The following is a 57,671-nucleotide window of genomic DNA, read 5'->3' on the forward strand; positions in this document are numbered from 1 at the left end:
AAAAGTTTATAGCTCCAGCTTGTCCATAATTGTCACAGATGATGACTGTATATTCATTCTTAGGGGCTTTGGAATAGGCGAGATCAACTTTTTCTGCCAATTCTTTCCATCCCAACATATCGGCAAAATCTTGAGGTAGATCATAGGTTTCTCCATCCTCCCAGCGTGTCAGTCCCAAATCCGGGTGCTTCTCATATACAGATTTGAGGTTTTTGGGGTACTAATTGGAAAGATCAAGGGGGCTATTGCTATAAAGACTCCAATGGGTAGGATTAAGGCAACAGGCTTGAGGTAGCGTTTCTTCCCATCTTTTAGAAGTTGGGATAAATAGATTGCTCCAAAGGAGAAATAAATAGGATAGAGGCCTATGGCATAATATGCCTTTGCGCGGAAATAGATAAATATCGAAAGTGTAGCAATGAGCGTAAAAAAGAGAAATCTATATTTTTTGAAATGCGGTTGCGTGAAAAATGAAATCAATCCCGCAATGATGATAAATAGAGATCCGATAAAGAAGGTGGGTTGATCAGTTAAAAAATCCAATCGGTTTATATTCACCAATTGATACCTGCTGAGCATACGCATATGCCAGATTACTGGAAAATCATTGGTCCATTGCCACCAAATGTTAGGTAATGCAATCAGGGTCGCTACTCCTAGACCACCATAGAGATGGTGGTTTTTGAAGATCTTTCTTTCGGGCGTAACCAGTAAACCAATGAATAACCCGATGGCGAGAAAAGCAACATTGTATTTGTTTAGAAACCCGAACCCAAAACCGACTCCCATCCAATATAACCAAGTCGTTTTTTCTGTTTTGAAAAAGTTGACCAAGGAATATAGAATGAAAGTCCATGCAAGAATATCGAAGGAATTGGGTTGAAAAAGCATGTTTAGCCTTACTAATGCAGAGAAAATCAAGCCGATGGCAGCTAATGACAATGCAAAGAGATTACCTCCAAATCCTTCAATGGTTTTCCAAACAATCACAATGGTCAATGCACCCAAAAAGGCAGGAATAAACTTTACCCAAAATTCTGTGTAACCAAGCAGGTAAATCAGATAAGAAAACCAAGAAGTGACTGGTGGAACAGAAATATAGCCCCAGTCCAGGTGATGGGCTTGATCCAAATGCAGGAATTCATCGCGGTGTAGTTCATAACCAGAATCGATCACGAGATATTGCAGCAAGATTTTGATCAGTACAAATCCAAATAAGAACCAATTATTGCGACTCATTTAACTATTGGATTACCCGTTAAAGATCAGCTTGAATGTGGTCCCTTCCTCGATCGCAGATCGAACTTGTATATTGCCTTTGTGTCTACGCATGATTTGCTTGGATAAACTCAAGCCAATTCCTGAACCTTTCTTTTTGGTAGTGAAGAATGGAATGAAGATTTTGCTCAACGCCTCTTCTTCTATTCCTTTTCCGGTATCACTTACTTCCAAAATGATTTTACCGGCTTCATCAATAAATGCCCGGAAGGTGATCACTTTGATATCTGCATCCTCCACCGCGTGTATGGCGTTTTGTGCAAGATTGATCAATACCTGCTCGATTTGAGTTTGATCTCCAAAAAGGATTAATTCAGGCGGATTGAGTTCCTTTCGTAAGGTGATGTTTTTGCTCTCTAATTGGTGTGCAAGCAAGACTTCGAGTTGGTCAAATAGTTTTGCAATACCAATACTGCTGAATTTAGGCGTAGGGATATGTGCCAAACTCCTAAAGTCAGAGACAAAATTGATCAACCCCTGGCTTCGTTTTTCAATAGTGCTGATTCCCATCAGGTAATCCTCCATGTCAGAAGGACCAACTTGGCTCACATCATCCATCTTGGACTCGATTTCTTCTTTGATAGTTCCTGCCAAAGAAGAGATCGGAGCTATGGAATTCATGATCTCGTGGGTAAGAATCTTGACAAGATTCTGCCAAGCCTCCATTTCTTTCTCTTCGAGTTCAGACTGAATGTTTTGTAAAGAAACCAATTTGAATTTTTCACCTCTCATCAAGAGTTCTATCACATAGACCGATAACTGCATGATTCCGTCTGGATGGGCAATTTTAATTAATTCGGAACCTCCAGTCCTTAAGTTTTGGATTGCTAAATGAAGCTCCTTATTTATTCCTTCTATTTGAGAGATGTTTTTCAACTCTTCTAGATCCAAAATTCTTTTGGCTGCGGTATTGATGATTTGAATATTTCCATTTTCACCATAAGTGATCAGGCCGATGCTGAGGTGTTTGAACACAGATCTGAAATACTGGTATTGTGCTTCTTTTTCTGCTTGATCCTCTTTTAGTTTTGCCAGTATGGCATTGAATTCAATGTGAAGATCATCGGTTTCAGTCCCATCAAATTTGACGGGGTAGAGTTGTGTATATTTATCCTGTTTGATGTTATCCAGGAATACCCGGACTTTCTTAAACGAGCTTTCAGAGTATTTTAGGAAGAAAATAATCTGTATCACTACCAAAATCAAGAAAAGGGAGATCATAAAGACTCCCCATTCATCGAAAATGGTATATGCCAATAGGAAAAGAGTAGCGGCTAGAAAGGCAATTCTACCCAGTAAGCCAACTTTATAATCCATATTTTTCTAATCTTCTATAAAGAGAAGCTCGGGTTAAGCCCAGTTCTTTTGCTGCTTTGGAGATGTTTCCTCCATTTTTGTCTATTGCTCTCTGAATGGTGCTTCTCTCCATATCATCGAGGTTCAAAGTATTGTTTGCCGGAACCTTATCCGAGGAAGGTTTGGCAGAAAGGAAGAAGAAGTCTCTGGAGTCCAATTCTTCTCCTTCGGCCATGATGATGGCTCTTTCTATGGCATGCTGCAGTTCTCGGATATTACCTGGCCAGTTGTATCGTTGAAGTAAATCCATCGCAGACTCATTGAACCCGGTGAAATTTTTACGGTATTTCTGACTGTAGTTTTTCAGGAAATGATTTGCCAAGACAGGAATATCGTCTTGTCTCTCACGCAAGGGAGGAAGGAAAATTTCCACCGTATTTATTCTATATAATAAATCTTGGCGGAAGGTGTTTTCCATGACCATTTCATGTACATGCATATTGGTAGCGCAAATCAACCGAATATCTACCGGGATGGCTTTGTTGGTTCCTATCCTGGTGACTTCCCTTTTTGTAGTACAGTCAGTAATTTGGATTGTAATGGCATGGATAAGTTCCCGATCTCATCGAGGAACAAGGTGCCTTTGTCCGCCACCTCAAACCTACCGGCTCTATCGTCTTTTGCATCTGTGAATGCACCTCTTTTATGACCAAATAGTTCAGATTCAAAAAGCGTTTCAGTAATGGCACCCATATCCACCCCCACAAAAATTTCATCTTTACGCAGTGAACGGTCGTGAATTGCCCGGGCAATCAATTCCTTACCTGTACCGTTTTCTCCTAAAATCAATATGTTGGCATCTGTTTGGGCCACTTTATCGATAATAGAAAAGATGTTTTTCATGGAAGCACTTTGCCCGATTATGTCGCTATAGGGCTTTTTTAAATCAGACTGAAGTTGCTTCTGCTTCTTATTCAGCTTTTCTACCTCGTTGTAGCTTTCTTTCAGCCTTACCGCAGAGGATAAGGTTGCCAATAGTTTTTCATTTTGCCATGGCTTAAGTATGAAGTCCGTTGCTCCCTCTTTCAAGGCTTGTACCGCCATTTCCACATCTCCAAATGCAGTAATGAGAATTACCACTGCCTTTGGGTCAATTTCCTTGATTTGCTTCAACCAATGAAATCCCTCTTTTCCGGAAGTGGTGTCTTCCCGGAAATTCATGTCCAGCAAAATGACATCATAAGAATTGTTATTGATCAAAAAAGGGATTCTTCGCGGGTCTTTTTCTATGGATACTTCTTTGGCATGCTTCTTTAAGAGCATTTTTGCTGCAAATAGTAAATCTTCGTTATCGTCAATGATGAGTATTCTTCCCAGATCTTGATTTTCCATTGGTGTATTGTTTGGCCTATACTAGGGGAAAATAGTGCCAAGGCTGATTTTGGCCTTTAAACCCTGTTTTTTGATAGAAGTGTCCATAAATGTACGATTTTATACTGTTTTCGGACAATAGTGTCCGGGTTTTTAGGCCCAAAAGATTTATGTAACTTTGTGCTTTAACCAAATGAAATATCATGCAAGCTAAAAAGGCGATGCGGTGCAAGTGCACTACACCGGTAAGTTGAAAGATGGAAGTGTTTTTGATTCTTCAGTAAACAGAGAACCTCTAGGTTTCACTCTTGGTGCAGGTCAAATGATTCAAGGATTTGATGCAGCTGTTGATGGAATGGCTGTTGGCGATAAAAAAACTGTGACTATACCTGCAGCTGAGGCCTATGGTGAAAAAAGAGATGATATGATGATCGATGTTCCTATTGAGCAGGTTCCAGCAGACATCAAACCAGAAGTTGGAATGCAATTGACTCTTCAGGGGCAAAATGGTCAGCCAATGCCTGTTATTGTAACTCATGTAGACGAACAAAAAATCACATTGGATGCAAATCACCAGTTGGCTGGGAAGGATTTGATTTTCGACATTGAATTGATGAAAATCGGTTAATCCAGAGATGAAATCTTGAAAAGGCCCATTATAAAATGGGCCTTTTTTAGTTCACTGTTTGGATGGTTACCGCTTCTCCAGGTGAAAGCTGAGCTACAACGCTTGATTTTACGACTCCCTCTTCTAGGTAGGTTTGGGCTTTCACTTTCTTTCCATTCACCAACAACTCTGGATGAGTTCCTAAGAACTCAGCATTCCATGTTAAAGGGTTGGTGCCTGTTTGATAGTTAAGAGTGCTTTTTGTAATTCCCTCATGGTGGACGGCAAGCTTTGAACTACCCAATGTGATATTTTCTACTCCCAAAAACTCCAATGCGGTAGGTAGGTGAGATAAGGTTCGGACTTCATTTTTAGCTGCATTGGGTTTAACCCCAAGCAGGTCTATAATCACATTTCGTATGAATACATAAGATACTTCTGGATAATCTCCATTTCTTCCCGTAGCTGAGGAATAGGAATGTTCCTGATCTAATTTTTCTAAAATGTAAGTCAGCCATTTCCAGCCCAATTCATTTTGGTGGTGGAGAAAGAACATTTCCGGAATGTAACTGATTGCCTCAATATTATCAGGGATATCAGCTTTGGATTCCAATCGCTCATCAATGAATGTCAAATAGTTTAAGGTTCTATCGGAACCAAACTCAGTGATGCCTTTCATTGGCATAAACCATGAATTTTCTTTTCCCCATCCATCCACAGGAGTTCCATTTGCTAAATAACCTCTATTGTAAAGCGGGGTGTTTTTGATTCCCCAGCTTTCATTAAAAAGGTTTTTAAGTTGTTCAGCTTTGAGAGAAAACTCATGAAAGACCTTTTCATCACCCTTTAGTTGGGCAAATTGTGCGAAAGCTAGGTAGGCCTTGTATTGGCTCGCTAATGCATCCCCTGCTTCGATTAGTGGTTGGTCTTTTTGTTCGTTGTAGGATGCAGCTCCATCAAAAATCCCTTTTCCCGTACCCTCGGCAATACCATTAGGGATTTGTTGATCATGAAGTTCTATAAATTCCGAAACTGATTTTTCATAGAACTCCCATAAGTTTGGATCCTGAATATACCTGTCATCTCCAGTCCAGCAGTATAACTCATGAGCTTTTTCCACCAGTTCAAAGGTAGCAGGAACTTCTCTGACAAAATTTGAATCCGATTTATAATCAATAGTATAGGGAGAACCATCGAAATTAATGGCCCATAAGGGAAACCACTTTTTACTGGAATTGGCTGATGCCGCAAAGGCTTTCATCATGGTGAAGTTTTCAGCCTCTAATCCCAGGAAATGGGCTCCTTCTAATTGATGGCAGAAATCTCTAGAATAAAAAGCGGTGCGTTTGGGATACCCTGCCCAATAGGAGGGAAGATAATTAACAGTATCAGTTCCTGGTCCATTTTCCCAAGCATTGATTGGTCCGGTCTTTCCAGTTTGTACATAGGACAGGGCTTTTTCCTGAGCCCAATTGAATGCTTTATTCAAGTCTTGATCCGATGAATGAATTATTAATGGGAGCCTTATAGTTTCATTCTTGAGAACAGAATTATTTATAGCTGTAAAACTTGCAGTTGCTAGGATTATAAGGAGAAATACTAAAGTTTTAAAAGTGGGCATTGGTCGGGTTCATTGAATTCTTTATGATCTTTTCAACTGACAATGTTACAAAAATTATGAAAGTTGGATTTTTAGGATTCGGTCATTTTCTAAGAAATTCTTGATCAAAAGGAGTGAAGGACGTAATCGATTTCGTAATTACTCCCTGAATTTTTATTTATCTCAAGTATATTAAGTCGTTGGTTTAACCCAATCCAATTAGCATGACCCTAACCATAATTTCCTTTTTGGCCTTCACGGCATTTGTAGCGTTTTTTTCTTGGTATAAACTCCGAAAAGATCATCTGGATACCCAGGATGGATATTTTTTAGGCGGGAAAAGTTTGACCGGAGTGGTGATTGCCGGATCCATGTTATTGACCAATATTTCAACGGAGCATCTCATAGGAATGAATGGATCTGCTTATAAGAACGGATTTATTATCATCGCCTGGGAGGTCACTTCGGCCATTGCGTTGGTGATTGGAGCCCTGTACTTCATCCCAAGTTTTCTCCGAATGGGCTTGACAACCATTCCTCAATATTTGGAATACCGATTTGACAAAATCACAAGGACGCTGGTTGCCTTATTTCTGATCGTCTCTTTTGTAGTGACTCTTCTACCTATTGTGTTGTATACAGGAGCCATCAACCTTGAAAGTATCTTTAATGTATCCGAAACCTTACAAATCAGTCAACAAGAAGGCCTGTGGGTTACCGTCATTGCGATCGGAGTGATTGGTTCTATATATGCGATTTTTGGAGGACTTAAAGCTGTAGCATTTTCGGATTCCATCAATGGGATTGGCTTGTTTGCGGGAGGACTATTGGTATTAGGGTTTGCGCTGTGGGATATAGGAGAGGGGAATATGATAGCTGGCCTGAGTAAGGTGTACCATGCTGCTCCTGAAAAGTTCAATGTAATAGGAGCAAAGGACTCTGTACTTCCTTTTGAAACGATATTTACCGGTTTGATGATCAATCAGCTTTATTTCTGGTGTATGAATCAAACGATCATCCAACGGGCCTTTGGTGCCCAAAATTTGGCAGAGGCTCAAAAAGGGTTGTTGTATACTGGTGTGCTAAAGCTATTTATCCCCTTAATCATCATTTTACCAGGCGTGATTGGGTTTTACTATTTTGGAGATAGCCTTTATGACAATCAGGACATGATCTATCCGGAACTGATCAAAAAGTACTTCCGGTAGGGCTCACAGGCTTTTTGCTGCAGTGGTGATGGGAGCCGTTTTGAGTACCTTCAACAGTGTATTAAATAGTACTGCTACCTTATTCAGTTTGGGCATTTACAAGCGACATATTAAGCTGGAAGCCAATGAAAAAGAATTGGTGTGGGTAGGTAAGTTGACTTCCATTGTGTTGGCGATATGCGCGATCATGGCAGCACCACTGGTTGCTGGAGCTCCCGATGGTCTTTACCAATTGCTACAGCAATTAAATGGGATCTTCTTCATCCCTATTGCCTCGGTCATTATAGCGGGGTTGTTTTTGCCTAGGATTTCGGCCTTAGGAGCAAAAGCGGGATTATTTGTCGGACTTGCTTTTTATATTTTGACAGTATTCATTCTGGAAGTGAATATTCACTTTGTCCATATTTGGGGAATTGAATTTCTGCTGAATATGGCAGTCATGTTTACAGTTTCCTATTTTTCTCCAAATAGCAACACCTTTAAACCTTCTGATATCAGTCCTATAGAATTGAAGCCCTGGAAATATGCAAAGCTGCTTGGACTTATCTTAGTGGTCTTGACAGTCTTGATTTATATTTGGTTAGGTAATTAACATGTTGAATTTCTTTATATTAGATTAAAATTTTAAGAGTATGAAAGATATAACTCCACATCAAATGGAAGAACTCTGGGAAGAGGATCTTTTACAACGTTATCCTGAAAATGGAAAGCCTGAAAAAGCGAAAGAGGAGTTTAGAAATTACGAAGATCCCCAGCGGGAAACAGTGAAGGAATTTTATCGAATCAATCACCTGAACCAGACTTATGATTTTGTTTTGGAGAAGGAACAGGAGTTTTTAAAATTCGATAAAAGGGAGATGACGCTTTGGGAGGCCGTAGAGTTTCTAAATACTTTGGTGGATGATTCGGATCCAGATACGGATTTGGACCAAACACAACATCTATTACAGACCTCGGAGGCTATACGTGCGGATGGGCATCCTGATTGGTTTGTTTTGACAGGGTTTTTACATGATTTGGGTAAAGTACTCTGCTTGTTTGGTGAACCTCAATGGTGTGTGGTAGGCGATACTTTTCCCGTAGGTTGTAAACATTCTGACAAAATCGTTTACCCTGAATTTTTCAAGGAAAATCCAGATTACCACAACCCTAAGTTTAATACCAAGTTTGGAGTATACGAGCCTAATTGTGGTTTAGATAATGTCCATATGTCTTGGGGGCATGATGAATACATTTACCAAATCATGAAAGACTATTTACCTGAGGAGGGCTTGGCTATGTTGAGATATCATAGTTTTTATGCCCAGCACCGGGAAAATGCCTATAGCCATTTAATGAATAAGGACGATCACCGATTGTTTGAATGGGTGAATAAATTCAATCCTTATGATTTGTATTCCAAAGCAGCTGTGCCTCCCAATGTGAAGGAATTGAGACCGTATTATGAGGATTTGGCTTCCAAATATTTGCCGGACACCTTAAAATTCTAATTTTAAAAAACACCGAAGTAAAACTACTTCGGTGTTTTTAATTCAAGTTTTTGATCTTCTCCGGAAAGGGGTAAACGGTAATTTTATCCTTAGAAATTAAGGTAATGATTTCTTGTCCCATTTGGATTTGCAAGCCCCTTGAATTCGGACTTTTGGCCATCTCTCGAACTTCTTGATTTAGAAGAGAAATAGCCTTGATTTTCCCTTCTTCCAGCCAAAATAAGTGTTCTTTATAAAAGCTAAGTCGTTGATCTGTCTTTAGATTTATTTTTTTCAGAAAGTTGCCTTGATTGTCAAATAGGAAGACTCCTTCATTTTTCACATTCATGAAAAGTCTGTTTTTGAACTCCCGGATTTCTACAACATTCAGATTCTCCAGGTTTAGGATCAAGTTCAAGGGTTGGGATTGAGTTATTAAATTTCTCCTATAGTCTAAAATCTTCAGGTTGAGATCAGACTCATCCCAAACCCAAATAATATTGTTATTACCTAAGGTTGCGGCTTTGGCTAGCTGGACTTCTGTTTGAAAAAATCCTTTTTCAGAAAGAAGATTCAGAAATCGATCAAGTATTCGATACGCTTGAAGATCCGCAGAAAAACTAAAAATATTTACGGTCCAAGCAGCTTCCAATTGATGAAGCCTTCCTTGTCTTGTAGGGGAAAATAGATTCAGTCGTTCCCCTTTAGCATTGTATTGAAAAATATCGCCACGACTATTGCTAATAAAGATCTGGTCCTTCGTATCCAAGGAGACCAAGTCTAAATCCCTCATACTAATTTCAGAAAGTGGCTTGCCAAATTCTTCTAATTCCTGCCCCCACGAAAGAAAGGGGGAAAATAGAAATAGAAAGACAAGCCAGTTTTTCATCCTTCAAATGTTTTTAAAGCAGGCTTGGAATTGCCGTCAAATTCAAGAAAAGTATATTGACTTACCCACTCCCCAAGATTGAAATAGGTAGCGTTGGTTCCTACTTTCAGTTCCAGAGGTAAATGTCGGTGGCCGAAGATGTAATAGTCATGGTGAGAATCTGCTTCAACTTCCTTGCAATAAGCCCACAGCCATTCATCATCTCCCAAAAAGCGGTTTTCATCCTTTTCAATATTGCTAATTCGGCTATGTCCTGACCAGGCATGCGCGATCGCAATTCCGATGTCTGGATGGAGCCATCTAAATAGCCATTTGGATAAGGGATGAACAAATACCTTTTTCAGGAATTTATAGGAATTATCTCCTGGTCCCAATCCGTCACCATGGCCAACCATCAGGGTCTTGTAGCCTATCTTGATTTGGATAGGATTATGATAAACAGGGATACCCAATTCTTTTGTAAAATAGTCTTTCATCCATAGATCGTGATTTCCAGTAAAGAAATACACAGGAATATTCATGTCTCGTAATTGGGAAATCTTGGAAATGAATGGAATAAATCCTTTGGGAATCACTTTCCCATATTCAAACCAAAAATCAAAAATATCACCTACCAAAAAAATGGCAGATGCCTGATCCTGTATGCTATCCAGCCATCGGATGATTTTTTGTTCTCGTGTTTTGCTGACCTGTGAATTGGGGGCACCTAAATGAAAATCCGAGGCAAAGAAGATCTTCTTTCCGTTGGGTTCGATGGTTAGGTTGGCTGCTTGCATAAATAAAGATAATCGGGAAGCGGATTAAAAAAAGCCCCTTCAGAAGGGGCTTTTAATTTACTATTTTTCTTCCTTCGGTTCCGTGACTGAAGTAGCCTCATCTGTTGTTTTTTCATCAGGATCAAGGGTAGGTTCCTCTAGTTGATCAATGACAGGCACAGGGGCACTTTCTTTTTTATTGGTATAAGCCTGGTAGGTAGTCTCGGTTTCAAAAGGTCTTTTTCCAATCAAACGCTCCAGATCAGCCTGGAAAAGTATTTCTTTTTCAAGAAGTTCCTTTGCCAAGATTTCCAATTCTTTGATTCTATGCTCCAGTAATTCCTTCGTTCTTGTATAGGCTTTCTGGATCAGTTGTCTTACCTCTTCATCAATCGTTTCTGCGGTAGTTTCAGAATAAGGCTTGGTCATTTTATAGTTATCCCCTTTGGAATCATAGAATGATACATTTCCAATCTTATCATTCATACCATAAACCGATACGATTGAATACGCCATTTTAGTAACTCTTTCCAAGTCACTCAAAGCTCCAGTAGAGATTTTACCAAAGATGATTTCTTCCGCTGCTCTTCCACCCAAAGTCATACACATTTCGTCTATCAATTGGTCAGTTTGATATAAAAACTGCTCTTTCGGTAAATACTGTGCATAACCTAGTGCAGCAATACCTCTTGGTACAATACTTACTTTTACCAATGGGTCAGCATGCTCCAAGAACCAGCCAGCCACAGCATGTCCAGCTTCGTGGTAAGCGACGATTTTTTCTCCTCAGGAGAAATGATCTTATTTCTTTTCTCAAGACCACCAATGGTTCTGTCAATGGCATCTTGGAAATCTTCCATATCCACTGCAGATTTATTTCTTCTTGCTGCGATCAAGGCAGCTTCGTTACAAACATTTGCAATTTCTGCACCGGCAAAGCCTGGAGTTTGTGCTGCCAGTTTTTTAGGATCAATATCCGGACTGGTTTTGATAGGCTTCAAATGCACTTTAAAGATGGCTTCTCTACCTACAATATCTGGTTTGTCAATAGAGATTTGTCTATCGAATCTTCCTGCTCTCAGTAACGCGCTATCCAATACATCAGGTCTGTTGGTAGCTGCCAAAACGATTACACCAGAGTCTGTTCCAAAACCATCCATTTCTACCAAAAGGGAGTTCAGGGTGTTTTCTCTCTCATCATTGGAACCAGGCATTTGGCCTTTTCCTCTAGATCTACCGATGGCATCGATTTCATCAATAAAGATGATACAAGGAGCCTTTTCTTTTGCCTGCTTGAACAAATCTCTTACTCTAGCAGCTCCTACTCCTACGAACATCTCTACGAAATCAGATCCTGATAGGGTAAAGAAAGGTACCGCTGCTTCACCTGCAACTGCTTTGGCCAGTAAGGTTTTACCTGTTCCCGGAGGTCCTACAAGCAATGCTCCTTTAGGTATTTTACCCCCTAGTTTGGTGAATTTCCCTGGGTTTTTAAGGAATTCTACAATTTCCTGAATTTCCTCTTTTGCTTCGTCAAGGCCTGCCACATTGTCAAAAGTGATTTTGACTTTGTTTTCGGCATCAAACAATTGAGCTTTAGATTTTCCTACATTGAAAATCTGTCCTCCAGGTCCGGATGGGCCTGCCATTCTTCTCATCATAAACCAGAAGAACACGAACAACAGGATCAAGAAGCCGAAACTACTGAAGTAACTACTCCAATTCTCCTCTGTGGATACCTCTAGATCAATTCTATTTGCAGGATCTGCTTGCTCTTTTAATGCGTCAAAATCATTTGCAAACTTATCTACTGAAGCTACTTGAAACGAGTAATGTGGCCCAGAAGGATTAAAGAATGTAGAGTTGGACTCCAATTCATTTTTATATTTAGGCTCAGATAAGACAGAAGGCTTAAGGGTGATGTCGACTCTTTCCATGTTTTTGACCATCACGACTTTAGAAACATCTCCGGCCAAGTACATGTCTTCAAATTTCTTCTGCGTAATATCTATCACTGCTGACCTTTGTTGTATCCAAGTAAGGCCTAGTAATACCAAAACTGCCGCAATGATCAACCAAAGTTGAAAATTCGGCTTTTGTTGAGGTGTCTTCGGTAATAATTTTTTGTTTTTATTTTTATCGCTCATCGCATAATGGGTAATTCTGTAAACTTAAGGTAAAACGGAATAGGTTGGGTAAAGTTTGTGGGTTTTTAGCCTATGTGTGTAACTTTTGCATCTCCCCACAAATCTTCGAGGCCGTAAAACTCCCGTTTGTCTTTAAGAAAAATGTGGGCAACTACGTCCACATAATCCATTAAAATCCAATTTCTGCTATTTTTTCCTTCATTTCTCCAAGGTCCTTTATCACCAGCTTTGATGACTTGTTCCTCTATAGAATCAGAAATTGCATCCAATTGTGTGTCTGAATTGCCGGAGCAAATCACAAAAAAATCGGTAACGGAATTCTTTATATGTCTAAGGTCCATCAAGATAATGTCAGAAGCTTTTTTTCTTCCATTCCCTTAATGATTACTTTGCTCAGCTCTTCTGCTGTCATTATTATTGTTTTATTTTTGTGAGCTGGAAAATCCTGCTTTTTCCAGTGAATCTAAAATTTATGTATAAAATTCTTGCCAACACCATTTTTTTAGGGAAAGATGTACATTTCCTGCCAGACTGTCACTCTACCAATGACATTGCATTACAGATGGTCAGGCTTCGTCAGGTTTCTGAAGGCAGTATCATCATCTGTGGTCATCAGACAAAAGGTAAAGGCCAGCGTGGGAATGTTTGGGAATCTGAAGCAGGAAAGAATCTTACGTTCTCTTTAGTTCTGAAACCTGATTTTTGGATATAACAGACCAGTTTTTATTGAACATGAGTATAGCGAATGGAGTTCGTATTTTTTAGAAGATTATTTGCCAGTGGTAAAAGTGAAATGGCCAAATGACGTTTTAATTCCAGGGGAAGGGAAAATAGGAGGGATTTTAATAGAAAACACTTTTTCTGGAAACTCTTGGGAGCATGCCATTGTGGGTGTAGGCTTGAACATCAATCAAAAATCATTCTTAAACATCAAGGCTACTTCTTTAGCTAAAATTACTGAAAACATTTTTGACCTAAATGAGCTTTTCAGAGTATTGATTACTAGAATCGAGCAAAGTTATTTGTCTTTGAAGCGTGGCAAGGAAAAGGAAATTAAAAACGCCTATCTAAATCATTTGTATCTAAGGGAACAACGTGCTCCATTTGAGTCGAAAGGAGAAAAGTTTTGGGGAGAGATTACTGGAATAGATTCATTCGGTAAGCTAATTATAAGGTTGGATTCTGGAGAAATTCAAAACTTCGATTTGAAGGAAGTGATGTTTTTGGAATAGGGTTAGAATTTTAGAATCCGAATTTTAAACGGTACCTTTGCCCGAGTTTTTAAAAGAATTTAATTCGTTAACTATCAATATTATGTCAGAAACTAAATCTGAAAAATACGTAAAGTACAAGGTTAAAGATATTTCTTTAGCTGAGTGGGGAAGAAAAGAAATCAAATTAGCGGAAGCTGAAATGCCAGGATTGATGGCTCTTCGCGAAGAATTTGGAGCATCCAAGCCATTGAAAAATGCGAGAATTGCAGGTTGTCTACACATGACAATTCAAACTGCAGTATTGATAGAGACCTTAGTGGAGTTAGGGGCAGAGGTTACTTGGTCTTCTTGTAATATTTTTCTACACAGGATCATGCAGCTGCTGCTATTGCTGCTGCAGGGATCTCCGTTTATGCTTGGAAAGGCTTAACTGAAGAAGAGTTTGATTGGTGTATCGAGCAAACCTTGTTCTTTGGTGAAGATCGTAAGCCTCTAAATATGATTTTGGATGATGGTGGTGATTTGACCAATATGGTGTTGGATCAGTATCCTGAATTGGTTGCTGGAATCAAAGGTCTTTCTGAGGAGACTACTACTGGTGTTCATAGATTATATGAAAGAATGAAGAATGGTACGCTTCCTATGCCTGCGATCAACGTAAACGATTCTGTTACCAAGTCTAAATTTGATAATAAGTATGGTTGCAAAGAATCTTTAGTTGATGCGATTAGAAGAGCAACTGATGTGATGATGGCAGGAAAAGTTGCTGTTGTGGCTGGATATGGTGATGTAGGTAAAGGTTCTGCTGCTTCTCTAAGAGGTGCTGGTGCAAGGGTGATTGTTACCGAAATTGACCCAATTTGTGCGCTTCAAGCTGCAATGGATGGTTATGCTGTCAAGAAAATGGTGGATGCTGTGAAAGAAGCAGACATCATTGTTACTGCTACTGGTAACAAAGACATTCTTTCTGAAGCGCATTTCAAAGGAATGAAGGACAAGGCAATTGTTTGTAACATCGGCCATTTTGACAATGAAATTGACATGGCTTGGTTGAATAAGAATTATGGCCACACTAAAAATGTCATTAAGCCTCAGGTTGACTTGTATGATCTAGATGGTAAAGAAATCATTGTATTGGCTGAAGGTAGATTGGTGAATTTAGGTTGTGCCACAGGACACCCTTCCTTCGTGATGTCAAACTCCTTTACTAACCAGACTTTGGCGCAGCTTGAATTATGGCAAAATAGTGAAGACTATAAGCCTGGAGTATATGTGCTTCCAAAGCATTTAGATGAAAAAGTTGCAGCCTTGCACTTGGCAAAACTAGGAGTTGAACTTGAAACTCTTTCTCAAGAACAAGCTGAATATATCGGTGTGACGGTAGAAGGACCATTCAAACCTGAATACTACAGATATTAATCAAGGATTGATATAAATGAAAAGGCAGCCCTATGGCTGCCTTTTTTTATGGGTTCAAGAGCAGGGATCTTCCATCTGGCAGTATAACATTTGCTGCTACATTACAGGAATCCAATAATTCATATTGCAGTTGATAGGTGACATTTTTGGTTGCTCCCCGGCTAATACTCCAAACTTCAGAGCCTGCTACGGGTACCAATTTGTTTTCCTGGAAGCAGGAAGAAAGCATCAACCTATCAAATGGGATTTCGATGTTGAAATCCCTTCCTGCCGGATTCACTCCATGGAGGTTTCCTCCGGAGATAAAGCCAATGCCACTGGAAACTGCCGTACCCCCTGAATGTTTTATATCACCCGAGAAGACATGTGTAAGCTTTTTCTCTGAGGTGATGGTCAAGGGATTAAAGTTTTCAATAATTTGATTGGAGCTTTCCTTTTTAAAGTTCCGGATCCCTCTGATACTACTTCCATTGAAGGAATAATCGTCATACTCTAGAGCCCATGAGGCGGAGTTACTTTCTGAAAGTGCATATTCTAGCACGATTTTCCCAGATCTTTTATCATTTCTAGCCTGTTGACATTCGTTTTCTGTATCAAAATTCAACCATACTTTTCGTGTATCCTCTTCCACCAATAATTCAGGGCAGCCTGGTAGTGTATTGGTCGTATCCATCCCTTGGTATTCATCAAATGAAAGTAAAGCAAAGTATAAACTTTCGCTCCAAGCAGTGCTGAGATCAAAAAGCTGATTGGCCTCCGTGGGCAAATCTGTGCGAATAACTTTATCGGCATCTTCCTGGCAGGAACCGAATGCGATACTTAAAAGGATCAGGAAAAAGTTGAATCTTTTCATGCGTAAACTACTGCTGTAAAATTAGAATCTTTTTGCGAACAATTCTTCCTTTCAATTACTAGGCCGAATGCCTATCTTGGGTAGGAATGAATCCAAAATAAGTATGAATTATTTAGATGGCATGCTCAAAGAAGGAGCCTTAAAAGGAAAGAATATTCTCATTACAGGAGGAGGAACTGGATTGGGGAAATCAATGGGGGAGTATTTTTTGGAACTGGGGGCGAATCTGGTGATTACTTCGAGAAAGTTGGAGATACTGCAGGAGACTGCAAATGAAATGATGTCTCAAAAAGGAGGGAAAGTAATTCCTTTGGCTTGTGATGTCCGGGATATTGAACAGGTTGAAGCCATGTGGACTGCTGCATTGTCAGAATTGGGGCAGATCGATGTGGTCTTAAACAATGCCGCAGGAAATTTCATCAGCCCCACAGAAAGGTTGTCAACCAACGCATTTAATACCGTGTTGGATATTGTACTAAAAGGCACCTCTCAAGTGACTTTAACAGCAGGAAAAAGCTGGATTGAGCGTAAGCAAAAAGGAATATTCTTAAATATTGTGACCACTTATGCCTGGACAGGTTCCGGTTATGTTGTTCCCTCAGCAGCTGCAAAAGCAGGAGTTCTAGCTTTGACTAGATCTTTGGCGGTGGAATGGGCAAAGTATGGAATCCGCTCCAATGCCATTGCTCCTGGTCCATTTCCGACAGAAGGAGCTTGGAGTAGGTTGTTGCCTGGTGATTTGGTAAAGAAATTTGATCCCGCTAAAAAGTGCCTGTTGGTAGAGTGGGAGAACATCAGGAGTTGGCCAATTTAGCAGCTTATTTAGTTTCTGATTTTTCGTCTTATGTCAATGGGGAGGTAATCACCATTGATGGGGGTGAGTGGCTAAAAGGTGCAGGCGAATTTAATAATTTGGACCAAATCCCTGAGGAAATGTGGGACATGATGGAAGTATCAAGAGGAAAAAAGCACTAAGCCCCAAAGTGATTTGGGGCTATTTAAAATCCAAATGGAAAATCAGGAACTTTTAAGGTCACTTTGAATAGAAGAAAGAGAGTCTGAATCCTTTTCAAAATTTTTATTTTGATTCACAGACTCTTTGATGCTTTTTTTCAGCGCTTGATCAAGCTGAACTGTTTCTTTTTTGATGATGTCCAATATGCGCTTGGATTCTATTGATTGCTGTTCTATATCCAAAATATCAATTAGTCCTAAGATATTGGCCACTCTAGCACGAAGGGTGTGGGATTGCTGGAATGCCAATTCTTTCAAAAATATTGGTGTTCCTTCATCCAAAGGTCCTGTTTTTCTTTTCTGTAATATCCAAAATAATTCCTTGCACTTTTTTAGGCATTCCTTCCATGGTCCATTGGATGGTTTTTCCGAAAGCGATTACCCATATGGTCTGATTTCTTTTAGAGACTAACCTAAACTCTTTCTTAAAGGGGATACTTCCTGGGGATTTAAAATGAAGGGTTAGTTCTTGAGTTAATAATCGATAATCTTCCTGATGGATGTGTTTCTCCCAAGAAATTTTGCCTTTTGTTTCTATTTCTTCTTCCGAGTACCCTAAGGTTTGGGCTAGACCAGAGCTGATGGTATTTACCTTTTCAAAAGGATTGAATTCCCAAAACCCCAATAATTTATCTTCCAAAAGGGTGTCGATAATTTCAGAGGAAGACTCATCACTATCCATAAAATCTCCCAACCTTATATTGTATGGCTTAATGGGGTCTACAGGATGACCAATTCCTAAACAGGTACCAAAATCCTCTGAAATGAAAAAAAACTCCCATTTGGTTTTTATTAAATTTCCGGATGGATAGTTAATTTTCTGAAGATCTACCAGAAATGATTGCTGGTGATGATGCCAAGCTTTTATTCTATTATTTTCATACTTTATCCAATCTGAAGAGAGGAAACAGTCAGCAAAATGAACTGGTTTTTCGGTTTTGTCAAAAAGTGATGGAATAGGTCCAATGCCTGAATCAGAACTTAGAACTAAGCCAGTCTTATCCATGGTCACCTGCATGAAATACTCCGAAGTGATGGCTGCTTGGGCTAATAGTTCTAAAGCTTTGACCTCGTTCATTTATAAAATTAACAAATTTTGCATCTAATTACATAAATTATAATTTAAAATACAAAAAAATATATTTGAAATGAATCAAGAGTCGTTGAATTTAAATAGAAATAGTTTTGGAAATCCTCAAAATGCTGGGAATGCGATGTCAAATGAGGAAGCACTTGCTCTATTGGATGAATGGGTGAAAAATGAAAAATTAAAAGTTCATATGCTTCAAGTAGGGCATTTAATGAAAAAATTTGCGGAAAGTAAAAACTACCCGGATCAAGTTCAACATCTCTGGTATTTGGCAGGCCTGCTTCATGATGCCGATTGGGATCAATGGCCCGAACAGCACTGTAAGAAAATAATTGAAGAATTAGAGTCCAGAAATTTAGATCCAGGAATGATAAGGGCCATTGCCTCTCATGGACCTCGGTATTTTGGGGTAGAGCCTGAATCTGAAATGGACAAAATGTTATATGCTTTTGATGAATTAAGTGGATTCGTACATGCTTATTCTTTGATGCGTCCTACAGGATACGAGGGAATGGAAGTCAAAGGAGTCAAAAAGCGATTGAAGGATAAAACTTTTGCCGCACAAGTGAGTCGGGAGGATATTCAGGATGCTTCTCAGCGTGCAGCTATACCTGTAGAAGATTTAATTCAATTTGTGATCACCCATCAAATTACGGCGCTTGAATGACTGGAATAATAGAATTTAATTAAAAGAATCTTTATCTTGATTTTATTTTTCATATTTAAATCAAGTAATATGTTGAAAAAGTTATGTTTTGGGCTTATGCTTTTACTGGTTTTTGAAATCGCTAAAGCCCAAGAGAAAAGCATAGATACCACTGCCGTCATTATCTTAGATAGGATGAGTTCCATTTTCGGAGAGTTAAATAGTTTGGGATTTACATCCAGCGTATCAAAGGATGTAGTATATGCAGAGGATTTTTTTATCAAGGTTTTTTCAAGTACCGATGTGAAAATTAAGGGGCCTAATAAACTTTCGGCCCGGATTCACGGGGAAAACAAAGAGGATTTATATTCCTATAATGGGGAGCAGGTCACTTATTATTCCTATCAAAATAATATCTATACCGTGGCAGATGCTCCAGATAATCTGATCGAAACCATTGATTGGTTATATACCGATTTTGGGATTGAATTAACAACTGCTGACTTTTTATATCCCAGCTTTTCCAAAGATTTTACTGAACAGATGGATAATGTGGAATTTTTGGGAATAGCTCAAGTAGACGGAAAGCGAGCTTTTCATATTGCTGGAAGCAATGAGTCGATTACAATACAACTATGGATTTCTGATGATTCTTATTTTCTGCCCATCAAAACACTCATTACCTATTTTGATGGGCCTTATGCGAATCAGCATGAAACGGACTTCTCGGATTGGGAAATCAATCAAGATTATCCGGATTCCATATTTGAATTTTCTCCCCCACCAAGTGCAAAACAAATTACCTGGATGAGCCAGAATTAACTAGTTAACGAAATTGAGCAATGGAAAAGTTAAGCATTAAAATTTTGGTCCTGGGTTTTGGGTTGATAGGTATGATATTCATTTCCGACATAGCCCAAGCGCAAAGAATGAGAGCAGGAGCGGGTAGAGCTGGTGCAAGACCGGCGACCACGCGACAAGCTCCATCTAGACAGATGAGTAGGCCCCCGTCAAGACCTTCCACAAGGCCTTCCACTAGGCCTGCTACAAGACCTACAACTAGACCTTCTACGCGGCCTTCTATGAATACCCGGGAGAATACTCGACCAAAAAATTCCAGTTCACGGCCCACCTTAAATGGAGGTTCAAATAAAGTAACAAGGGACAGGAACAATGATAGTAAGGTGTCCAATATTCGAAATAACTCTTCAACTAATCGAGGAGGTAATCGAAATACCATCAACAACAATATTACCATCAATAGAAACAATGTCAATGTCCGAAATAATCATGTTCGGAATTACCGTCCCTACAGACCCCCATATAGACCTTATCCTAGGCCTCCCTATATCTGGGGTGGATTCGGGTTTAGTTGGTTCAGACCCTATTATTATCATCCCTACAGACCCTATTATTGGGGGCCAGTTTGGCATCCATGGGGATTTTTGTAGCAGCCTTAGCAACTACCGCGATCATAGTATCCATTGAAAATCAGGATTACAATTATGATGAAGGGGTATTTTATGTGGAAACTGATGATGGATATGTAGTAGTGGAAGCTCCTCAAGGGGCGACTGTAAAAGTGATCCCTAAAGAATCAAAAGAGGTGGAAGTGAGTCCGACTGTAAACAATTATTATTATGGGGGAACCTTTTATGAAAAAAGTGATGGAGGCTATACGGTAGTTCCACCACCAGCAGGTGCAGTGGTGGACGCTTTACCCGAAGGAGGGGAAGAGGTGAAAGTCGGAGATCAAACGTATGTCAAAATAGGTGATACGTATTATATGCCTGTCCAAGAAGATGGAAAAGATATGTATGAAATAGTGCAGGTGGAAGAAGTGGAGGATTGACCTTAATTTCTTGAAATTAAAAAGGGCCTTGATACTTCAAGGCCCTTATTTTTTATTCTTCAGTTCCCTGAACTTCAGAAAGTGGTTTGAAATTTCCTTCCGGCAATTGTTCCGCTATCTCATCTTTCTCATATGGGAAAACCTCTACAATTGGGCTTTCCACAATATCGGGTACTCTAAAGCTCACCAACATATTACTTAAGCTTTCTTGAATTCTATCATAGGCTTCTTTGACGTCAGAAGCAGTCACAATCATGTATTGAGTGACTTTTTTCTCCTTACCGCTATCTCCATCAGAAACTAGATAGGATACTTTACATTTATACCAGATATCGGCGTCCTCGAAGAAAAAGACATCCACAATGTTACTCTTGCTTAAACTGGTAACTTGGAAATCTCCTCTAATTTGGGATCCCAGACGGTCATATATTATTGCTTCCGCTTCTGTGAATGAAACAGCATCTACCAAATACTGTTCAGAGATGTTTTTTAACAACCCTTCTTCATTCTCCTTCGCATATTTTACTTTACACAAAAACCAAGTTCTCATCATTCATTATTTTGAAGTGTGAATCTAAATCTTATCATTTGAACAACCATAAGATTCATGTTAAAAGTACTTTCTGTTTAGTTAGGTTTTAGATTAAATGATTGAAAATAAATGATATAGATTCTGTATTTTTTTAATCTGGATTTTTAGTTTTCCTTTTCCTGTGGAATTGGTTCAGGTTTGATAAAAGCTGTAAATTGAAAACAAATAGTAAAGTATGCGAGAAAAAATCTGGTATAGTTTTCCAGTACAACTTTTACTTCTTCATCTGAGAAAAAATCTTGCCCTTATTTTGATATGGGTAGTGCTCTTGGGGATTATCCTAGAAAAGTTTGGGGTCATGTTAGGGATTCCCTTCCTTTTTCTAGACCCAGAATATTTGCATCAGGTATCTTGGGTAAGCTTTATGATGATGGGGATTGGTTTTGCGGTGTTGACGATGGCGTTCCATATGACTACCTATATCATGGATGGAAGCCAATTCAAATTTTTGGCGGTACTATCAAAACCCTTTATTCATTTTTGCATAAACAACTCCATTGTCCCTACCATATTTTATTCCATTTATTGCATCAAATTTATTGTATTTCAATTAGGGAATGATTTACCTTCAGAATGGTTTGTTTTTCATTATTTCCTGGGCTTCACTGGGGAAGTTTATTGTCCTACGCATTGATCTTCGGGTATTTCTCATTCACCAATAAGGACTTTTTATTCTTTTTGCGGGCTCAGTGGATAAGCGGCTTAGAAAGGTCCGGCTTACACGGGCCAATGTCATCAGTCAGTACAAGGAGCTGAAGTCCAAACAAGATAAGGTATTGTACTACCTAAACTTGAACTTGAAATTTGAAAAGGTTCGTCCGGATATCTCCAGATTTGAAGGGACTAAATTGCTTAGGGTATTCGATCAAAATCACTTGAATCTATTTTTAATTCAGGTATTTCTCATCCTGTTTGTATTGTTTCTGGGGGTATTTAAAGAGAATCCCATCCTTCAATTTCCTGCAGCAATGAGTGTGACGCTGTTATTGGCTATCCTTGTGATGCTAGTAGGGGCTGTTAGTTTCTGGTTGAGAAAATGGTCTACTGTAGCCGTCATTGCTATATTGTTTCTGGTCAACTATTTCTCCAATTTTTCTTTTTTAAATAGGCCCCATGAGGCATTCGGGATCAATTATTCAATCAAACCGGAACTGTATAATCTACAAAGGCTTAATCAACTTTTACACCCGGATACGGTTGCCAAAGATCGAGCGAGAACCATCAAAACCTTGACTAATTGGAAAAATAAATTCCCTGAGGAAGAGAAACCAAAACTGGTAATTGTCGCAGCAAGTGGTGGAGGACAAAGAGCATCACTTTGGACTTTTCATGTTCTTCAATCCATCTATACTATTCAACAGGGTGAGGTGATCCGACATACAGAGTTATTTACAGGTGCCTCAGGAGGGGTGATAGGAGAGGCCTTTTTTAGGGAGATTTACCTTCGGTCTCAATCGGACTCTTCAGTAGATCCAATGGATCCGAAATATCTGAATCAAATATCTGCGGACAATTTAAACCCTATCATTTTCACCCTATTGGTCAATGATTTATTAATTCGAAATCAATACTTTGAATACCGAGGATATAAGCATTTAAAGGACAGAGGCTATGCCTTTGAAAATCAGTTAAACCTCAATACAGAAGGGGTACTGGATAAACCCATTTCTGCTTATAAAGAGCCTGAACAATCTGCACGAATCCCAATGCTTCCTGTAACCTCATTGATCACCAATGATGGAAGAAAATTGGTGATTTCTCCTAATTCCATGTCCTATCTTGGAACCTCAGTTCTTGGTAAAAGTGGGAAAGATGAAAAAAGCAATCCATCGATTTTGTTCGGTTTTTTCATGATCATGATCCTGAAAACCTTCGCTTTTTATCTGCCTTGAGAATGAGTGCCACGTTCCCTTTTATTACTCCAAATGTCCAATTGCCTTCCATTCCTGAAATGGAGACCATGGACACGGGCTTATCGGATAATTTTGGAGTGCAAGATGCACTTCGGTTTATTTACGTTTTTCAAAAATGGATTTCTGAGAACACTTCCGGGGTGGTATTAATTACCATTCGGGATTCTGAAAAATCCACAGAAATTCCCCTACGGATCCTTCCAAAATCTTGGAGAAAATATTCATTCCATTAAAAAATATTTACTCGAATTGGGATAACGTGCAGACGATTCAAAATGAAGTGTTGTTTAATTACATGGATGAGTCAATGCCTTTTGAACTGGAAAAAGTCGAATTTGAATATGCACCAGAAAAGGTACAGCCTGGGGAATTAAGTGGTAGCCAAGAAACCATGCAGCGGGCATCTTTAAACTGGAGATTAACGGCAAGAGAGAAAAAGTCTATTCTCGCAAGTATATACACCTTGAAAAATCAACAAAGCCTCAAACGCTTGGAAGAGATTTTTGAGGATTCGCACAACTCTCAGTCCACAGATTCTATTCAATAGGCGATTCCAATTTTCTTGTAGATGAAATGCATCAGCCATGCAGGACCAATCAATAAGAATTGGATGTCTTTGAGAAAAGATGGTTTTTTCCCTTCGATTTTATGCCCCCAAAACTGGAATACCCAAGCAATCGCAAAAATTGCCAAACTGATCAGCCATAATTTTCCAGGAAATTCCAAACTGAGAAAATTAGCCAAAGCCAAACACATGGCAGAAAAGAAGAACATCCCAAGGGCCAGTGGAGGAGAAAGCGATACATAATAAATCAAGACCACAGCCAAAGCCAAAGTGGCCCAATTGGCAAAATCTTCTAAAAACGGAGCAAAGTCATGCAGGCTCTCGGAAGGTATCGAATAGATCAGGCCTACGATACTGAAAAATATGGATGGTACGCAGATCCAATGTATAAATTTATTGGTTTGGTTTTGATGGCTTAAGCCGTATTCCTCCAATAATGCATCTATTTTTCTCATGGCATTTTGGGTATTTATCAACAAGTTTCATCAAATTAATAAATCAATTGATCATTTAAGGAGGAAAAAAGAAATGTTTAGCTACTGGGAGAATAAAAATTTTTGAAATACGACTTGATCGTGATTGGGGCCGGTTTTGTCGGGCTGTCTACTGCCATTCACTTTCAAAAGAAACATCCCAAAGCAAAAGTAGCAGTGCTTGAAAGAGGCGCATTCCCAAGTGGGGCAAGTTCAAAAAACGCAGGTTTTGCATGTTTTGGTAGCCTCACGGAAATATTGGATGATTTGGAGAATATGTCCCAAGCGGAGGTATTGGGTTTGGTTAAAAAAAGGTATCGGGGGCTGCAGCAAATTCGGAAAAAATTTGGGGACAAGGCTTTAAATTATCAGGCTTCAAATGGGTTTGAACTCTTAGAGGAAAGCCAATTGCCAGCTGCGGATCGCATGGACGAGATCAATAAAATGCTTCAACCTCTATTTAAAAAGGAGGTGTTTTCCATCGTTTCCAATCATGATCGATTGGGTTTTTCTTCCAAAGTGAAAATGGTAATCCAAAATAAATTTGAAGGTGAACTTGATCCGGGAATGTACCTCACTAGCTTGTGGAGGTTGGCGGGTAAATGGGGAGTTAGGATTATCAGTGGAGTGAATGTCAAGAATATAGAGTTGGATTCAGGAGTAATCTCTGTGGAGAATACTTGGGATCAAGGTCAATTTGAAATGAAAGGGAAGGAATTGGCGATCTGCACCAATGCATTTACCAAGCAATTGTTACCTGATACTACTTTGGAACCAGGAAGAGGGTTGGTGATGGTGTCAGAACCATTAACTTTCGAAATTCCATGGAAAGGTAGTTTTCATATGGATAAAGGGTATGTTTATTTCCGAAAGGTAGATGGAAGGTTATTGTTGGGAGGAGCTCGAAACATAGATTTTGAAGGGGAGAATTCCACCGCATTTGAAATCAATCAAAAAATAAAATCGCATCTCAATAAGTTAGCACATGAGGTGATTTTTCCTGAAAAAGAAATTGTCTGGGAAAAGGAATGGACTGGGATCATGGCTTTTGGAGAAAAGAAAACGCCTATTATTCAGCAGGTAGGAAAAAAAGCAAGTGTTGCTGTAAGGCTAGGAGGAATGGGGGTTGCGATCGGTTGGCAAGTAGGAAAAGAGCTGGCAAAGCTGATTTCCAAAAAATAAAATGATATTTTTTGATTAGATTCAACACTTAAATTCACATACCAGCTGTTAATGGAAGGAACTATACGTGCCCCTAAGGTTTTTGACGCCCTTATCCCCTTAATTTTTTTAATAGTATTACTTGTCTTAAATATCCAGGTTTTTGGAACGGATGGTTTATCTGGTTCCAATCAAATTGTACTGATTTTATCTGCCACGGTTGCTGCCTTGGTTTCAATTTTTAGATTAGGCTTTAGGTGGGAGACCTTGCAAGACGGGATTGTAAAAAGCATCAGTGCTGCCATGTCAAGTATATTAATTTTATTCTTGATAGGGGCACTTGCAGGAACTTGGCTTTTAAGTGGAATTGTTCCAGCCATGATTTATTATGGTTTACAGATTTTGAACCCCACCATTTTCCTTTTTGCAGCTTGTGTGGTAAGTGCTATCGTATCTATTGCCACGGGAAGTAGTTGGACCACTGTTGCTACAGTAGGTGTAGCACTCTTAGGAATAGGGAAGGCACTTGGCTTTGAGGAAGGAATCATAGCCGGGGCGATTATATCCGGAGCTTACTTTGGAGATAAAATGTCTCCTTTGTCAGACACCACCAATTTGGCGCCTGCAATGGCTGGTACAGATTTATTTACCCATATCAGGTACATGGCCAAAACGACAGTACCCTCTATTACAATCACCCTAATCATTTTTATAGTGGTTGGGTTTAATTATGAAACGGTTGGCTCCGTTGAGGATGTGAAAGCAATCTCTGCCGTAATTTTAGAACGGTTCAATGTGAATGGTTGGTTGTTTATTGTTCCTTTGGTGGTATTAGGGATGATCATAAAAAAGTGCCGGCAATTCCTGCCTTGCTAACCGGAGCCTTGTTAGGGGAGTTTTTGCCTTGATCTTCCAACCCCAAATCATTTCCTTGATTGCTGCTGAAGATGGATCTTATGCCTATCAAGGTTTCAAAGCAGTAATGATGTCACTGTATGGAGAAATCAGTGTGGTTACCAGTAATGATGTCGTCAATGAATTGTTGGTGACGGGAGGAATGGCAGGAATGCTGAATACCATTTGGTTGATAGTTTGCGCCATGGTATTTGGAGGGATAATGGAAGAAAGCGGAATGTTGAGAGTATTGGCAGAGGCCATTATCAAAAAAGTACATCGAGTAGGTTCTTTGATTGCCTCTACTGCAGCTACCTGCGTGTTTTTTAACATCACTACCTCTGATCAATATCTGGCGATTTTGGTTCCTGGAAGAATGTATGCCGATGTATATAAGAAGAGGGGACTTAAACCCGAAAATCTAAGCCGAACCTTGGAGGATTCAGCGACAGTAACCTCCGTATTGGTGCCTTGGAATACTTGTGGCGCTACTCAAGCTTCAGTATTGGGCGTGGCAACCTTAACGTATGCACCCTTTTGCTTTTTTAATATTATTAGCCCGTTTATGACCATTTTATATGGGTATCTTAAAATTGGAATAACGTATTACGAGAAAGAAGAAGTTTAGTATGATCCCTTTAAGGATAAGTAAAGATGAGATTAACCAGTTGCCCCTAGGCCAGTTTGAAGGGGAAATGTTTTTAATCGATGATATAGAAGATGTAGAAGAGGCTGCCGAATTTTTGGCAAAGCAAAGGATCATTGGTTTTGATACGGAAACAAAGCCTGCTTTTCGAAGAGGGGTGATTAACCCGGTCGCGTTACTTCAATTATCTACTTCAACTCAAGCGTTCCTATTTAGGTTAAATAATATTGGGAGCTTTCCAGATGCTTTGAGAAATGTGTTAGAAAAAGAATCCATTGTAAAGGTCGGAGCAGCCGTCCATGATGATTTAAAAGGCCTGGCAAAACTGACGGATTCTTTTTATCCTCAATCTTTTTTGATTTGAATGATGAATTAAAGAAAGTAGGATTCCATAATGTAGGGGTTAGAAATCTTTGTGGGATGGTCTTGAAAATCAGGATCTCCAAAGCAGAACAAGTTTCAAATTGGGAAGCTGAAGAACTCACTGAAAAGCAAAAACGGTATGCAGCCACAGATGCATGGGCTTGTTTGGAGATTTTTGAAAAATTAAAAAAGGAAGGTTATTTGGACCCTCTTTTTAAGAAATGATTTCTAGAGACTCTATTTCTTCTAAACTTTCTAATAACTGCTCTTCAATTCCTTTTCTATACTCCAGAGACATTTTGCAGTCCAGCATCAATTCCTGATGAATGATTTCCAATTCATGGGTTTTCACCAATTTCATGACCTCATTCATCGCAGGATAAGAAAATTTGATTTTCACCGAGGATAAAACTTGTTCTTCAATGATCTCATTTTCTTCGATCGCTAATGCTGCAGAAGTCTTATAAGCCTGGATCAAGCCACTCATGCCAAGTTTTGTGCCCCCAAAGTACCTGACCACCACGATGAGGATATTGGTCAGGTTATTTGATCGGATCTGGCCTAAAATAGGGTCTCCCGCAGAATGGTTAGGTTCTCCATCATCTACAGCACGAAAGGTAGTTGCTTCTTTGCCAAGCACATAGGCATAGCAATGATGCCTGGCATCATAATAAGTCTTTCTCAATTCAGCGAGATGGTCTTTTATTTCCTCTTCACTTCTGACTGGAAAAGCAAAATAAAAGAACTTACTACTTCGATCCTTGTAAAGTCCCTCGCTCGGCCTTTTGATGGTTAAATAAGAATCATCTAAGTCCTCTAAATGCATACGGATTGAGATGGTATTTGAAGATTATTGAATGGCTAAATTAGAAATTTAACTATTCAGTAACCTTGAATCCGTCTGATTTCTATTAATTTTAATTAATTGAGATTTCATAAAGAGGATAGAATTGATTGCAAAAAAATTACCTTACTTAATTGACTTGCCAGGTCATGTATCAGAGACAGGGAAATTAACTTATTGGGATAATCGGACGCTCTTTCCATCTGGAATAGAACGATGCTTTTGGATATCGGAAGTGAAAGCAGGGGAGTCTAGAGGTAACCATGCGCATTATCAAGAATCTCAAGTAATCATCGCCCTAGCTGGAGTTTTAGAAGTAGAGGTGACCCATGTAAGCGGGGAACTATTTAAATTTAAATTGGAGTCTTCTTCAAAAGGGTTGTTCATTCCTCCTTTAAATTGGGTTTCAGTTATTTTCTCCAAAGGTTCTGTGTTACTTGGACTCTGTGATCAAGCGTTTTCTGAAGATGATTTTATTAGGAATAAACAAGACTTTGAAAACTATCAATACAGAAATCAGTAAAGAATTTGAACTAATTGTTCAACCCTCTGAAAGATGCAAAAAGGATTATTTATTATCCAATATTTCAGGAAGTGGGGAGGTAGTGGCATTAGATTTTTTCTGGGAAAAGAAAGGAAAGAGAAAAGCATGGATCACTTTTTCAATTGATTCAAACTTAGTAGCAAGTTCACTACCCATGACCCCTTTTGGAGGGATATTTATTTTAGAAAAATTACATACAGAATCATTGGAATGTTTTATTCAAATGGTACTGGATACTTTGAAAAATAGAGGGGTTAGAAAAATAGAAATTATTTGTGCTCCCAAACCCTACGAAGAGAACCATGATTTAATCGCTTACCTTTTACAAAAACAAGGTTTTGAGTTAACGAGTATCTTGAGCCATCAATTCTTTTTGGGCAGGAAGAAAATAAAGAAATGGGTTCAGCAGGAATACGCTCGGTATCAAAAAAAGACTCAATCTCGGGCTATTTCTACAAGCATTAATTCGATAGGCAATTTTAATTTTTGAAGGAAATCCGTCATTGGAACGTAGAACGGGGCTATGAATTTCAATTGGATGATAACAGGATTATCATGCAAGTATCAGAGTATCCGGATCGATATTTTTTAATCAGCATTCTAGAGGCAGAAAAACCTGTGGCCCACTGTTTAGCAGTAAAGCTATTTTCGGATTCCATCTATTATTTTCTTTCAGCAATTAACCCTCACTCTTCCATCAAAAATGGGGGTGAATTATTGCTGGCAAATCTGTTTAAATTGGCCAATGATGAGAAAGTTAAATTGATCGATTTAGGCTCCTCGGATTTGGGAGATGAGATAAACCATCCATTGATGTTTTTTAAGTCAAAATTCTCGAATGATATTTCAAACAAAGAGACCTGGGTAAAAAATCTATAAGTATGAGAAGAGGTAAATTGGTTTCTGTGATCTGTATCTGCTTCAATCATGAAGATTGGATAGAGGAATGTTTGGAAAGTGTGCGATTGCAGGATTACCCTCAAAAGGAATTGATCATTATTGAAAATGGGAGCACGGACGACTCTCTACAAGTAATTGAAAAGTGGATTAAGGAAAGTGCAGGAAACTTGAAGGTGGAATTGATTTCTAATCAAGAACCACAATCTTACCTGGCTCTTTTTAACCAGGCGATTAAGAACTCCAACAGTCAATATGTAGTGGATTTGTCAGGTGATGATGTGCTATATCCAGATCACCTCTCTTTGTCGGTAAAAATGTTGGAGCTTTCAAGAGATGCGGCATTCGTGTTTTCGGATGCCTATATTTTGGATGAGGATGGAGTGGTTAAAACATTTTATGATCGGAAGACAGGAGGGGACTTAGTCCATGAAATAGAGGTGAATCATATCTATGAAATTCTGGTCCAAAGCTATTATATCTGTTCGCCTACCATTGTTTTTGATCGGGCTATTCTGCTAAAAGAAGGAGGATATGACGAAAACTTGACCTATGAGGATTTTGACATCCAAGTTCGCTTGGCCAGAAAATATCCCTTGGTATTCTCGGATCATGTGGGAGTCCTGAAGCGAAAGCTTTCCAATTCCTTATCAAGCAGGCAGTATATACCTTATGAATCGAAAATGCTCCCAAGCACCTTGATGGTTTGTAAGAAAATTAAAAATATGAACGAAACGCCTTCTGAAATGAAAGCCTTGGGTAAGCGGATTTTATTCGAGCTTAAACACGCTTTATGGTCTGCAAATTTTGAAGTAGCAACTGGTTTTATTGCATTGGGAGAAGAGATTCACCTGAAAAGTTTAACTTTACTGATCTATAAACTCTGGGCAAGGTTTAAGTTTGATTTATCCTGGCTTTATACCAGAATCGGTTAACCCACCACTACCTCTATTAGCTTTTTGTTTTGGTAATACTTTTGAGACAGTTTGAGTAAATCCTCAGATTGAAATGTTTTTAGATAAGAAAGTTTGTCGAAATAATAAGATAAATCCAAGCCTGAGTGATGAACAGCCCTAAATCTGTCCATGACATCAAAAGCAGAGCTAAAACGGCTCAACATCTGCCCAATCATGTAATTTCGAACGACCTCTAATTCATCTTTAGCAACAGGTTCTTCTACCAGTTTATTGATTTCAAAGTAAATTTCATCGATTACTTCTTGGTAAAAAGCCTTTTGTACATCCGCTGAGATTACCCAATATTCAAAGTCACCAATTTCTGCCAGACTGGAAAATATTCCATAGGTATGCCCTTTGTCTTCCCGTATATTTTTGATTAATCGAGATCCAAAATAACCTCCTAAAATGGTGTTAAGCACAGAGAGTCCTATAAAATCAGGATGTGATTTTGGGATGGAAAAGTTTCCCATTCTAATGCTACTTTGTACTGCATTATCACGTGATTCTATCCATTGAAAATTAGTAATGACTTCAGGGAAAAGAAGCTCCTCGGTAGGTTTCCTATTCGGGATTCTGGAAAGATCTATTTCTAGACCATTTAATTCTTGTTCTGAAAAATTCCCACTTATAAAGATTTCTATTTCCTGCCAGAGTAATTCCTCATAATAGAATTTTAATCGATCAGGTGTTACTTCATCTAAATGGGAGGCTTTTGGTTCTAATCCATAGGGATGTTCCGGTCCAAATAAAGCCTTTCTGAAAAGCTGTCCGGCTCTTACAGAAGTTTTTTCTTTTTCCAGTTTTAAGGCTAGCCTCTTTTGCGACTTCCGCTTTTCTAATGAGTCCAAAGGGAATGTGGCTTCAGAAAATAAGTCAATAAATACAGGAAGGACTTTTTCCAGGTGTTTTTTGGTAGTTAACAACCCCAATCCCTCATGGGAAAAAGAAAGTATTGGGTTGACCTCGCTTGCGTGAAAATCGAAGAATTCCGCGATCTCTTCACCAGACATTCCTTTGAGTCCTTCCTGAAGGAGAACCAAGGTAAATGAAGGGATTAAATTCTGGGATAATGGGAGGGATGCTTTCCGCCCTTTTCCTATGACTTCTATTTTTACAACATCCAGATTGGGAGTATTATTGAAAAATAACTTCGCACCATTATCCAACTTAGTTTCAAATGGAGGAGTAAGTTCAAAATCCTCCGAATTCTAAATTCAGGAGCTTTGGACCTATCTAATGGCATTTTTAATTCGGAATGGTATAAAGAAGAGAGAATCTTAGCGTTTCTGCTAATGGATGGTTTTGCTTTTGAGGAACTAAATAAGAGAAATCAAATCCTATTCTCTTTAAATCAAATCCCAAGCCCATGGTGAAATATTTTCTACCACCTTTGCTTTGGTTTTCAAAAAAGTAACCGGTTCTTAAATTGAATTTTTCAGCATAGGTATATTCTACCCCAAAAGAGACCGTCACTTCTTGAATTTCCTCAGAAAAGCCTCCGGGGGCATCTGCAAACGAGCCAAACATCCCTGAAATTAAAGGCCGGTTGGGATCTTTTCCTTGGGCAATTACCAAATTACCATCTTCATCTGTCACCAATGTGCCATCTTCATTGGTTTCGTAATAAGGGGGCGTTGGAACCAATAACTTATTAAAATCCAATGCAAAAGTTAGGGTGTTCATTGGATCTAAATCCAATGAATAAGCGGTACCAATTCGAAAGTTAGTAGGAATATAATCTAAATCATCTGCACTATTGTAGGTGATTTTTGGTCCAATATTGGAAATGTTCACACCCCAGGACCAGGTGCCTTCTTTTGCACCAGCAAAGATTGGTTTTTGATAATAAAGACCCACATCTGTACCTACGCTGATCCCTGGTCTACTTTCATTTCCTCCCGAAGAAGAAATGTTTCCAGAAAGATTGGAATGGATAAATCTGGCAGAAATACCCAACGCGAGGTTAGATGAAAGTTTTCTTGAATAAGTACCTCCAATCGCAATGTCACGAGGGTTGAATTCACCCAATGGATTTCCCCTTCCATCTGTCAATTCTATATCGCCCATATTGAAGTATCTCAACTCGAATCCAAATGCAGAGACCTCATCTATTTTCACAAAGCCTGTCAAATAACTTAATGACATATCATTTACAAGCTTTCCAAGCCAAGGAGAATAGGATAATGAAAAGCCCGTTTTATCTTCCACAAAAGCAAGTTTCCCAGAATTCCAGTGAGCTGAATTAGCATCCGGAGAGGTAGCCACCCCAGCATCCCCCATGGCAGAATGCCGAGAGTCAGGTGCAAAATTTAAAAATGGCACAGCTGTAGTGATTACCCGCCTAGTTGGATCTTGACCTGATATGATGCTGCTGTTTTGAGCAGAGGTTGTAAAACTAGCCAGGGTAAAAACTATTAGGAGTATGTTTATCCTGTTTCTAATGGCCATTATTTTCATTTAATAACGATTTGACCGCTAACTGTAGCCGTTGAATTGTCGGTTTCAGATTGAAGCGTTAATTTGTAAATATAAGTTCCTTTTGCGGGATATTTTGATTGGTTTTGTAAAAATATCCATGATAAATCATCAATCCTAGCGGATGCCTTGGTCAAACGAAGTGATTCAGTAAATATTGCCTGACCTGTAGTTTGATATATAGAAATTGTAATTTGAAAATTTTCACCTGGTCTATTGTGCTCTAAAATAAAGTTACTAACCTCATTCGTGGGGTTAGGATACGTTTTGTGGTTCAGGATTTTCAACTGTTTACTTCCTTTCACAAAAAACGATACACTTAAGTTACTTTGATTTCCCAAATTATCCCAAGCATTAATCAGAATCTCATTTTTCCCTTCAACAAATCCTTCCAATAAAATTTCGATGTACCCACTTTCGAACCTGTTATTTCGGGCAATAAACTCCCGGTTTAAGTACATGGGGGCACCCCCGTTGATCTCCACGGAAAGTTGACGTTCAGGCAAGAGACCAGAAATATCTATTCCGCTCCTATCCTCCAAGTCAATATGAGCAAAAAGTGATTTGGAAGGGAAAGAATTTGAAACAGGGTCTAACCCATTTAATTGTAGTTGGATGGAAGGACCTTCCCTATCTAATTCGGTTTCGTTTGATTCTATCGCGAGAACCGATTCCGTTCCAAAAGCCTCGAAGTTAGATTCGCTTTCCAATGCGATAATTCTGATTCTGGCCGGGTATTCTTTTTCACCTAAGTTCCTCGGAATAAAAATTTCAGTTGTGAGCTCTCCATTTAAAACACTTCCTTCCCCTCTGAATAGCATCACCTCTGTTTCATTGTAAGAAAAAGGTGGATTCTCATCTCCAAAGCTTTTTTTGTCAGATTGCCTACCCCAAATTTCAATTTGAAAGTTTCCATTGTACCCAATTTGTTTGGCTCCGCTCACTGGATCAATGATCGCATTTTTTAAAATGAGAGCTTGTCCTGAAAGAAGTGAACTTAGGGTATTTCCTGCTTTATCCTCGATGGATATTAAATCCACTTTTAGCTCAGGTTTCACCAATTTAAGGCTTGGATCACCTATCAAGGAGAAATTTCTATTGAATGGCCCCTTCAAGCTCTTGTTTTTAGTGTTTTTAAAAATAGTACCAAGATCCTGGTATCCTGAAGAATTGGATTGAAATGCTTCTTGGATGAAGGCCTCATTGACGGAGAAGTTTACACTTGAAAATACGGGTCTCCCTGTACTCAAAATACCGATGGCACCTCTATCCGAAGCAATAAGTAGTTCTTCTGCCGCTGATCTAAAAAATGGACTGTCTTGCCTTCCGAACTCACAAGTGGCGGTGACCCATAAAGCTAAATTCTTTTGTTTGGGCCAATTCCTGATATCAGCAACTGAAAATACTTCTTCTGCAGTCAAGGAGGTCTCGTTTCCATGCCCTATAAAATTGAGAATGAGGGTTCCCTCTTCTAATGTTTTTTCCAAAGCAGAAATTGCTTGAGGGGACTTTTGGTTTATCCCTTCTGTTACCTGTTCATAGCTGTCTAGGTAAAGTTTTTTTTGTTGGATGAAGGGATAATTTTCTTCGAGATACTGGGAGTGCTTTTCAGCATCCCGCATATGAATGTTGTTATCACCGTCATCTACTAAAAACGAAATGCCCTGTTTCCAAAAACCTGGTTCATGGTTATTTTCATAGTCAATTATTTTATTGACCACAGCTAATGCCTCTTCTTTGCTGATAACTGGAAGTCGTCCCACTCCAATTTGCATCATTTCATCTTCCTCTGAGCTTTCTCCCCAATTACCTTGGCCAATTTCCAACATCCCGAAGTAATCGTCAGAATTATAGGTAGTTAATGGGTTTAGGCTATTTCGGCTTGAATAAGTGGGGATGAGGTTAGGCCGTCCTCCCAATTTTCCTTTGTAATCAAATGTCCCTTTTCCAAAGAGCAAGACATTTTTTAAGGAATTGGAATGATGATACCTACTGGCAATAAAATTCCGGATAGCTGTCAGGTCCCGGTTACCATATCCGAAATGATCGACTATCTCCTCGATCCATACTACTTCAGTAGGAATTCCGAGCTGGATTTTGTGAGATTTTAGCTTTTCAGCTGAAAATGAAAAGATCTTGGGTGCAATGATTATTAATTCCGCAGAATTATTGGATTCATTTAACTCGTTGTTAATTGATTTAAAATGGCTTAAAGCAGGTACTTCTTCAGGGTTAAAGACGATGAGTTTATCGGTTTTCACTTCAGTATTGAGTGCGAACTCTAAGCGTTGCGGTCTAAAAAAATCACTTACATCCCAATAAGAAAACTGGGTGGCTTTAACCAAGGAAAAGCTTTCGGAATTCCAATTATAATAAATTCCTTGGCTAAGGGTTTGACTTGAAAATGGGATTCCTACACATATATAATCCCAATATCCAGTTGCACTTTGATCTGCAGATTTGAAGCTGGTGCGGATTCGATCCAGTCGACCCTCCATGGGTGAAAATTCAAAAGAAAACTGATCCTCAATTCCTTTGATTCCATAAGTGGTAGAGGGGATGGCTTCAAATGAAGCCTCATACCCTTCCTGATCATCTAACAGGATAGAAATGGAAGAAGGAGTAGTGGAACTACTCATTAAAGTTCCAAATAATTTCCAATGATCTGAATTTCCTGCTTCTTGGAAAACAGAGATAGTTCTCGAGCTTTGGGGTAAAATAGCTTCCGAATACCAAGTCCTTCCTGAATTCAGAATATTGTTTTCTTCCCCTTTGAATGGAATCAATTGATAGAGCGATAGTGGACCTGATAGTGATTCAGGAAGTTCTTGGGCAGATACGTCTTTTGTTCTGCTTCCAACCCCAATTAAATAACTTAAACTATCTGCATATAGATGATGCTGATAGTTCCAATGGGAGCGATCGTCTTTCTCAAATACATGTGGTCCTTCTAAATAGATATAAAGGACTCCATTCTGGATGAAACTTGGGATTTCTTGTTTGGCTAACTGTTCTTCTTGAAGTGGTTGGGGGAGCATGCCTGGATACCCAAAGAAGGCGATGTCTGACAATGAATTAGCTCCTAGTTTTTTAGCGTCTTCCTCCTCCAGTTTAAAAATTCCCGATTCAGCTATTTTTATGGAATAGAATTGGCTTTGGGAAAACACATCCCAAGAAAAAGAGATGCTGATGGCTAGGATAACTATTAGCTTTTTTATCAAAAGTCTCATTCACTACTCGTTGCATTTTCAACCACTGATAACCCAATATACGCAAGGATAATCAATGGGATACCAGCAAGCCCCAACCAAACAAATAGAAGGATGCTGAGAGTGATTAGCGCATACCTGAAAATATTCTTAGAAAATGCGAAAGATTTGAACTTCAGTGCGATCAAAGGAATTTCAGAAACCAACAGGATGGATAAGGTTAGTGCAATTCCAACCAAGAAAAATGGGGAGGTAATCACAGTACCAATCTTTGTCCATTGGATAGCAAAATGAGGTAAAGTGGCCACAAATAATGCTGCAGCAGGAGTAGGGACCCCAATAAACCGGTCTGACTGCCGGTCATCTAGATTAAATTTAGCCAACCTCAGGGCGGAAAATAAGGGAAGTATCAAAGTACCATATGGAAGCCATTCAATTTGACTGGTGCTTTTGGCCATTGCAAAAAGGATAAAGCCAGGAAGTACACCGAATGAAACCAGATCCGCCAATGAATCTAACTGTTTACCCAATTCCCCCTGAACTTTCAAGAGCCTGGCTGCAAATCCATCTATAAAATCAAGAAATGCAGCCAGTAGGATAAACCAGGCACCAGAAAGAATATTTCCGTCCAAAACCCACACGATCCCAATTAGACCGGATAGTAAATTTAAAAGAGTGACCGTGTTAGGGATATGTGACTTGATATTCAAAGCATTGCTCTTTGTCCCACGAATGGGTTGTTGATTTTTTCAAAACCTATGGTAGTCTGTGGACCATGGCCAGGGTAAATGATCGTTTCCTCTGGTAGTCTGAATAATACCGATTTGATTTTACTGATCAATTGGTTGTGGTTTCCTCCAGGAAGGTCTGTTCTACCTATACTTCCTTTGAAAAGAGTATCTCCAGCAATTGCCTGCTTTGAATCCTCATGGTAAAACACCACATGTCCAGGCGCATGGCCTGGAACAAATAAAATTTTCAAAGTTTCAACGCCAATTTTGATTTCATTTCCCTCCACCAGAAAACCATCCGGTTCGCTTCCTTCATACATATGAAACCCATAATTAGGAGCGTACACTTCCACAGATTTGATTACAGGGATTTCTTTTTCATGAATGAGTAAAGGAACGCCAAAAGTACGTTTTGCCCAGGTATTTCCTAACACATGGTCAATATGACAATGGGTATTTAGGATTTGCTTTACAGCGATGTTATTTTGTTGAATAAAATTCTCAAGCTCTTGTTTTTCAGAATCTTCATAACACCCCGGATCTATAATAGCCCCTTGTCCTGATTCATCATAAAGCAGGTAGGTGTTTTCCTGGAAAGGATTAAATGTAAAAGACTTGATGTAAAGCATAGGATTTGTCTGTACTAAGGCAACAAAATAAAGAATTATACCTTTAATTTGAGCCATGGAAATTGATTTTTTACTGATTGGTCAAGGGCTAGCAGGAACAGCGCTGGGATATCGTTTGATAAAATCCGGTAAAAGTATAAGAATTATCGATCAACCCTCAGGAAATCAGTCAAGCAGGGTAGCTGCTGGCCTATTTAATCCAGTGACAGGGAGAAAGATGGTAAAGACCTGGAATGCAGATTATTTATTTCCTGAACTTCATTCGTTTTACAAGGGACTGGAGGAAGTTACAGGCGAATCGTTTTTGATGGAACAACCTATTTATAGGCCTTTTTTATCCATTGAAGAACAGAATGAATGGATGGGGCATAGTGCGGATGAAGGATTCCAAATTTATTTGAAGGAGATCTATACCGAAAGCCAAAGTGATTCGTTGAATGATTCATTTGGAGGGGTGTTGCTCAAGCAATCGGGATGGTTGAAAATAAATGTTTTCCTCGACGCCATGCAAAAGTATTTTGCAGAGAACCTTCAAAAAGAATATTTTGAAGAACATGAATTGAGAAAAGAGGAGGGGCATTGGGTATACAAAGGCATCAAGTATCAAGCCATCATATTTTGCAATGGTTTGGGGGCGATGAATTCTTCATTCTTTAACTATTTACCGTTTGCACCAGTGAAGGGGGAACTATTGGAATTGAAACAAGCCTTCTGCCCTGATTATATCGTAAATAGGGGGTGTTCAGAGTTCATCTTGGAAATGGGGTTCACAGGGTAGGTTCCACTTATACCAAACATGATTTGGACGAAGGACCTACAGATTCTGCCAAGTCAGAAATATTAGAGCGACTAGGTGCCTTGGTAAAATTGCCCGTGGAGCAAATTATTTCCCATAAAACGGGTATTAGACCAGCTACTAGGGATAGAAAACCATTTTTGGGTAAACATCCTAAGGAGCAAAGCGTTTACATATTTGATGGGTTTGGAGCAAAGGGTGTTTCTTTGGTCCCTTATTTTAGTAAATTAATGTGTGACTATTTGAAAGGGCAGGCTTCACTACCCAAAGAAGTAGACATAGCAAGGTATTTTAATTATATTTAAAAAAACATCTTCGGCAATACGAATGCGATATCACCTGTTACGAATATTGATTTTTGCTGGGTTATGGTTGAATTCATTTTTTGTCTTTGCTCAATTTGATCAAGAGAGATTTGGGAAGAACAGGGTTCAGCACCAGCAATTTGAATGGTACTATTTTACCTCTAATAACTTTGAGGTGTATTACTATGACCGTGGTGGTGCAAATGCAAAAATGGCCATTGAATTTTTGGAGGAAGAGTTTAATAGACTAACCCAAATGATAGGCTATGTGGCCTATACCAAACCAAAGATCTATATCTACAATTCTCCAGAAGAACTTTTACAAAGTAATCTTGACCTCAATAAAATGGAATTGTATGAGGAAGGTCAAACGGATTTTAACAGGCTGATTGCTGAAGTTTCCTATAAAGGTGAGGTAGATCAATTTAAGGAAGATATTTTATATGCCACTTCCAAGGTGATCATTCAGGAGATGCTGTATGGGTCTTCAGTTTCCGATGCTTTCCAGTCCAATTTAGTCAATGCTTTTCCGGAATGGTATATTGATGGGATCGCCTTGTATCTGGCAAAGGGCTGGAGTTTAGAAATGGATGATTTTGTCCGACATTATCTGCAAGAGGAGGAAAATCCAAAAATCTTGAAATTAAAGCAACATGAAGCAGCATTAGTAGGACAATCTATTTGGAACTATATAGCCGAAAGATATGGCAGAAGATACATTTCCAGTATTTTGAATCTTTCAAGAATCAATAGAAATGAGGAAAATAGTATTGCCAATACGGTAGGTCTGAATTATGATACTTTTACTTCTGAATGGATCAAATATTATAAGACCATCAATGAGCAGGTATTTACCAATTTCAAGGATGTAGACCGATCAAATGCAGTTGCGGCTACTTCTTCCAAAGTAATGGGCACTATAAGTGATATTAAATTTAGCCCTGATGGCCTGAATGTCGCCTATGTGATCAATAATGGCGGTCGATATAAAGTTCAGATTAGGGAAGTAAGTTCTGGAAATGAACGCACCTTGTTGCAGGGAGGTGCCGTTTACAAAGACCAGACTCCTAACTTAATTTCGCCAGTAATTGCATGGAAGGATTCTGCAAATCTAGCTATTGCTTCATTTAAAAGAGGCTTTACCACATTAAGATTAAGGTCAATTGATGGCAGTAGTCAGGACAAAATATTTCTGAGGAATATTACCCAGATTTTGAGTTTGGACTTCAATGAGTCCGGTAGAAATATGGTGCTTTCTGCTATATCCAACGGGAAATCCGATATCTATACCTTAAATACAAGGGGAGCTGGCAAAAGGTTAACCAATGATATTTTTGATGAGCTGACGCCTACATTTTTGAATGATTCCACGATCATTTATTCTACCAATTACACGGAATTATCCGATTCAGTAGATGTGAAGGAAATGGATTTGAGTAGTTTGCCAAATGCATATAATCTGTATCTCATGGAAGTAGGAGATACCATTGTGACCAGAAAGCTCACCAATACCAACAGTAAAAACATTCGTCCTAGAAAATTGAATGGAAATAGTGTGGTGTTTTTGAGTGATCTCAGTGGGATAAAAAATCTAATGAGATTGGGTGTCGGATCTCAAGTAGCTAATCAAATTTCTGGGTTCAATAAGAGTATTGAAGTATTTGATGTGAGCAGTAGAATGAGCAAGATTGCCTATGCAGTGAGAGATGGAAGAGAGGTATTCTTAAAGATTGAAAATTATTCCGGCGTCGATCAGTTTACTCCTAGTACTCCAAGAATCCAACTTGAACAGGCTAAATCGCTGAATGAACGAATTGCCGCCAGAAGATTATTAGAAGAGAAAGCTCAGGATCAATTGAAGAAAAACCCGCATTGGAATTACCAGTTGCGAAAGATACTGTTACCGTTAAAGTAGATACAACACAGAAAAGCACCGCTACTTCGATCAATTTGGATAGGTTGAGATTTGAATCCAAAAATGGGATCAATACAGAGAATTATACATTTGATTCACTTCCTAGCCCAACGATTGCCAATGAGAGAACAGGCTCAGAAGGGAGAGATAATAAGATTAGTTTATTAGAAACTTTTAGAAAGCAGAGCTTGCAGAAAAGAGTTTCAGGTCCAAGACGAATGGAACCCCAGTTTTTGACAAATAGTATCAATACAAGGTTTGTCGTCGATCCCTTGAGAGGTTTCGGAATTAGTTTTACAGGTAGAATGACTGATCTGCTAGACAATCATAAATTTTATGCTGGAGTGATGACTACGTTGGATTTTCGATCTGGGGGAGACATTTTCTTTGAATATGAATACTTAAAAAGCAGAATAGATTTCAAAGGTAGATTTGATCGAAAAACCATTCGTATATCTGAGGGAGATATCACTTTTCAAAAGTATGTTCTTACCAAGGTGGAAGCAGGGTTTTCTTATCCATTTAATGTTAATGCAAGATTTACCCTGGCACCATTTGTCGCCAAAACCCAATATTTTAACTTGAATTCTGACTCTTTGATTCTTGGGCAAGATCCTGATCAAAATCGGTTTGATGTAAATTATATTGGTGGAAAGGCCGAATTTGTCTTTGACAAGACCGAACCTATTGGTTTGTATTCCCAGGCTGGATTTAAAGGCAAAATAGGATACATGCAATACCAATCCTTAAATAAGTCTTCCCGTTCATTTGGTAATTTTTATTTGGATTTAAGGAATTATCAAAGAATTCATAAAAATATTGTCCTTGCTTCCAAATTGTATGCAGGATCCTTTATGGGGAATAACCCTCAAACCTATATCGTGGGAGGAATGGATAATTGGTTGTTCAATGAGTTTTATAGACCTCCATCCAATAGGCCAGAAGCTTCTCCGATCAGAAACCCAGCTGGGGTAGAAAACTCCAATATTTTGTTTGCCGATTTTGTGGACTTAAGAGGATATGATTACGATGAAATTAGAGGAAGGAATGTGATTTCATTCACTACTGAGCTAAGGGTTCCTATTTTCTCTTACCTAACTAGAGGAAACATTACGTCAAATTTCATTAGAAATTTCCAATTGGTGGGCTTTTATGATATAGCCTCAGCTTGGAATGATTCTGCTCCATGGGAGAAGGTAAATGATCAAAACACTGAAGTAATAAATACAGAAGGTTCTCCTTTTACCATCACGTTAAATAATTTCAATAATCCTTGGTTACAAAGCTATGGAGCTGGACTTCGCACCGTTTTGCTGAATTATTATGTAAAATTTGATGTGGCCCAACCTGTTCGAAATTATAAAAACGAAGATCTAAAGTTCTATGTAACTTTGGGCATTAATTTCTAATCATCAACATCAATTATGATCAAATCGATGACCGGCTTTGGAAATGCCGGATTCGAGAATGAGAAGGTTATGATCCACGTGGAGATCAAATCTCTCAACTCAAAATTCTTGGACCTTTCCATTCGAAGTCCAAGACAGTTTTCAGATAAAGAACATGAAATAAGAAACCTGGTACAGGGAGTTTTGGATCGTGGAAAAGTAAGCGTGTCTATTGAGTTTTTATCCAAAAGCTCAAAAGAATTACCGGTTTCTATCAACGAGGAACTTTTTGAGACCTTCTATGGAAAGTTTAAAGCCATGGCTCAATCTGTGGGTGATAATTCTCAGGATATATTCAAATTGGCCCTCCAAGCTCCAAACGTCATCAATAACCTGACGACAGAGGATAAAGATGAAGCACAGGAGTGGGAGCAAGTTAAGACGGTATTGGCAGATGCATTGAAAAACTGTGATGATTTTAGAAAAGATGAGGGAGGTTCCTTACAAGAAAAACTGCAGGGAAATCTTGAAAATATTGCGCTAAACTTATCCCATATTATCAATGAGGAGGGGCAGCGTAAAGAAAAGATCAAACAGAAAATCAGAAATCATTTCAACGAGTGGTTAGATGAAAATTCCTTTGATGCCAATCGATTTGAGCAGGAACTCATTTATTATTTTGAAAAACTAGATATTACCGAAGAACTGGTCCGTTTAGATACACACCTGAAGTATTTTTCCAAAATCATGTTAGAAGAGAAAAATCAAGGTAAAAAACTGGGATTTATTAGCCAGGAGATCGGAAGGGAAATCAATACGATTGGTTCGAAGGCCAATGATGCTGGTATCCAAAAATACGTGATTTTAATGAAGGATGAGCTTGAGAAAATAAAAGAGCAATCCATGAATGTATTATAAAAGAGGGGCTGTAAAGCCCCTTTTTTATGGTTGGTTTTTTCGAATTACCCTACCATTGGAAATACCGGTTAATTCCCCCTCACTCACCTCTATTTTTCCATTGACAATGACATATTCAATTCCTTCAGGATATTGATGGGGTGCTGTAAATGTGGATTGATCAATGACGGTTTTTGGATCGAAAATCGTGATGTCTGCAAAATACCCTTCTTTGATAAACCCTCTATTTTTTAACCCTAAACGGTTTGCTGAAAGTCCTGTCATTTTGTGAATTGCCTCTGGAAGCGAAAGCACCTTTAATTCCCTTACATAGTGTCCGAGAATCCTAGGAAAGGTTCCATAGGCTCTTGGATGGGGATGTCCATCCCCAGGAGATGATAGTCTTCCATCTGACCCAACCATGGTCATAGGATGTTTCATGATATTTTCCACATCCTTTTCGTCCATGGCATGGTAAATAGTCCCGGTGCCACCATTCAGTTGTGCCTGAATCACTAACTCTGCCCCATTATCCATTGAAGGTTCCATCCCTTCCATTTCCAACCAATCCTGAAGCGTTTTTCCTTCTAATTCCTTTTTCCAAGATACTCTTGAGAACTGTATCCTTCTTAGGTCACTTCCTCCTCGGTCATTCAGAATATTGAAGATTATTCCTGCTTTGATACTATCTTTTAGCACAGGGTCTGCGACCCTGGTTTCGAATTCATTTCCTTCCAACGCCCAGCTAGGGATCAAAATGCTAATTCCTGTGTGACTTGCTGCATAAGGGTATTGGTCCATCATGATATCCAGCCCTGCATTTCTTGCTGAGTCGACCATAGCAAGGGTCTTGGAGCTTTGGCCCCACATTTTTACTCCAATAGCTTTATGATGGGTTAATACCACCGGGATGGAGGCCTCTCGTGAAATAACCAAAGCTTCTTTTACCGCATCAATTAACCCTAAGCCCTCTTCCCTTAAATGTGAGGTATAGATTCCTCCTTTTGCACTAGCCATCTTAGACAACTCAACGACTTCCTCCAGTTCAGAAAATGTACCAGGCAAATATTTTAAACCGGTAGAAATTCCAAAAGCACCTGCATTCATCCCTTCATTTACATAAGATTTCATCAGGTTTAGTTCATCCTCGGTGGGCTTTCTGTCCTCCATTCCCATTACCTGCTTTCTTAGGGTGTTATGTCCAACCAGGTACCCAACATTAATACCAAGCCCTATGTGATCCAAACTGTCTAAATAGCTGTCAAAAGGCCAGGGTCCACCCCCATCTGGACCACCCAAAGCGAAAGTAGCTCCTTGTCTTAAGAGGCTTTCAGCCATAGGTAGCTCCATCAAAGGCTCTAAATGAGTATGCATATCGATAAAGCCAGGAGAAATTGCAAGGCCAGTAGCATCGATTACCACTGCAGATTTAGCATTTTCTAAATCTCCAATGGCAACAATTTTATCTCCCACTATACCGATATCCCCAGTAAAAGGACCAGTGCCCTGTCCATCGTAAATCTCCCCATTGATCAGAAGCAGGTCATATTTTTGAGTACAGGAAAACAGGAGTAGAATCATCAAGAGGAATACATAGTTCTTCATAACTGGTGCAGATTGGGGGTTCATTTTGTGAAGAATCAATTTATAGATAAAAAAAGAAAGCCTACACTTTTGGTGTAAGCTTTCTCAGGGTTTAAATAATTCTTTAATTAAGTCTGAATTTGATGGGGATAGTCATCCTAGATCTTACCGCTTTTCCATTTATTCTACCTGGATTCCAGTTCGGGGATTTTTTTATAACCTCCATTGCTACCTCATCACAGCCCCTCCAATTGTCCGAACAAGTTCCACATCTTGTATGCTTCCATCGGTATTGACCACAAATCGAACGATTGCAGTCCCTTCGATGCCCATTCTTCTGGCTTGGGTGGGGTATTTTAAATTATTTTTCAAATAGACATACCATTGGTCCATTCCCCCTTTAAAAGAAGCTTGCACCTCCACAAAATCATTGATGACATCTGGGTCTTCTACTACGGGAGGGCCTTCAAATTCAATTTCTGTTGGGGCAGGTTCTTGTTCTAGGCTAAAATCAATGACAGCATCCAGCTTTTCTATGATAACTTCATCAGGAACCAATTCGATTTCTGGTTGCTGTAAAACCGGAGGGGAGTGGGAGGTGTTTGGACCGTATTGGGGATATCCAACAGATCCCAAGTGTTGTCTTCCGTTCTAAGAGACTTTATTTCGAAATCCTCGTAAGCCTTCCATTCGAAGGCCACCAAAACTGCCGCTACGCTGAGCATTAATCCCAGATTAAAAATCATCCCGGACATTTTTCGTATGTCCGCTTTAGGGGTCTTTTTGTTTTCCATGGCTTGTTTTTGTTTAGGTAAAAATTAATACCTAAGAATTTAACCCATTGAAAAGCAGGAAGCTAGCTGGATAACAAAAATTAACTAAATCAAAAGGTGAAAAAATGTGAACAAAAAAAGACCCGATTGCTCGGGTCTCTTATTTTTTAGCTCAGTTTAAATCTGATTGGAAGTCTCATTCTAGTACGAACTGGTCTACCTCTTTGTTTACCTGGTTCCCACTTAGGAGCTGCAGATACTACTCTAACTGCTTCTTCGTCACAACCTCCACCGATACCTCTCAAAACATCAACGTCTTGAATAGATCCATCAGTGTTTACAACGAATACCACAATTACAGTACCCTCAATACCCATTCTTCTCGCTTGCGTAGGGTATTTCAAGTTTTTACTAAGGTATTGATTCCAACCTGACATTCCACCTGGAGGATTTGGTTGAGTTTCCACTACGTCAAAGATTTCATCAGCTTTCTCCTCTACTGGAGCTTCTGCAATTACTACTTCTTTGATGACAGTTTCTTCTTTCACATCCACATCAAAGTTTACTTCGATTTTTTCTTCGATTTCAACTTCATCAGGGATTTCCTCAATGATTGGCTGTTCTACTGGTGGTGGTGGTGGCGGTGGCTGCTCGGTGATTGGAATATCAATCAGCTCTTCGAAATTGTCAGTCACCTGGCCAAGGTCCTTAAGAGCACCTTCGTCGAATGACTTCCATTCAAATGCAGCAAGAGTAGCGCCAACAGCCAACGCTAAACCTAAGTTCAGGAACATTCCTGACTTTTTGGTTAGATCAGCCTTCGGAGTCTTTTTTGCTTCCATGGTGAATTGGTTTATACAGGTTAATTTTTTTCTATTTTAGAATAACAAGTCTAAGTATTTAGGACGATTATTCCAAGTTGTTTTTTACGACGGACAGCTTAAAATATGCAAAGAATCCTGCGATTCCACCTATCTCATTCACTGCCATGTCTATATAATCATACGTACGAAAGGGGATGAATTGTTGCAGATACTCCAAAATGATTCCGGCTAATACCCCGAAAATCAAATAGTTAATGAGTAATCTTTTGCTTAAAACTCCTCTTTCATGAGGCTTTATTCCCACTCCACACCACAGAAAACTCAGTAAACTGAAGCAAATAAAGTGAATAAATTTATCTTGGAAATCGAACGCATCTACCTCAGGAAATTTATCTCCGGAGTCAGCATTGCGATTGAAATGGTGATGAGCCAAGCTAAACTCAAGAATAATCTCAAAAGTCAACGAATTAGGCTCCTACTAATTCTGCATATTCTTCTGCAGAAAGAAGGCTAGGAAGTTCACCGGAAATTTTCACCTTGACCATCCATCCGTCTCCATAGGGATCAGAATTTACTAATTCCGGTTCATCGGCAAGTTTTTCGTTTAGTTCAGTTACTTCACCAGCAACAGGCATAAACAAATCAGATACAGTTTTTACTGCTTCTACGGTTCCGAATACTTCTTCCGCTTCCAACGTTTCGCCAACTGTTTCAACTTCCACATAAACGATATCACCTAATTCTGACTGTGCAAAATCAGTAACTCCTATAGTAGCAATATCACCTTCGATTTTTACCCACTCGTGGTCTTTTGTGTACTTTAATTCTTGTGGAATATTCATAATTGAAATTTTTTGTAAAGAGTCCCAAAATTAAAAGGAATCGCGCTAAATAAAATCTATTGTGACAAATTAAATCTTAATTGTCCGCCAAATGCTGTAGAAGATCTTCTATAGGCAGTAGTAACCCTCGGGTCATTAATCGTTCTATCAAAATAAAGAGTTACACTTAGGTTCTGATTGATCAAATATCCAATCGTTGGCCTGATCTGAATATTTAAGTTCCCGTTGGTGATGGTGCTACCTTCTTCAATTTTCCTCTGAACTTGTCTGGTGTCTACCACTTTGGTGTCCAACCTAAAGGTCAGGTCATTTTTAAGAATTTTCTGCTGCCCTTGAATCTTGAAAGGTATTTTTACTCCTGCTTTGGTATAGCCTATGTTGATTCCAAAATCATTGCTTCTTTGCTCGGTCACTTGGGCGTTTGAAAAGTTTAATCCCAAGCTTCTTTCTTTATTGTATTGGACCGCAATATTCAATCGATCTTTGGTCAATAAGTCTACCCCGATCAATGGTGAAAAACGTTCTGCCATGACTACCTGATTTAATACATAGATAGGGATAAATTGGCCCTCGTCATTGGTTACATCGGGTCTCGGTATTCTTTGTAAATTATTATAAAGCTCTAATCCTTCTTGGTATTGAAGAGAGTTGGAGAAATTACTGGCATCATAGGTAGAGGTGTACCCATGTAAAATATTGATGCTGCTAAATATCTCGCTTAGTCCTTTGAGTCTGGAAAGGCCTCTATATTCAAGTCTCCAGTTGGGCAATGGAGTTTTTGGGAAAGGATTCAATTTCATGTCAGAGGCGTTCTTTCCCCGATAGGCAGCTAAGAAGGCAGGTATTAAAACATCTTGCCCATTGATGGAATATTCTCCTCCCGATGGATTTTCACTATCCAACCTGCTTTTTACAATCGCACGATTAGTTTCAAAATCTGTGAAAAGCGGGGAATTGTTTTCGAAATCGTCTCTTGAGAATGAGGTTCCAAGCATGATCGTGGTAATACTGTAGGAACCTAATCGATTTGGACTAATTGAAACATATTCTCCAGGGTTATCCTCTGAATTTCTAAATATCTCTTGATAGTTTCCTGTTTCTCTTTTGGTGGCAGTCAACGTGATCCTAAAATCCTGAAAGGGTTCAATTAAACTACCCAACCTCAAATTCATAGCCCGGTTTTGGGAGAATGGTTGCGTGAGTTCCGAACTTGGGGCCATGTAACCTGCACTGGCTAACCTGTAACGAATAGCTGGATCTTGACTACCAAAAAGGAACGCTAATCCTGGATTTTCAAAAGCACGGTCCATTCCCAGCAACCCGGTATTTGGTAAGTAGCCTGGTAAGAAAGTACCTTGGATCACGCCATAATTAAACGTGATTTCCTTGACCATCATCAGCATTTTGAGGACCTTATTACTAAATGGTGTTCCGATGGTATCCTCCGCTTCTACAGAGCTCCTTCCTGGTATGGTTGGTCGCTTTGGAGCATTCAAAGCGGCTAACTTTTTATTTTTGTTGTAAAGCTTGATCAAGTCTAGCTTACCATTGATGGACTGATCCCTGGTGTTTTGAATCACATTTCCCAAGGTATCTTTTTGACCGATCGCTCCAGTTTGCCAAGTATAATTGGCGGTGTATTTGTAATCTGCCCTGATCCAATCCAAAATTGGAGTCTTGTCAAAAGGAATCGTATAGTTCAGGTTAATCGTTTGGTTGTAATTAGTTCTTCTGCCAAATCTCCAGAAATTACTTTTTACAGAATCTTGCTTTGCTTCAGAATCCAAGTCACCTTCCGGTTCATCGATTACGGCCATCACTCTGGCAGAATAATCTACTCTTAGGTTCCTGGTGAGGTCCCAGTTGACCGTATAGAATCTGTTCATGAAATAGCTTTTTGGAAAAGCGGGTCCACTCCAGAGGTACTCAATTGATCGTTTCTATATTGAGATCTTAGGAATCTTCGGTCTATGTCCAATCTCGCCAGAAGAAGGGTAGGGGCTAAATTCAGATTGAAGTCCTTAATTAATCTCAAATTAGGAGATTCCAACCAGGTGCTGTTTTTAAATGGCTCAATCACCAAAGGTTTTGGCTGAAAGCTATAAGTAATATTTCCCTTATAGGTCTTAAAGGTGTAATCCTGGATTTGGGCATTGGTTTGTTTTACAGTTCCATAAGCATAAGAAAATGAGAAGTTACTCAGGTCATAGAACCTACTTACAGATTCAGGATCCGTTTTAATTTTCCGGACATTGTTAAAGCTTATGTTCTTTCTGTTTAACTGATCCAAAGCGATGCTTCTATAAGCATCACGTTCTGCATCCGTTTCAAATTTACCCAAGGCCACTTCAAAAGGCACGTCAGGGTTTAAAGGATCATATTCTGGTCTTGTAGATGAATTTTCAACACTAAAATACATAGGGATGCTTACCCCCAATTGGGCAGGAAGTAATTTATGCACATCTATGTTGGTAGAAATATCATACTGGGTAGTAGATTGTCTAGATCTTTCAGAAAGTCTCGTTTCCAAACCTCCAAAGCCTATAGAATTATGTCTAATTGAAGCGGACACCACGGCAACATCTGCAATCTTTGCATTCAATAATGCATTTGCGGCCCATCCATTTGATTTGGTGAATCCGGTCACGCGAAGTTCATTGGCCCAAACACAAATGCTCTTGCTTGCACCACCCGATTCACCCGGATTTCTGACCCCGATCATCATACCTTGAATCAAACTTAACTCAGGTCTTCCCACTACAGTTACTTTGTATTGGTCCACCTGGATCGTATAGGGTATGTTTAATGGAGACTGACTATTATCTCTTTCCACTTTAGCGCCGACAATATCCTGAATGGCAATGTCTATTTCATTTTCCAATGGCCAAATTTGTCGAGGATCCCTCGTTCCCTTAGGGGTAATGGTCAAAGGGACTTCTATTTCATAATAGTTGTCGGTGTAGTCTGTTCCAAGTCTTAAGAATCCGGTAAATTCTCCATCCAATGCATCTTCGCTATCAGCATGGAAGAACATTTTGATTCTTTCAAATTGCACCAAATCCTGGGTAATGTTTCTGAAAACTGCTCTCGCATCTTTTGCAGGTAAATCTTCCACACAGATTCTTAAAGATTGCTCGTTCAATCTTCTTTCTACCGTGGACGTGTTATCTCGATCCCTGTTAATTCCAGGAGGTAATACATAAGGACTTTGAGTGGCACTTCCTTGACTGTTTTCCTCAATGCCTACCACATCGACAGTTACATTGGATACATCTGGCTCAGGAATTTCAAATAAGCCTCTTTCGAAAAGAGATTCTTGGAATACCCTCCATTGACTACCAATCATTCGGAAATTGGCCATCCTCAATACCACCGGCTGTTCAAAATCAGTCAAATAGGTTCTCATCCAACGGATGGATTTAAAGCCGGTAATATCCCCTTGAACCCGATCAGGTTGTCTTACTGGAATTCTGAATAAATACCAATCAACATTCTCGCCTCCCTCATTATGAGTCACCTTATCCACGATGTAATTTTGCCCTACTACCAGGTTACCAGGTCTTAAGTCAATCTCGTATTCATAATAGTTTTCGAGTTCATTGATGGTATTATCGGTGTTTAGGTCTTCATTATCAGGGGTGTTGGAACCAGAAGGGGTATAGGGAAGGTTTTGGCTGGCAGTCACCGGCGTATTTCCTTCCATTCCATTAAACTTCTTATATCGTTCCAGAATCTTGACATTGTTCTGATCAAATTGTTCGTCTAGATAGTATTGGAATAAATCTGCAGATACATCTTGATTAATTCTATTCCTTGCTTCTTGGGAGACACTTAAACGATCCAGGAATCTAGATTGGAAAAATCCAGCCTCATCTGAGTTTTTCAGACCATCCAATCCCACATCTTGGTTTTCCCTTGAGGATTCTGAGTTGTCAAAAGCAGGAAGAAGGTATTGTTCCCGGGTGATTCGCCCCCATTCATTGGAGGAGGTTTTGGAAGGATCTCCGTCTGCAGGAAGTCCATTTTCAAAAGCATGACGACCATCCTTCATCACATCTTCTGATATGTCTCCTAAATTCAGAAATAGCTTTCCGCCAGTGGTATTGTTTTCATTGAATATCCCATCCAGGACACGCCCATTTTCGCCCTCAATAAATGGATCGAGCATCCAGAATTCGACGTACTCGATATTGGTCCGGTCAAAGTCTACCTCTGTAGTAATTGCTCTGGTTACTCCGCCATAGTTTTTCTCCGGGTCTGGAAGCAATCCGTCAAATGTCAAATTAGGATTATAGTTGTACATCCCCCGCTCACTTGGGAAATAGGCGAGTTCAAATAGAGGCTCAGGAGTAATAATTACCGTTCGGTCTTGCTGCGGGAAAATTTCTTGCGGGACTACCCGGCGGACGTAATGATTTCGACGATCTTCCCTTGATATGTTGGAGGGTACACCTGGGCCACTTTCCCGATAGAAGATGTTATCAATATTATACCAAGCAAGTCGGGCTCTTCTATAAGTTGCACCTAGTAAATCTTCCGTTTGATCGCTCAGATCAAATCGATTGTCATCAGTTTGTGGGGTAGAGGCTAATTTCCAGTTTTGGTTAGCTGCACCTCCTAGATTAAACGGGGTAACTGCTGCCTCAAAATCATCTATGTAGGAGGCCTGGTCTCCATCTACTTGATTGGAAGTCCCAGGGATTAAATGGGCAAACTCTCCACTAAAATTGACTAAAGAAGTCTCTTTGGTATCCGTAAAAGGAAGTGCATCTGCCATTTTCGTAAGCCAACGGGATTCATCCGAGAATCTGGCATCTAAACCCCAAAGGCTATTTCTTAAGGTTTCATTTCCAGTGGCAATCCTGGTGACATTAGGCCGTTCATTTAAATACAAGAAAGTACCTCCTAAGTTGAATTTGTCACTGAACACATAGTCCAATCGAGTACCCAATAGACTTCGAGTCTGGAAGGACACCAAATCTGCCTTTTCAAAACTGATGGATATTTGCTTTCCAGATTGTAAGATCGCGTCATTGATGATCACCACACGGCCTACATTGTAATCTACCGTAAAATCTACCCCTTCGGTCAAGGGGATATTTCCTGCCTGAACGATCACGGAGCCAGGTGAAATATTTAACCCTGGGAGTTGGATTTCTGAAGCAGAACCTGCTGTTAACCGTCCTTTGATAAAATACTTATTGAGTCGGGTTACCAATTCTGCATCAGCTTGGGTTGTCTGATACAAGGTATCATAGACGTATTTGTCTTTGAGTACTATTTCTGTGTCCAGAAAATATTTCTCAAGGTTAGAGCCGAAAGGTTCAAGTACTGGGAATATAAGTAAACCTCGATCTGGAAGAATGGTCAATCCTTCTACAAAGTCAAAATTTCCATCTGGGGCAGGGTCATTTTGAGGATTTAAATTATCCAAGCCTGTCAGCTTGATCAGAGGAACGTCTTTGACATTTTCACCTTCTAAAAGAGAAGGGTTGTCTAAACCGGTTCTATCATCACGGTAAATCACCTGAAGTTGGAACCCTTCTCTTAAAAGTTGATTCGCATTTAAATTATAGACGTTTTTCATCATCAAATCCCAAGAAGGAACCCTTGGATTGATTCTGGCTGGCCGTAAAAGCTTCAAGAAAATCAATTCATCTTCCTGACGATTTTGATAGTCCTCTGTTAATTCACCGACCTTATACACCTGACCATTGTAAGTGTATTCATAAGAAACAGCGAGTACTTCATCGTTTTGAAGTTTTCGGAAGAGAGAGATAACCCAGTTGAGGGTTGAAATAATATTCGGTTGGACTTAGTTTTCTGGATCCATTGATCTGTTCAAAGTCAACCCCTTTTCTAATATTTAGACTTGATTCCATTGCCCGTGCACCGGTATCAAATGGCCTGAAGGCAGGGTTATTCGCTATATTATTAAAAAGGTTATTGGAACCATTACTGGCAGGTGCGCCTGGAGTTCCCGGTCCAATGGCAGGGTTGGATGGGTTTAATAAGGTTTGTCCTTCTCCCAAATCCATGAATGCTGCAAAATTCCTTAACGTTTCGGTATTGGAAGCCCTGTTCATGATGTAAACTTCAATTCTGGTGACATTTACGCCAGAAAGCACTTGAGGAAGTCCTCGAAGCCATCTTTCGTAATTGTCCCTAAAGAAATGGGCTAAGAAAAAGTGCCTGTTTTCATCATATTTAGAAGCTTGAATGTCAAAAGACCTTCCTTGACCATTGGCATCAATGATTAACTGGTCTCTTCTACCGCGTTGGGTGGAGGCTACGGCTGTGATACCCAATTTTCCAAATTGCATTTGAGTTTTGACCCCAAATAAATTTTGGGCTCCCTGGATCAATCGGTTCTGAACAGGCATGCTCACATTACCTATTTCAATGGATTTAATGATGTCTTCTTGGAAGCCCGTATATTCCAACTTCAATTGATTTTGGAAGTCAAAGGAATTATTGGAATCGAAATTAGCCCCAATTTTCATTTTTTCTCCAAGGGAACCATTGACAGCCATTTGGATTTGTTGATCAAAATTAAATCCTCCATTTTGCTGCTGACGGATTGGTAGGGTAGGGTTGTCTATCCTTCTGAAAATTGCCCCAAAATCCAAATTGACATATCCTGTAGGAACGATGTTGATTTCACTTCCTCCAAATATCCTATCAAATGAGGGACTCACAGTCAATGGAGGGATTAACCCGCGGCCTTCCACGGCACTTTCTCCATCTCCTCCTCTGGATCTACTTCTCCAATAATCCTGTCTTACTTTGTATTCCTGGATTTTTGAGAACTCTTCAAAATCATATTCTTGTTCATTTCCTACCCTGGTGCTGTCTAGCTCTTCCACGATATTATATCTTAAGGTAGAGTCTACTAAAACCTGAACATTTTGATTGGTAAGTGGGGTAGGTAAAAAAGGAGATTCAGGTCTTAAGAAAGGGTTTCGGTAGGGGTATAGAGGACTCGTTCTCATATTTTGCCAAAGCAAAAATGAGGGAGCCATTCTCCTATAGTTAAGAGAATCGATTCGCGTTTGGAGGCTATCGGATACGGTTTGTTGAGCCTGGGAAGTAGAAAAGGCCAGAATAAACCCAAACAGGATGAAGTATTTGGGCAAACCACCGAAATACCTCCTCCTGCAAAAAGTCAGTAACTTCCGAAAGTTCAATGCAGCTTCAAATTATGGTGTCTTTAAAGATGCTTTAATTAATTCTTCTAAAGAAATTTCTCCAGTGGTTTTTTCAATACAGCGGCGATGTTTTTTTCAGCGGCTGTTTTTGGGAAACCAAGAGTAATTAAGGCTTTTAACGCTTCTTCTCGAACTTTATTGTCAGATCTTAGGAATCCAATTTGAGTAGCAGCAGCATCTGAGCCCATATCCTTTCCTATTTTATCTTTCAACTCCAATATGATACGTTGGGCAGTCTTAGCTCCTATGCCTTTGACATGCTGGATGGTAGCCACATCTCCAGAAAGAATTGCATGTTCAATTTCTTTAGTATTTAATGAAGATAAGATCATTAAGCCTGTATTAGGACCTACGCCATTGATGGAGATCAATAATAGGAAGAGCCTTTTTTCTGCCTCTTCTTTAAACCCATACAAGGTATGGGCATCTTCTTTTATATGGAGATAGGTGAGGAGCTTGATTTGCTCCTCATCCTTAATGGCGCTGTATGTTTGTAATGATATTTTGACGTGGTATCCAATCCCTCCAATGTCAATGAGTACAAAGGTAGGGTCTTTGAATACCAGCCGCCCGTTAAGATAGTCTATCATGATTTTCCATTGGATTGAGCATCTACAACGGCTACCGCTACCATATTTACAATTTCACGAATGGAGCTACCTAATTGAAGTATATGAACAGGCTTGTTCATTCCCAAAAGAATTGGGCCAATCGCTTCAGAATTTCCTAATTCAGCCAAAAGTTTGTAAGCAATATTTCCGGAACTTAAATCAGGGAAAATTAAGGTGTTCGCCTTTTTGTTGATCAATTTAGAGAATGGATACATCTCCTTTTGTATTTCATCATTCAGGGCCACATTGGCTTGCATTTCTCCTTCAATAATCAAGTCAGGATATTTTTCCTTTGCCATGGCTGTTGCTTTAGCCATTTTATCAGGAATATCTCCTTTGGCAGAACCAAAATTGGAATAGGAAAGCACGGCAATTCTTGGTTCAATGTTAAAGAACTTCACTGCCTCAGCGGTCAAGCCTATTATTTCTACCAATTCTTCAGCAGTTGGATTCAAGTTAACCGTGGCGTCAGAAAAGAAATAAGGTCCTTTACTCGTGTTCATGATGTACATCCCTGCTACACGCTTAGTGCCTGGTCTGACTCCAATGGTATGTAAAGAAGGAAGGACAGTTTTAGGATAATCTCTGGTAAGACCAGAAATAAATGCATCCGCTAAACCTGTTTCCACCATCATTGCTCCAAAGTAATTTCGTTGAGTGACCAATCTGGAGGCATCGCCATAGGTCATTCCTTTTCTTTGTCGTTTTGCAAAAAGGATATCCGCAAACTGAGAAAGTTTTTTACTGTCTTCCATTGGATCAATAATGGTGACATTTTGTAAATCCAATGAGTTTTCCTCGATGAGGGTCAGAATACGTTCTTTATTCCCTAGAAGTATAGGAATGGCAATCTTCTCGTCTTTCAGGATCTGTGCGGCCTTCAGGATTTTTCTGTTGTCCGCTTCAGCAAATACGACTCGTTTAGGATCTTTCTTCGCTCTGGCGATGACCACAGACATTAATCGTTGATCAATGCCTATTCTTTCCTGAAGTTCCAGCTCATAGGTTTCCCAGTCCAAAATTGGGTTTTTAGCCACTCCTGAATCCATTGCCGCTTTCGCAACAGCTGGAGCAATCGTGGTTATGAGACGAGGGTCCAAAGGTTTAGGAATCAAATAAAATCTTCCAAAACCTAGTTTATCTTCCCCATACGCCTTGTTCACGATGTCTGGAACAGGCTCTTTGGCAAGTTTGGCAATAGCATGAGCTGCTGCAAGTTTCATTTCCTCATTAATAGCGGTAGCTCTTACATCGAGTGCTCCTCTAAAAATGTATGGGAAACCTAGGACATTATTTACCTGATTGGGATGATCGGATCTTCCGGTAGCCATGATTAAATCCTCTCTTGCATCTATGGCAAGGTCATAAGCGATTTCAGGATCTGGATTGGCCAAGGCAAATACGATCGGATTGGCTGCCATGAGTTTCAATTGGTCCTGGGAAATTACATTCCCGGCAGAAAGTCCCAAAAACACATCTGCACCAACCAATGCATCGTTGATGGTATAAATATCCCTGTCTGTGGCGAACTCTCTTCTGATATCATCCAAGTCAGGACGATCGGATCTCAAGATTCCTTCGATATCACATAGGACGATATTTTCTTTTTTGATCCCTAGTGTAATGTAAAATCTGGTACAGGAAATGGCAGCAGCACCTGCTCCATTGACCACCAATTTGATATCACTAATATTTTTTTCTACCAGTTCTAATGCATTGAGTAATGCAGCTCCGGAAATTATCGCCGTGCCATGCTGATCGTCATGCATGACCGGTATTTTCATTTCCTTTTTTAAAGTCTGCTCAATTTCAAAACATTCAGGTGCCTTGATATCTTCTAGGTTGATTCCCCCAAAAGTAGGCTCCAGAGACTTGATGGTCTGAATTAGTTTTTTAGGATCTTTTTCATTGATTTCAATGTCAAAAACATCAATACCAGCAAATTTCTTGAATAGGACTCCTTTTCCTTCCATGACTGGTTTGGATGCCTCAGGACCAATATCCCCTAATCCTAATACTGCGGTTCCATTGGAAATTACGCCCACCAAGTTTCCTTTGGCAGTGTATTTATAAACTTTTTCGTTGTCGGTAGCGATTTCTTTACAAGGTTCAGCTACCCCGGGTGAATAAGCCAAAGCCAAATCCATCTGACTGGATAAAGGCTTGGTAGGGATTACCTCAATTTTACCTGCTTTTCCTTGGGTGTGATAATTGAGTGCGTCCTCTTTGCGGATTTTAATTGCCATAAAAGCTCTAAGTTAGTTTGGGTCAGGACCCCTGCTCCTCAGTCCAACTAACATTTGTGTTTAGAAGAATGGTCTCTATTTCACGAAGTGCATCTCTGTGAACCTCATTCGGGTAGAAAACGAAGCCCTCCATGTAATACAGTTTCCCTTTCTTTTCGTCGACCATGATGTACCCAAGATAGGTGCCTCCCATGCTCAAATTATTAGTTTTCCAGGAGCCCCTAATTTCAGTCGTAAAATTATCATTTATAACCATGTTTCGGAAAGCAGGAGGGATTTGTTTTTCGGAAACCATAAAAGAATTTGGGTCCTCAGGATCTCCAAATATCTCCTGTCTTGTGATTTCATCCCTTAGTTTGACAATATTGGCAGGGAACGTCTGCTCTTCACTGGTATAATCAGTTTCATAAAAGAACAGGCTAATGTCTGCTCTATTCGCTGTAGGAGTAGGTTGTCTCAACCAAACGAAACCAGGTTTACTTTTTGCAATTTGATAGGATGCTGGAACATTTACCTGAATTCCTAAATTCTTTTCCGTTTCTGCGGAAGCAGCTGTATTCTTTCTAGCAAGAATGATTTTCTCTAACCTTCCTCTTTCCCTTACTTCAAACAGGTTGATCAATCTGGCTTTGTTTTTCTTAAGGTTGGCGACCAATTCCTCTTCCGTATTTCCAAAAAG

The 57,671-nt window shown here is 39.4% G+C and carries 48 protein-coding genes and 10 pseudogenes (2 of these 58 only partly in view); 28 read left to right on the forward strand and 30 right to left on the reverse strand.

From position 1 onward, the window contains the following. The 4 genes and pseudogenes from V8V91_RS22415 to V8V91_RS22430 all read right to left on the reverse strand — a co-directional run. Positions 1–178: the 5' portion of a hypothetical protein gene (locus V8V91_RS22415; protein WP_373397300.1), read on the reverse strand. Its footprint begins 287 nt before the window's first position; 178 of the gene's 465 nt are visible here — the first part of the coding sequence; the start codon lies at positions 176–178; its stop codon lies beyond the left edge, outside the window. Further along, on the reverse strand, positions 169–1,239 hold the full coding sequence (locus tag V8V91_RS22420; protein WP_373397301.1) for a glycosyltransferase family 39 protein: 1,071 nt from the start codon (positions 1,237–1,239) through the stop codon (positions 169–171). Before V8V91_RS22420 ends, V8V91_RS22415 begins: the two co-directional genes overlap by 10 nt. A gap of 12 nt (positions 1,240–1,251) precedes the next feature. Beyond that, complete coding sequence (locus tag V8V91_RS22425) at positions 1,252–2,595, reverse strand: PAS domain-containing sensor histidine kinase (protein WP_373397302.1); 1,344 nt, start codon at positions 2,593–2,595, stop codon at positions 1,252–1,254. Further along, positions 2,585–3,966: pseudogene (locus V8V91_RS22430) on the reverse strand (sigma-54-dependent transcriptional regulator). Before V8V91_RS22430 ends, V8V91_RS22425 begins: the two are co-directional and overlap by 11 nt. Before the next feature lie 205 nt (positions 3,967–4,171). Between V8V91_RS22430 and V8V91_RS22435 the strand changes: the two are divergent. Then, positions 4,172–4,573: a peptidylprolyl isomerase gene (locus tag V8V91_RS22435; protein ID WP_373397304.1), complete on the forward strand. Its 402-nt coding sequence runs from the start codon at positions 4,172–4,174 to the stop codon at positions 4,571–4,573. Positions 4,574–4,619: 46 nt separating this feature from the next. Here the strand turns inward: V8V91_RS22435 and V8V91_RS22440 are convergent, their stop codons facing one another. Continuing rightward, positions 4,620–6,041 (reverse strand): hypothetical protein, encoded by a 1,422-nt coding sequence (locus V8V91_RS22440; RefSeq protein ID WP_373397305.1) that lies wholly within the window; start codon positions 6,039–6,041, stop codon positions 4,620–4,622. A gap of 335 nt (positions 6,042–6,376) precedes the next feature. On the opposite strand from V8V91_RS22440, the gene V8V91_RS22445 reads away from it, so the two are divergent. The 3 genes from V8V91_RS22445 to V8V91_RS22455 are packed head-to-tail and all read left to right on the forward strand — an operon-like array spanning position 6,377 to position 8,850. Beyond that, positions 6,377–7,360 carry a solute:sodium symporter family transporter gene (locus tag V8V91_RS22445; protein ID WP_373397306.1) on the forward strand — a complete coding sequence of 328 codons (984 nt, stop codon included), beginning with the start codon at positions 6,377–6,379 and terminating at the stop codon, positions 7,358–7,360. 28 nt (positions 7,361–7,388) lie between these two features. After that, complete coding sequence (locus V8V91_RS22450; RefSeq protein ID WP_373397307.1) at positions 7,389–7,952, forward strand: hypothetical protein; 564 nt, start codon at positions 7,389–7,391, stop codon at positions 7,950–7,952. Between the two features lie 40 nt (positions 7,953–7,992). Next, positions 7,993–8,850, forward strand: a complete 858-nt coding sequence (locus tag V8V91_RS22455) for an inositol oxygenase family protein (protein ID WP_373397308.1) — start codon at positions 7,993–7,995, stop codon at positions 8,848–8,850. Between the two features lie 37 nt (positions 8,851–8,887). On the opposite strand, the gene V8V91_RS22460 is transcribed toward V8V91_RS22455, so the two are convergent. The 4 genes and pseudogenes from V8V91_RS22460 to rsfS form a co-directional block, all read right to left on the reverse strand. Then, the gene (locus tag V8V91_RS22460) at positions 8,888–9,718 is read right to left on the reverse strand and encodes a hypothetical protein (protein WP_373397309.1); all 831 of its coding nucleotides are present in this window, start codon (positions 9,716–9,718) and stop codon (positions 8,888–8,890) included. Continuing rightward, positions 9,715–10,494, reverse strand: coding sequence for a UDP-2,3-diacylglucosamine diphosphatase (locus tag V8V91_RS22465; protein ID WP_373397311.1), 780 nt, complete (start codon positions 10,492–10,494; stop codon positions 9,715–9,717). The genes V8V91_RS22460 and V8V91_RS22465 overlap by 4 nt, the downstream gene beginning before the upstream one ends. A 60-nt stretch (positions 10,495–10,554) precedes the next feature. Beyond that, a pseudogene (ftsH, locus tag V8V91_RS22470) lies at positions 10,555–12,620 on the reverse strand (ATP-dependent zinc metalloprotease FtsH). A gap of 65 nt (positions 12,621–12,685) precedes the next feature. Beyond that, positions 12,686–13,032: pseudogene (gene rsfS, locus V8V91_RS22475) on the reverse strand (ribosome silencing factor). Between the two features lie 60 nt (positions 13,033–13,092). On the opposite strand from rsfS, the gene V8V91_RS22480 reads away from it, so the two are divergent. From V8V91_RS22480 to ahcY, 3 genes and pseudogenes are all read left to right on the forward strand, one after another. Beyond that, positions 13,093–13,332 carry a hypothetical protein gene (locus V8V91_RS22480; protein WP_373397312.1) on the forward strand — a complete coding sequence of 80 codons (240 nt, stop codon included), beginning with the start codon at positions 13,093–13,095 and terminating at the stop codon, positions 13,330–13,332. 67 nt (positions 13,333–13,399) lie between these two features. Then, the gene (locus tag V8V91_RS22485; protein ID WP_373400788.1) at positions 13,400–13,852 is read left to right on the forward strand and encodes a biotin--[acetyl-CoA-carboxylase] ligase; all 453 of its coding nucleotides are present in this window, start codon (positions 13,400–13,402) and stop codon (positions 13,850–13,852) included. 82 nt (positions 13,853–13,934) lie between these two features. Further along, positions 13,935–15,253 (forward strand): annotated as a pseudogene (gene ahcY, locus V8V91_RS22490) (adenosylhomocysteinase). A 46-nt stretch (positions 15,254–15,299) separates the two neighbouring features. Here ahcY and V8V91_RS22495 read toward each other — a convergent pair. After that, positions 15,300–16,106, reverse strand: coding sequence for a hypothetical protein (locus tag V8V91_RS22495; RefSeq protein ID WP_373397314.1), 807 nt, complete (start codon positions 16,104–16,106; stop codon positions 15,300–15,302). A 103-nt stretch (positions 16,107–16,209) separates the two neighbouring features. On the opposite strand from V8V91_RS22495, the pseudogene V8V91_RS22500 reads away from it, so the two are divergent. Next, positions 16,210–17,081, forward strand: a pseudogene (locus tag V8V91_RS22500) (SDR family oxidoreductase). A 42-nt stretch (positions 17,082–17,123) separates the two neighbouring features. Here the strand turns inward: V8V91_RS22500 and V8V91_RS22505 are convergent. Continuing rightward, a complete protein-coding gene (locus V8V91_RS22505; protein WP_373397315.1) occupies positions 17,124–17,402 on the reverse strand; it encodes a hypothetical protein in 279 nt (92 codons plus the stop codon). Then, the gene (locus V8V91_RS22510) at positions 17,395–18,198 is read right to left on the reverse strand and encodes a PAS domain-containing protein (RefSeq protein ID WP_373397316.1); all 804 of its coding nucleotides are present in this window, start codon (positions 18,196–18,198) and stop codon (positions 17,395–17,397) included. Before V8V91_RS22510 ends, V8V91_RS22505 begins: the two co-directional genes overlap by 8 nt. A 70-nt stretch (positions 18,199–18,268) precedes the next feature. Between V8V91_RS22510 and V8V91_RS22515 the strand changes: the two genes are divergently transcribed. From V8V91_RS22515 to V8V91_RS22525, 3 genes and pseudogenes are all read left to right on the forward strand, one after another. Next, positions 18,269–18,877 (forward strand): hydrolase, encoded by a 609-nt coding sequence (locus V8V91_RS22515; protein WP_373397317.1) that lies wholly within the window; start codon positions 18,269–18,271, stop codon positions 18,875–18,877. A gap of 96 nt (positions 18,878–18,973) precedes the next feature. After that, positions 18,974–19,678 (forward strand): DUF2092 domain-containing protein, encoded by a 705-nt coding sequence (locus V8V91_RS22520; protein ID WP_373397318.1) that lies wholly within the window; start codon positions 18,974–18,976, stop codon positions 19,676–19,678. 260 nt (positions 19,679–19,938) lie between these two features. Beyond that, a pseudogene (locus tag V8V91_RS22525) lies at positions 19,939–20,708 on the forward strand (DUF6515 family protein). Positions 20,709–20,760: 52 nt separating this feature from the next. Here V8V91_RS22525 and V8V91_RS22530 read toward each other — a convergent pair. Further along, positions 20,761–21,243 (reverse strand): DUF4494 domain-containing protein, encoded by a 483-nt coding sequence (locus V8V91_RS22530; RefSeq protein WP_373397319.1) that lies wholly within the window; start codon positions 21,241–21,243, stop codon positions 20,761–20,763. 232 nt (positions 21,244–21,475) lie between these two features. Here V8V91_RS22530 and V8V91_RS22535 point away from each other — a divergent pair, with 232 nt between their 5' ends. The 4 genes from V8V91_RS22535 to V8V91_RS22550 are packed head-to-tail and all read left to right on the forward strand — an operon-like array spanning position 21,476 to position 23,760. Further along, a complete protein-coding gene (locus tag V8V91_RS22535) occupies positions 21,476–21,934 on the forward strand; it encodes a hypothetical protein (RefSeq protein WP_373397320.1) in 459 nt (152 codons plus the stop codon). Between the two features lie 55 nt (positions 21,935–21,989). Next, on the forward strand, positions 21,990–23,192 hold the full coding sequence (locus tag V8V91_RS22540; protein ID WP_373397321.1) for a hypothetical protein: 1,203 nt from the start codon (positions 21,990–21,992) through the stop codon (positions 23,190–23,192). 2 nt (positions 23,193–23,194) lie between these two features. Further along, positions 23,195–23,446: a hypothetical protein gene (locus tag V8V91_RS22545; protein ID WP_373397322.1), complete on the forward strand. Its 252-nt coding sequence runs from the start codon at positions 23,195–23,197 to the stop codon at positions 23,444–23,446. Continuing rightward, positions 23,422–23,760, forward strand: a complete 339-nt coding sequence (locus V8V91_RS22550; protein WP_373397323.1) for a hypothetical protein — start codon at positions 23,422–23,424, stop codon at positions 23,758–23,760. Before V8V91_RS22545 ends, V8V91_RS22550 begins: the two co-directional genes overlap by 25 nt. Here V8V91_RS22550 and V8V91_RS22555 read toward each other — a convergent pair. Further along, entirely contained in the window at positions 23,754–24,233 is a 480-nt protein-coding gene (locus V8V91_RS22555; RefSeq protein ID WP_373397324.1) for a DUF962 domain-containing protein, read from the reverse strand. The two genes, V8V91_RS22550 and V8V91_RS22555, sit on opposite strands and share 7 nt — an antisense overlap. 102 nt (positions 24,234–24,335) lie before the next feature. On the opposite strand from V8V91_RS22555, the gene V8V91_RS22560 reads away from it, so the two are divergent. The 4 genes and pseudogenes from V8V91_RS22560 to V8V91_RS22575 all read left to right on the forward strand — a co-directional run bounded on the left by V8V91_RS22560 (position 24,336) and on the right by V8V91_RS22575 (position 27,540). Next, positions 24,336–25,433, forward strand: coding sequence for an NAD(P)/FAD-dependent oxidoreductase (locus tag V8V91_RS22560; protein ID WP_373397325.1), 1,098 nt, complete (start codon positions 24,336–24,338; stop codon positions 25,431–25,433). Positions 25,434–25,484: 51 nt separating this feature from the next. Beyond that, positions 25,485–26,934 (forward strand): annotated as a pseudogene (nhaC, locus tag V8V91_RS22565) (Na+/H+ antiporter NhaC). A 1-nt stretch (position 26,935) separates the two neighbouring features. Then, the gene (locus tag V8V91_RS22570) at positions 26,936–27,316 is read left to right on the forward strand and encodes a hypothetical protein (protein WP_373397326.1); all 381 of its coding nucleotides are present in this window, start codon (positions 26,936–26,938) and stop codon (positions 27,314–27,316) included. Further along, positions 27,313–27,540, forward strand: a complete 228-nt coding sequence (locus tag V8V91_RS22575) for a hypothetical protein (RefSeq protein WP_373397328.1) — start codon at positions 27,313–27,315, stop codon at positions 27,538–27,540. Before V8V91_RS22570 ends, V8V91_RS22575 begins: the two co-directional genes overlap by 4 nt. Here the strand turns inward: V8V91_RS22575 and V8V91_RS22580 are convergent. Further along, positions 27,530–28,141: a YigZ family protein gene (locus tag V8V91_RS22580; protein ID WP_373397329.1), complete on the reverse strand. Its 612-nt coding sequence runs from the start codon at positions 28,139–28,141 to the stop codon at positions 27,530–27,532. The two genes, V8V91_RS22575 and V8V91_RS22580, sit on opposite strands and share 11 nt — an antisense overlap. Before the next feature lie 124 nt (positions 28,142–28,265). Here V8V91_RS22580 and V8V91_RS22585 point away from each other — a divergent pair, with 124 nt between their 5' ends. From V8V91_RS22585 to V8V91_RS22600, 4 genes are read left to right on the forward strand one after another with little or no spacing between them, the layout of a single operon-like run. Next, on the forward strand, positions 28,266–28,682 hold the full coding sequence (locus tag V8V91_RS22585; protein ID WP_373397330.1) for an FdtA/QdtA family cupin domain-containing protein: 417 nt from the start codon (positions 28,266–28,268) through the stop codon (positions 28,680–28,682). Beyond that, positions 28,654–29,193 carry a hypothetical protein gene (locus tag V8V91_RS22590; RefSeq protein ID WP_373397331.1) on the forward strand — a complete coding sequence of 180 codons (540 nt, stop codon included), beginning with the start codon at positions 28,654–28,656 and terminating at the stop codon, positions 29,191–29,193. Before V8V91_RS22585 ends, V8V91_RS22590 begins: the two co-directional genes overlap by 29 nt. Continuing rightward, complete coding sequence (locus tag V8V91_RS22595) at positions 29,190–29,582, forward strand: hypothetical protein (RefSeq protein WP_373397332.1); 393 nt, start codon at positions 29,190–29,192, stop codon at positions 29,580–29,582. The genes V8V91_RS22590 and V8V91_RS22595 overlap by 4 nt, the downstream gene beginning before the upstream one ends. Before the next feature lie 2 nt (positions 29,583–29,584). Continuing rightward, on the forward strand, positions 29,585–30,535 hold the full coding sequence (locus V8V91_RS22600; protein ID WP_373397333.1) for a glycosyltransferase: 951 nt from the start codon (positions 29,585–29,587) through the stop codon (positions 30,533–30,535). Here the strand turns inward: V8V91_RS22600 and V8V91_RS22605 are convergent. The 5 genes from V8V91_RS22605 to V8V91_RS22625 all read right to left on the reverse strand — a co-directional run bounded on the left by V8V91_RS22605 (position 30,532) and on the right by V8V91_RS22625 (position 37,660). Beyond that, a complete protein-coding gene (locus V8V91_RS22605; RefSeq protein WP_373397334.1) occupies positions 30,532–31,725 on the reverse strand; it encodes a M16 family metallopeptidase in 1,194 nt (397 codons plus the stop codon). The two genes, V8V91_RS22600 and V8V91_RS22605, sit on opposite strands and share 4 nt — an antisense overlap. Before the next feature lie 79 nt (positions 31,726–31,804). Continuing rightward, a complete protein-coding gene (gene porV, locus V8V91_RS22610) occupies positions 31,805–33,016 on the reverse strand; it encodes a type IX secretion system outer membrane channel protein PorV (RefSeq protein WP_373397335.1) in 1,212 nt (403 codons plus the stop codon). Next, entirely contained in the window at positions 33,013–36,264 is a 3,252-nt protein-coding gene (porU, locus tag V8V91_RS22615) for a type IX secretion system sortase PorU (RefSeq protein ID WP_373397336.1), read from the reverse strand. Before porU ends, porV begins: the two co-directional genes overlap by 4 nt. Further along, a complete protein-coding gene (gene pssA, locus V8V91_RS22620; RefSeq protein WP_373397337.1) occupies positions 36,261–36,953 on the reverse strand; it encodes a CDP-diacylglycerol--serine O-phosphatidyltransferase in 693 nt (230 codons plus the stop codon). The genes porU and pssA overlap by 4 nt, the downstream gene beginning before the upstream one ends. Next, positions 36,950–37,660, reverse strand: a complete 711-nt coding sequence (locus tag V8V91_RS22625; RefSeq protein ID WP_373397338.1) for an MBL fold metallo-hydrolase — start codon at positions 37,658–37,660, stop codon at positions 36,950–36,952. The genes pssA and V8V91_RS22625 overlap by 4 nt, the downstream gene beginning before the upstream one ends. Between V8V91_RS22625 and V8V91_RS22630 the strand changes: the two genes are divergently transcribed. Genes V8V91_RS22630 through V8V91_RS22650 form a run of 5 tightly spaced genes read left to right on the forward strand, consistent with a single transcriptional unit; the run spans position 37,659 to position 42,925 of the window. Next, a complete protein-coding gene (locus V8V91_RS22630; protein WP_373397339.1) occupies positions 37,659–38,381 on the forward strand; it encodes an FAD-dependent oxidoreductase in 723 nt (240 codons plus the stop codon). The two genes, V8V91_RS22625 and V8V91_RS22630, sit on opposite strands and share 2 nt — an antisense overlap. A gap of 23 nt (positions 38,382–38,404) precedes the next feature. After that, complete coding sequence (locus V8V91_RS22635; RefSeq protein ID WP_373397340.1) at positions 38,405–38,704, forward strand: FAD-dependent oxidoreductase; 300 nt, start codon at positions 38,405–38,407, stop codon at positions 38,702–38,704. Between the two features lie 22 nt (positions 38,705–38,726). After that, complete coding sequence (locus tag V8V91_RS22640) at positions 38,727–40,619, forward strand: TolB family protein (protein WP_373397341.1); 1,893 nt, start codon at positions 38,727–38,729, stop codon at positions 40,617–40,619. Continuing rightward, positions 40,577–42,028: a hypothetical protein gene (locus V8V91_RS22645; RefSeq protein WP_373397342.1), complete on the forward strand. Its 1,452-nt coding sequence runs from the start codon at positions 40,577–40,579 to the stop codon at positions 42,026–42,028. The genes V8V91_RS22640 and V8V91_RS22645 overlap by 43 nt, the downstream gene beginning before the upstream one ends. A 15-nt stretch (positions 42,029–42,043) precedes the next feature. Beyond that, the gene (locus V8V91_RS22650; protein WP_373397343.1) at positions 42,044–42,925 is read left to right on the forward strand and encodes a YicC/YloC family endoribonuclease; all 882 of its coding nucleotides are present in this window, start codon (positions 42,044–42,046) and stop codon (positions 42,923–42,925) included. Between the two features lie 24 nt (positions 42,926–42,949). Here V8V91_RS22650 and V8V91_RS22655 read toward each other — a convergent pair whose 3' ends face one another. The 10 genes and pseudogenes from V8V91_RS22655 to V8V91_RS22700 form a co-directional block, all read right to left on the reverse strand. Next, positions 42,950–44,509 carry an amidohydrolase family protein gene (locus tag V8V91_RS22655; RefSeq protein WP_373397344.1) on the reverse strand — a complete coding sequence of 520 codons (1,560 nt, stop codon included), beginning with the start codon at positions 44,507–44,509 and terminating at the stop codon, positions 42,950–42,952. Positions 44,510–44,612: 103 nt separating this feature from the next. Further along, positions 44,613–44,881: pseudogene (locus tag V8V91_RS22660) on the reverse strand (energy transducer TonB). Positions 44,882–45,021: 140 nt separating this feature from the next. Then, positions 45,022–45,282: a hypothetical protein gene (locus V8V91_RS22665; RefSeq protein ID WP_373397346.1), complete on the reverse strand. Its 261-nt coding sequence runs from the start codon at positions 45,280–45,282 to the stop codon at positions 45,022–45,024. A gap of 146 nt (positions 45,283–45,428) precedes the next feature. Further along, positions 45,429–46,103 (reverse strand): energy transducer TonB, encoded by a 675-nt coding sequence (locus V8V91_RS22670; protein ID WP_074223164.1) that lies wholly within the window; start codon positions 46,101–46,103, stop codon positions 45,429–45,431. A 67-nt stretch (positions 46,104–46,170) separates the two neighbouring features. Continuing rightward, positions 46,171–46,548, reverse strand: a complete 378-nt coding sequence (locus V8V91_RS22675; RefSeq protein ID WP_373397348.1) for a VanZ family protein — start codon at positions 46,546–46,548, stop codon at positions 46,171–46,173. 4 nt (positions 46,549–46,552) lie between these two features. Further along, positions 46,553–46,927: a glycine cleavage system protein GcvH gene (gcvH, locus tag V8V91_RS22680; protein ID WP_373397349.1), complete on the reverse strand. Its 375-nt coding sequence runs from the start codon at positions 46,925–46,927 to the stop codon at positions 46,553–46,555. 56 nt (positions 46,928–46,983) lie between these two features. Next, positions 46,984–53,949 (reverse strand): annotated as a pseudogene (gene sprA, locus V8V91_RS22685) (cell surface protein SprA). Positions 53,950–54,126: 177 nt separating this feature from the next. Then, positions 54,127–54,725, reverse strand: a pseudogene (gene ruvA, locus V8V91_RS22690) (Holliday junction branch migration protein RuvA). After that, positions 54,722–56,992: an NADP-dependent malic enzyme gene (locus tag V8V91_RS22695; protein ID WP_373397350.1), complete on the reverse strand. Its 2,271-nt coding sequence runs from the start codon at positions 56,990–56,992 to the stop codon at positions 54,722–54,724. Before V8V91_RS22695 ends, ruvA begins: the two are co-directional and overlap by 4 nt. A gap of 22 nt (positions 56,993–57,014) precedes the next feature. Beyond that, positions 57,015–57,671, reverse strand: the 3' portion of a protein-coding gene (locus tag V8V91_RS22700; RefSeq protein WP_373397351.1) for a DUF4837 family protein. 441 nt of this gene lie beyond the right edge of the window; only the last 657 of its 1,098 coding nucleotides appear in the window; its start codon lies off the right edge, out of view — the gene reads right to left on this strand; its stop codon occupies positions 57,015–57,017.

Origin of the sequence: Algoriphagus halophilus (assembly GCF_041729275.1) — a bacterium.
Classification (GTDB): Bacteria; Bacteroidota; Bacteroidia; order Cytophagales; family Cyclobacteriaceae; genus Algoriphagus; species Algoriphagus halophilus_A.

Excerpts from the sequence above, each read along its gene's own strand:
- V8V91_RS22420 (WP_373397301.1), bottom strand. The coding sequence starts at position 1,239 with ATGAGTCGCAATAATTGGTTCTTATTTGGATTTGTACTGATCAAAATC.
- V8V91_RS22425 (WP_373397302.1), bottom strand. The coding sequence starts at position 2,595 with ATGGATTATAAAGTTGGCTTACTGGGTAGAATTGCCTTTCTAGCCGCT.
- V8V91_RS22445 (WP_373397306.1), top strand. The coding sequence starts at position 6,377 with ATGACCCTAACCATAATTTCCTTTTTGGCCTTCACGGCATTTGTAGCG.
- V8V91_RS22450 (WP_373397307.1), top strand. The coding sequence starts at position 7,389 with ATGGGAGCCGTTTTGAGTACCTTCAACAGTGTATTAAATAGTACTGCT.
- V8V91_RS22455 (WP_373397308.1), top strand. The coding sequence starts at position 7,993 with ATGAAAGATATAACTCCACATCAAATGGAAGAACTCTGGGAAGAGGAT.
- V8V91_RS22460 (WP_373397309.1), bottom strand. The coding sequence starts at position 9,718 with ATGAAAAACTGGCTTGTCTTTCTATTTCTATTTTCCCCCTTTCTTTCG.
- V8V91_RS22465 (WP_373397311.1), bottom strand. The coding sequence starts at position 10,494 with ATGCAAGCAGCCAACCTAACCATCGAACCCAACGGAAAGAAGATCTTC.
- V8V91_RS22480 (WP_373397312.1), top strand. The coding sequence starts at position 13,093 with ATGTATAAAATTCTTGCCAACACCATTTTTTTAGGGAAAGATGTACAT.
- V8V91_RS22495 (WP_373397314.1), bottom strand. The coding sequence starts at position 16,106 with ATGAAAAGATTCAACTTTTTCCTGATCCTTTTAAGTATCGCATTCGGT.
- V8V91_RS22510 (WP_373397316.1), bottom strand. The coding sequence starts at position 18,198 with ATGAACGAGGTCAAAGCTTTAGAACTATTAGCCCAAGCAGCCATCACT.
- V8V91_RS22515 (WP_373397317.1), top strand. The coding sequence starts at position 18,269 with ATGAATCAAGAGTCGTTGAATTTAAATAGAAATAGTTTTGGAAATCCT.
- V8V91_RS22520 (WP_373397318.1), top strand. The coding sequence starts at position 18,974 with ATGCTTTTACTGGTTTTTGAAATCGCTAAAGCCCAAGAGAAAAGCATA.
- V8V91_RS22535 (WP_373397320.1), top strand. The coding sequence starts at position 21,476 with ATGCGAGAAAAAATCTGGTATAGTTTTCCAGTACAACTTTTACTTCTT.
- V8V91_RS22545 (WP_373397322.1), top strand. The coding sequence starts at position 23,195 with ATGAGTGCCACGTTCCCTTTTATTACTCCAAATGTCCAATTGCCTTCC.
- V8V91_RS22555 (WP_373397324.1), bottom strand. The coding sequence starts at position 24,233 with ATGAGAAAAATAGATGCATTATTGGAGGAATACGGCTTAAGCCATCAA.
- V8V91_RS22570 (WP_373397326.1), top strand. The coding sequence starts at position 26,936 with ATGATCCCTTTAAGGATAAGTAAAGATGAGATTAACCAGTTGCCCCTA.
- V8V91_RS22580 (WP_373397329.1), bottom strand. The coding sequence starts at position 28,141 with ATGCATTTAGAGGACTTAGATGATTCTTATTTAACCATCAAAAGGCCG.
- V8V91_RS22600 (WP_373397333.1), top strand. The coding sequence starts at position 29,585 with ATGAGAAGAGGTAAATTGGTTTCTGTGATCTGTATCTGCTTCAATCAT.
- porV (WP_373397335.1), bottom strand. The coding sequence starts at position 33,016 with ATGAAAATAATGGCCATTAGAAACAGGATAAACATACTCCTAATAGTT.
- porU (WP_373397336.1), bottom strand. The coding sequence starts at position 36,264 with ATGAGACTTTTGATAAAAAAGCTAATAGTTATCCTAGCCATCAGCATC.
- V8V91_RS22630 (WP_373397339.1), top strand. The coding sequence starts at position 37,659 with ATGGAAATTGATTTTTTACTGATTGGTCAAGGGCTAGCAGGAACAGCG.
- V8V91_RS22625 (WP_373397338.1), bottom strand. The coding sequence starts at position 37,660 with ATGGCTCAAATTAAAGGTATAATTCTTTATTTTGTTGCCTTAGTACAG.
- V8V91_RS22640 (WP_373397341.1), top strand. The coding sequence starts at position 38,727 with ATGCGATATCACCTGTTACGAATATTGATTTTTGCTGGGTTATGGTTG.
- V8V91_RS22650 (WP_373397343.1), top strand. The coding sequence starts at position 42,044 with ATGATCAAATCGATGACCGGCTTTGGAAATGCCGGATTCGAGAATGAG.
- V8V91_RS22655 (WP_373397344.1), bottom strand. The coding sequence starts at position 44,509 with ATGAAGAACTATGTATTCCTCTTGATGATTCTACTCCTGTTTTCCTGT.
- V8V91_RS22665 (WP_373397346.1), bottom strand. The coding sequence starts at position 45,282 with ATGGAAAACAAAAAGACCCCTAAAGCGGACATACGAAAAATGTCCGGG.
- V8V91_RS22670 (WP_074223164.1), bottom strand. The coding sequence starts at position 46,103 with ATGGAAGCAAAAAAGACTCCGAAGGCTGATCTAACCAAAAAGTCAGGA.
- gcvH (WP_373397349.1), bottom strand. The coding sequence starts at position 46,927 with ATGAATATTCCACAAGAATTAAAGTACACAAAAGACCACGAGTGGGTA.
- V8V91_RS22695 (WP_373397350.1), bottom strand. The coding sequence starts at position 56,992 with ATGGCAATTAAAATCCGCAAAGAGGACGCACTCAATTATCACACCCAA.